General features: G+C 58.4%; 62 protein-coding genes, 1 tRNA gene and 2 pseudogenes (2 of these 65 cut by a window edge). 15 read left to right on the top strand and 50 right to left on the bottom strand.

Annotation, left to right across the window (positions count from 1 at the left end; all coding sequences use genetic code 11):
• The 3 genes from PH562_RS02705 to PH562_RS02695 all read left to right on the top strand — a co-directional run.
• Positions 1 to 432 carry the 3' end of a polysaccharide lyase family 20 protein gene (locus PH562_RS02705; RefSeq protein ID WP_483315308.1) on the top strand. The gene continues 537 nt to the left of window position 1, outside the view, so the window shows 432 of its 969 coding nt (coding positions 538-969); the start codon falls outside the window, past its left edge; its stop codon occupies positions 430 to 432.
• A 132-nt stretch (positions 433 to 564) separates the two neighbouring features.
• On the top strand, positions 565 to 861 hold the full coding sequence (locus tag PH562_RS02700; protein WP_113230456.1) for a hypothetical protein: 297 nt from the start codon (positions 565 to 567) through the stop codon (positions 859 to 861).
• A gap of 306 nt (positions 862 to 1,167) precedes the next feature.
• Entirely contained in the window at positions 1,168 to 1,374 is a 207-nt protein-coding gene (locus PH562_RS02695; protein ID WP_113230455.1) for a hypothetical protein, read from the top strand.
• An 80-nt stretch (positions 1,375 to 1,454) separates the two neighbouring features.
• Here the strand turns inward: PH562_RS02695 and PH562_RS02690 are convergent, their stop codons facing one another.
• From PH562_RS02690 to PH562_RS02635, 12 genes are all read right to left on the bottom strand, one after another.
• A complete protein-coding gene (locus tag PH562_RS02690; RefSeq protein ID WP_285171310.1) occupies positions 1,455 to 2,312 on the bottom strand; it encodes a sugar phosphate isomerase/epimerase family protein in 858 nt (285 codons plus the stop codon).
• A 118-nt stretch (positions 2,313 to 2,430) separates the two neighbouring features.
• Positions 2,431 to 2,760, bottom strand: coding sequence for a hypothetical protein (locus tag PH562_RS02685; RefSeq protein ID WP_113230453.1), 330 nt, complete (start codon positions 2,758 to 2,760; stop codon positions 2,431 to 2,433).
• Positions 2,761 to 2,839: 79 nt separating this feature from the next.
• Complete coding sequence (locus PH562_RS02680; protein WP_113230452.1) at positions 2,840 to 3,091, bottom strand: hypothetical protein; 252 nt, start codon at positions 3,089 to 3,091, stop codon at positions 2,840 to 2,842.
• Positions 3,092 to 3,242: 151 nt separating this feature from the next.
• Entirely contained in the window at positions 3,243 to 3,980 is a 738-nt protein-coding gene (locus PH562_RS02675) for a hypothetical protein (protein ID WP_350223767.1), read from the bottom strand.
• A gap of 252 nt (positions 3,981 to 4,232) precedes the next feature.
• The gene (locus PH562_RS02670) at positions 4,233 to 4,901 is read right to left on the bottom strand and encodes a DUF4376 domain-containing protein (protein ID WP_285171309.1); all 669 of its coding nucleotides are present in this window, start codon (positions 4,899 to 4,901) and stop codon (positions 4,233 to 4,235) included.
• Positions 4,902 to 4,919: 18 nt separating this feature from the next.
• Positions 4,920 to 5,255 (bottom strand): hypothetical protein, encoded by a 336-nt coding sequence (locus PH562_RS02665; RefSeq protein ID WP_285171308.1) that lies wholly within the window; start codon positions 5,253 to 5,255, stop codon positions 4,920 to 4,922.
• A gap of 73 nt (positions 5,256 to 5,328) precedes the next feature.
• Positions 5,329 to 5,760 (bottom strand): hypothetical protein, encoded by a 432-nt coding sequence (locus PH562_RS02660; RefSeq protein ID WP_285171307.1) that lies wholly within the window; start codon positions 5,758 to 5,760, stop codon positions 5,329 to 5,331.
• Between the two features lie 4 nt (positions 5,761 to 5,764).
• Positions 5,765 to 12,562, bottom strand: a complete 6,798-nt coding sequence (locus tag PH562_RS02655; RefSeq protein WP_285171306.1) for a phage tail protein — start codon at positions 12,560 to 12,562, stop codon at positions 5,765 to 5,767.
• A 100-nt stretch (positions 12,563 to 12,662) separates the two neighbouring features.
• Complete coding sequence (locus tag PH562_RS02650) at positions 12,663 to 13,091, bottom strand: DUF6950 family protein (protein WP_285171305.1); 429 nt, start codon at positions 13,089 to 13,091, stop codon at positions 12,663 to 12,665.
• A complete protein-coding gene (locus PH562_RS02645; protein WP_113230431.1) occupies positions 13,088 to 13,708 on the bottom strand; it encodes a hypothetical protein in 621 nt (206 codons plus the stop codon). The genes PH562_RS02650 and PH562_RS02645 overlap by 4 nt, the downstream gene beginning before the upstream one ends.
• 3 nt (positions 13,709 to 13,711) lie before the next feature.
• Complete coding sequence (locus PH562_RS02640) at positions 13,712 to 14,356, bottom strand: hypothetical protein (protein WP_285171304.1); 645 nt, start codon at positions 14,354 to 14,356, stop codon at positions 13,712 to 13,714.
• Positions 14,356 to 16,755, bottom strand: a complete 2,400-nt coding sequence (locus PH562_RS02635) for a hypothetical protein (protein WP_285171303.1) — start codon at positions 16,753 to 16,755, stop codon at positions 14,356 to 14,358. The genes PH562_RS02640 and PH562_RS02635 overlap by 1 nt, the downstream gene beginning before the upstream one ends.
• Positions 16,756 to 16,809: 54 nt before the next feature.
• Between PH562_RS02635 and PH562_RS02630 the strand changes: the two genes are divergently transcribed.
• Positions 16,810 to 17,352, top strand: coding sequence for a hypothetical protein (locus PH562_RS02630; protein WP_113234018.1), 543 nt, complete (start codon positions 16,810 to 16,812; stop codon positions 17,350 to 17,352).
• A gap of 41 nt (positions 17,353 to 17,393) precedes the next feature.
• Complete coding sequence (locus tag PH562_RS02625) at positions 17,394 to 17,780, top strand: hypothetical protein (protein ID WP_162738119.1); 387 nt, start codon at positions 17,394 to 17,396, stop codon at positions 17,778 to 17,780.
• Positions 17,781 to 18,134: 354 nt separating this feature from the next.
• On the opposite strand, the gene PH562_RS02615 is transcribed toward PH562_RS02625, so the two are convergent.
• The 14 genes from PH562_RS02615 to PH562_RS02550 form a co-directional block, all read right to left on the bottom strand.
• Positions 18,135 to 18,440, bottom strand: coding sequence for a phage tail assembly chaperone (locus PH562_RS02615; protein WP_113230426.1), 306 nt, complete (start codon positions 18,438 to 18,440; stop codon positions 18,135 to 18,137).
• Positions 18,441 to 18,463: 23 nt separating this feature from the next.
• Positions 18,464 to 18,865 (bottom strand): hypothetical protein, encoded by a 402-nt coding sequence (locus tag PH562_RS02610; protein ID WP_092577516.1) that lies wholly within the window; start codon positions 18,863 to 18,865, stop codon positions 18,464 to 18,466.
• 83 nt (positions 18,866 to 18,948) lie between these two features.
• Entirely contained in the window at positions 18,949 to 19,434 is a 486-nt protein-coding gene (locus PH562_RS02605; protein ID WP_285171301.1) for a hypothetical protein, read from the bottom strand.
• A gap of 3 nt (positions 19,435 to 19,437) precedes the next feature.
• Positions 19,438 to 19,869 (bottom strand): phage tail terminator-like protein, encoded by a 432-nt coding sequence (locus PH562_RS02600; protein WP_285171300.1) that lies wholly within the window; start codon positions 19,867 to 19,869, stop codon positions 19,438 to 19,440.
• Between the two features lie 37 nt (positions 19,870 to 19,906).
• Complete coding sequence (locus PH562_RS02595) at positions 19,907 to 20,299, bottom strand: HK97 gp10 family phage protein (protein ID WP_285171299.1); 393 nt, start codon at positions 20,297 to 20,299, stop codon at positions 19,907 to 19,909.
• A gap of 22 nt (positions 20,300 to 20,321) precedes the next feature.
• Positions 20,322 to 20,570, bottom strand: coding sequence for a hypothetical protein (locus tag PH562_RS02590; protein ID WP_285171298.1), 249 nt, complete (start codon positions 20,568 to 20,570; stop codon positions 20,322 to 20,324).
• Positions 20,546 to 20,902: a hypothetical protein gene (locus PH562_RS02585; RefSeq protein ID WP_285171296.1), complete on the bottom strand. Its 357-nt coding sequence runs from the start codon at positions 20,900 to 20,902 to the stop codon at positions 20,546 to 20,548. Before PH562_RS02585 ends, PH562_RS02590 begins: the two co-directional genes overlap by 25 nt.
• Positions 20,902 to 21,399 (bottom strand): DnaT-like ssDNA-binding protein, encoded by a 498-nt coding sequence (locus tag PH562_RS02580; RefSeq protein ID WP_285171295.1) that lies wholly within the window; start codon positions 21,397 to 21,399, stop codon positions 20,902 to 20,904. Before PH562_RS02580 ends, PH562_RS02585 begins: the two co-directional genes overlap by 1 nt.
• A 72-nt stretch (positions 21,400 to 21,471) precedes the next feature.
• Complete coding sequence (locus tag PH562_RS02575) at positions 21,472 to 22,443, bottom strand: DUF2184 domain-containing protein (protein WP_285171294.1); 972 nt, start codon at positions 22,441 to 22,443, stop codon at positions 21,472 to 21,474.
• A gap of 3 nt (positions 22,444 to 22,446) precedes the next feature.
• The gene (locus tag PH562_RS02570) at positions 22,447 to 22,917 is read right to left on the bottom strand and encodes a structural cement protein Gp24 (RefSeq protein ID WP_047632003.1); all 471 of its coding nucleotides are present in this window, start codon (positions 22,915 to 22,917) and stop codon (positions 22,447 to 22,449) included.
• 27 nt (positions 22,918 to 22,944) lie between these two features.
• The gene (locus PH562_RS02565) at positions 22,945 to 24,060 is read right to left on the bottom strand and encodes a DUF2213 domain-containing protein (protein ID WP_285171293.1); all 1,116 of its coding nucleotides are present in this window, start codon (positions 24,058 to 24,060) and stop codon (positions 22,945 to 22,947) included.
• A 101-nt stretch (positions 24,061 to 24,161) separates the two neighbouring features.
• Entirely contained in the window at positions 24,162 to 25,472 is a 1,311-nt protein-coding gene (locus PH562_RS02560; RefSeq protein WP_285171292.1) for a DUF1073 domain-containing protein, read from the bottom strand.
• Positions 25,473 to 25,518: 46 nt separating this feature from the next.
• Positions 25,519 to 27,003, bottom strand: a complete 1,485-nt coding sequence (gene terL / locus PH562_RS02555) for a phage terminase large subunit (protein WP_285171290.1) — start codon at positions 27,001 to 27,003, stop codon at positions 25,519 to 25,521.
• Positions 26,960 to 27,307, bottom strand: a complete 348-nt coding sequence (locus tag PH562_RS02550) for a hypothetical protein (protein WP_095435328.1) — start codon at positions 27,305 to 27,307, stop codon at positions 26,960 to 26,962. The genes terL and PH562_RS02550 overlap by 44 nt, the downstream gene beginning before the upstream one ends.
• 310 nt (positions 27,308 to 27,617) lie before the next feature.
• On the opposite strand from PH562_RS02550, the gene PH562_RS02545 reads away from it, so the two are divergent.
• Positions 27,618 to 28,295, top strand: coding sequence for a class I SAM-dependent methyltransferase (locus tag PH562_RS02545; protein ID WP_285171546.1), 678 nt, complete (start codon positions 27,618 to 27,620; stop codon positions 28,293 to 28,295).
• Positions 28,296 to 28,326: 31 nt separating this feature from the next.
• On the opposite strand, the gene PH562_RS02540 is transcribed toward PH562_RS02545, so the two are convergent.
• The 4 genes from PH562_RS02540 to PH562_RS02525 all read right to left on the bottom strand — a co-directional run bounded on the left by PH562_RS02540 (position 28,327) and on the right by PH562_RS02525 (position 30,022).
• Positions 28,327 to 28,992 (bottom strand): DUF6362 family protein, encoded by a 666-nt coding sequence (locus PH562_RS02540; protein WP_285171289.1) that lies wholly within the window; start codon positions 28,990 to 28,992, stop codon positions 28,327 to 28,329.
• Positions 28,967 to 29,383 carry a hypothetical protein gene (locus PH562_RS02535; RefSeq protein ID WP_069612591.1) on the bottom strand — a complete coding sequence of 139 codons (417 nt, stop codon included), beginning with the start codon at positions 29,381 to 29,383 and terminating at the stop codon, positions 28,967 to 28,969. Before PH562_RS02535 ends, PH562_RS02540 begins: the two co-directional genes overlap by 26 nt.
• Positions 29,384 to 29,437: 54 nt before the next feature.
• Positions 29,438 to 29,722: a hypothetical protein gene (locus tag PH562_RS02530; protein ID WP_113230411.1), complete on the bottom strand. Its 285-nt coding sequence runs from the start codon at positions 29,720 to 29,722 to the stop codon at positions 29,438 to 29,440.
• 75 nt (positions 29,723 to 29,797) lie between these two features.
• Positions 29,798 to 30,022: a hypothetical protein gene (locus PH562_RS02525; RefSeq protein ID WP_113230410.1), complete on the bottom strand. Its 225-nt coding sequence runs from the start codon at positions 30,020 to 30,022 to the stop codon at positions 29,798 to 29,800.
• Positions 30,023 to 30,383: 361 nt separating this feature from the next.
• Between PH562_RS02525 and PH562_RS02520 the strand changes: the two genes are divergently transcribed.
• The 3 genes from PH562_RS02520 to PH562_RS02510 all read left to right on the top strand — a co-directional run bounded on the left by PH562_RS02520 (position 30,384) and on the right by PH562_RS02510 (position 32,328).
• Entirely contained in the window at positions 30,384 to 31,172 is a 789-nt protein-coding gene (locus tag PH562_RS02520) for an XRE family transcriptional regulator (RefSeq protein WP_285171288.1), read from the top strand.
• 317 nt (positions 31,173 to 31,489) lie between these two features.
• Entirely contained in the window at positions 31,490 to 31,885 is a 396-nt protein-coding gene (locus PH562_RS02515) for a hypothetical protein (protein WP_285171287.1), read from the top strand.
• Between the two features lie 47 nt (positions 31,886 to 31,932).
• Positions 31,933 to 32,328: a nuclear transport factor 2 family protein gene (locus PH562_RS02510; protein ID WP_285171286.1), complete on the top strand. Its 396-nt coding sequence runs from the start codon at positions 31,933 to 31,935 to the stop codon at positions 32,326 to 32,328.
• A 68-nt stretch (positions 32,329 to 32,396) separates the two neighbouring features.
• Here the strand turns inward: PH562_RS02510 and PH562_RS02505 are convergent, their stop codons facing one another.
• The 5 genes from PH562_RS02505 to PH562_RS02485 all read right to left on the bottom strand — a co-directional run bounded on the left by PH562_RS02505 (position 32,397) and on the right by PH562_RS02485 (position 37,790).
• Positions 32,397 to 33,047 (bottom strand): response regulator transcription factor, encoded by a 651-nt coding sequence (locus PH562_RS02505; RefSeq protein ID WP_285171285.1) that lies wholly within the window; start codon positions 33,045 to 33,047, stop codon positions 32,397 to 32,399.
• 3 nt (positions 33,048 to 33,050) lie between these two features.
• Positions 33,051 to 34,115 carry a sensor histidine kinase gene (locus PH562_RS02500; protein WP_285171284.1) on the bottom strand — a complete coding sequence of 355 codons (1,065 nt, stop codon included), beginning with the start codon at positions 34,113 to 34,115 and terminating at the stop codon, positions 33,051 to 33,053.
• Between the two features lie 231 nt (positions 34,116 to 34,346).
• Positions 34,347 to 35,678 (bottom strand): ABC transporter ATP-binding protein, encoded by a 1,332-nt coding sequence (locus tag PH562_RS02495; protein ID WP_285171283.1) that lies wholly within the window; start codon positions 35,676 to 35,678, stop codon positions 34,347 to 34,349.
• Between the two features lie 20 nt (positions 35,679 to 35,698).
• The gene (locus PH562_RS02490; protein ID WP_285171282.1) at positions 35,699 to 37,459 is read right to left on the bottom strand and encodes an ABC transporter permease; all 1,761 of its coding nucleotides are present in this window, start codon (positions 37,457 to 37,459) and stop codon (positions 35,699 to 35,701) included.
• Between the two features lie 100 nt (positions 37,460 to 37,559).
• On the bottom strand, positions 37,560 to 37,790 hold the full coding sequence (locus PH562_RS02485; RefSeq protein ID WP_113230400.1) for a hypothetical protein: 231 nt from the start codon (positions 37,788 to 37,790) through the stop codon (positions 37,560 to 37,562).
• 835 nt (positions 37,791 to 38,625) lie between these two features.
• On the opposite strand from PH562_RS02485, the gene PH562_RS02480 reads away from it, so the two are divergent.
• Genes PH562_RS02480 through PH562_RS02470 form a run of 3 tightly spaced genes read left to right on the top strand, consistent with a single transcriptional unit; the run spans position 38,626 to position 40,534 of the window.
• Positions 38,626 to 39,840 carry a hypothetical protein gene (locus tag PH562_RS02480; protein ID WP_285171281.1) on the top strand — a complete coding sequence of 405 codons (1,215 nt, stop codon included), beginning with the start codon at positions 38,626 to 38,628 and terminating at the stop codon, positions 39,838 to 39,840.
• Positions 39,841 to 39,847: 7 nt separating this feature from the next.
• A complete protein-coding gene (locus tag PH562_RS02475) occupies positions 39,848 to 40,021 on the top strand; it encodes a hypothetical protein (RefSeq protein ID WP_285171280.1) in 174 nt (57 codons plus the stop codon).
• The gene (locus PH562_RS02470; RefSeq protein ID WP_285171279.1) at positions 40,022 to 40,534 is read left to right on the top strand and encodes a GNAT family N-acetyltransferase; all 513 of its coding nucleotides are present in this window, start codon (positions 40,022 to 40,024) and stop codon (positions 40,532 to 40,534) included.
• Between the two features lie 198 nt (positions 40,535 to 40,732).
• Here the strand turns inward: PH562_RS02470 and PH562_RS02465 are convergent.
• Positions 40,733 to 40,808: transfer RNA gene (locus PH562_RS02465), tRNA-Ile, on the bottom strand.
• A gap of 164 nt (positions 40,809 to 40,972) precedes the next feature.
• On the opposite strand from PH562_RS02465, the gene PH562_RS02460 reads away from it, so the two are divergent.
• Entirely contained in the window at positions 40,973 to 41,716 is a 744-nt protein-coding gene (locus PH562_RS02460) for an SIMPL domain-containing protein (protein ID WP_285171278.1), read from the top strand.
• A 122-nt stretch (positions 41,717 to 41,838) separates the two neighbouring features.
• Here the strand turns inward: PH562_RS02460 and PH562_RS02455 are convergent, their stop codons facing one another.
• From PH562_RS02455 to PH562_RS02440, 4 genes are all read right to left on the bottom strand, one after another.
• A complete protein-coding gene (locus tag PH562_RS02455; protein WP_113230346.1) occupies positions 41,839 to 42,177 on the bottom strand; it encodes a hypothetical protein in 339 nt (112 codons plus the stop codon).
• A 247-nt stretch (positions 42,178 to 42,424) separates the two neighbouring features.
• Positions 42,425 to 42,730, bottom strand: coding sequence for a hypothetical protein (locus PH562_RS02450; protein WP_285171277.1), 306 nt, complete (start codon positions 42,728 to 42,730; stop codon positions 42,425 to 42,427).
• 178 nt (positions 42,731 to 42,908) lie between these two features.
• Complete coding sequence (locus tag PH562_RS02445; RefSeq protein ID WP_113230345.1) at positions 42,909 to 43,334, bottom strand: secondary thiamine-phosphate synthase enzyme YjbQ; 426 nt, start codon at positions 43,332 to 43,334, stop codon at positions 42,909 to 42,911.
• Between the two features lie 82 nt (positions 43,335 to 43,416).
• The gene (locus PH562_RS02440) at positions 43,417 to 43,770 is read right to left on the bottom strand and encodes a DUF1428 domain-containing protein (RefSeq protein ID WP_113230344.1); all 354 of its coding nucleotides are present in this window, start codon (positions 43,768 to 43,770) and stop codon (positions 43,417 to 43,419) included.
• A 144-nt stretch (positions 43,771 to 43,914) separates the two neighbouring features.
• Here PH562_RS02440 and PH562_RS02435 point away from each other — a divergent pair, with 144 nt between their 5' ends.
• The gene (locus PH562_RS02435) at positions 43,915 to 44,307 is read left to right on the top strand and encodes a GNAT family N-acetyltransferase (RefSeq protein WP_285171276.1); all 393 of its coding nucleotides are present in this window, start codon (positions 43,915 to 43,917) and stop codon (positions 44,305 to 44,307) included.
• Positions 44,308 to 44,320: 13 nt separating this feature from the next.
• On the opposite strand, the gene PH562_RS02430 is transcribed toward PH562_RS02435, so the two are convergent.
• The 5 genes and pseudogenes from PH562_RS02430 to PH562_RS30715 form a co-directional block, all read right to left on the bottom strand.
• Positions 44,321 to 45,247: a LysR substrate-binding domain-containing protein gene (locus PH562_RS02430; RefSeq protein ID WP_285171275.1), complete on the bottom strand. Its 927-nt coding sequence runs from the start codon at positions 45,245 to 45,247 to the stop codon at positions 44,321 to 44,323.
• A gap of 288 nt (positions 45,248 to 45,535) precedes the next feature.
• Positions 45,536 to 46,765: an MFS transporter gene (locus PH562_RS02425; RefSeq protein WP_285171274.1), complete on the bottom strand. Its 1,230-nt coding sequence runs from the start codon at positions 46,763 to 46,765 to the stop codon at positions 45,536 to 45,538.
• 94 nt (positions 46,766 to 46,859) lie between these two features.
• Complete coding sequence (locus PH562_RS02420) at positions 46,860 to 47,591, bottom strand: B3/B4 domain-containing protein (RefSeq protein ID WP_285171273.1); 732 nt, start codon at positions 47,589 to 47,591, stop codon at positions 46,860 to 46,862.
• An 81-nt stretch (positions 47,592 to 47,672) separates the two neighbouring features.
• Positions 47,673 to 48,026: a helix-turn-helix transcriptional regulator gene (locus PH562_RS30720; RefSeq protein ID WP_350223768.1), complete on the bottom strand. Its 354-nt coding sequence runs from the start codon at positions 48,024 to 48,026 to the stop codon at positions 47,673 to 47,675.
• Between the two features lie 21 nt (positions 48,027 to 48,047).
• Positions 48,048 to 48,425 (bottom strand): annotated as a pseudogene (locus PH562_RS30715) (AraC family ligand binding domain-containing protein); the annotation flags it as partial.
• Here PH562_RS30715 and PH562_RS30710 point away from each other — a divergent pair.
• Positions 48,352 to 48,516: pseudogene (locus PH562_RS30710) on the top strand (hypothetical protein); the annotation flags it as partial. The pseudogenes PH562_RS30715 and PH562_RS30710 sit on opposite strands and share 74 nt — an antisense overlap.
• A gap of 55 nt (positions 48,517 to 48,571) precedes the next feature.
• On the opposite strand, the gene PH562_RS02410 reads toward PH562_RS30710, so the two are convergent.
• The 5 genes from PH562_RS02410 to tdh all read right to left on the bottom strand — a co-directional run.
• Positions 48,572 to 49,549, bottom strand: a complete 978-nt coding sequence (locus PH562_RS02410) for a DMT family transporter (protein ID WP_285171272.1) — start codon at positions 49,547 to 49,549, stop codon at positions 48,572 to 48,574.
• 137 nt (positions 49,550 to 49,686) lie between these two features.
• Positions 49,687 to 51,243: a DUF930 domain-containing protein gene (locus tag PH562_RS02405; RefSeq protein WP_285171271.1), complete on the bottom strand. Its 1,557-nt coding sequence runs from the start codon at positions 51,241 to 51,243 to the stop codon at positions 49,687 to 49,689.
• Between the two features lie 233 nt (positions 51,244 to 51,476).
• A complete protein-coding gene (locus PH562_RS02400) occupies positions 51,477 to 52,256 on the bottom strand; it encodes an APH(3')-II family aminoglycoside O-phosphotransferase (protein WP_285171269.1) in 780 nt (259 codons plus the stop codon).
• A gap of 121 nt (positions 52,257 to 52,377) precedes the next feature.
• Complete coding sequence (gene rpoD, locus PH562_RS02395) at positions 52,378 to 54,438, bottom strand: RNA polymerase sigma factor RpoD (RefSeq protein ID WP_095435359.1); 2,061 nt, start codon at positions 54,436 to 54,438, stop codon at positions 52,378 to 52,380.
• Between the two features lie 450 nt (positions 54,439 to 54,888).
• Positions 54,889 to 55,105: the 3' portion of an L-threonine 3-dehydrogenase gene (gene tdh / locus PH562_RS02390; protein WP_285171268.1), read on the bottom strand. The gene runs 821 nt beyond the window's last position; 217 of the gene's 1,038 nt are visible here — the last part of the coding sequence; its start codon lies beyond the right edge, outside the window; the stop codon is at positions 54,889 to 54,891.

Genomic DNA, 55,105 nt, shown 5'->3' with positions numbered 1-55,105 from the left:
TGCAGCGATGACCAAGCGCCGGTCTGGTTCCGTCCCGATACCAATCAAATGCGTGCATTGGTGGCCACCGACGACAACTGGGGCATATCTGATGGGCAAGAATATACAGGCTGCACCGATGCCATAAAAGTAATAAATCGTGGCAACAAGCTGCCGACACCGGCATCAGGCTGGATCGATTTTGCCATCTACAGCAAACCAGGCCCCGATGGCTCGGGCCATATTGAGATATTCGCCAATAACAAATGGATCGTTACGGTTACTGGCCATATAGGACATGCCGATCACGGATTGGGAAAGAATCAATACTTCAAATTCGGCCCTTATCGCGCCGCCGATACCACAGTATGGACGCTCTACTATGATGATTTTCGTCGTTCGGCCCACTGCGCCGATGTATTATCGGACCCCAACCTTTGCCCTATGAAGTGACAAAGCTGCCGAGGATGCGTGCCTCTAGATCAATATGGCTATGGACACTCCGAGGGTGCGCTTTTTTTTGAGAAATGGCCGAACTTTTTCCTTTCTCGATAGTTATCTTCTTTCGTGAAGGAGGTGACTGAAATGCTTACTACCCATCGCGATTGCAAACAGCATGTAAAGAGGAATGCGATACCCTCCCTAGGTGAAATTGAAGGGCGAGTTGCGGTCCTGGAAATTGTCGCCCAGTCTGCGTTAACGCATGTATTTGACGAAGGTGAAGTCGATATCGATGCGGCGTTGCTGGCCCAGATTCGCAGAGCCATGCATCGCAAATGCAAGGACTTAAAACTTGACGGCGACGATACGGCATCGGCACTTTTATACGCCGAGGAGCTGATTGAGGCCGCGGTTAAGGCGTCGCATCCAGTCCATCAATGATGCCTTCCAAGCCAAGGCTCGTGTTATCCTTCTAGTGGCGCTGGCAATTGCGCTCGGCGTTCTCTTGTTTGTCGCACCACATGATGAAGCGGCGAGGACTACCCCTTCCGTGGCACCGCCCGGTGGACATCAAAATCGGCAATAATGTGCCCAAGAACAGACCTGTGTCACGTTAAGACACATGGTCTGTCCCAAATCAGGCTGCCGTTAACGTCGCGGGATGAACTCAGTTGCAAATTTGCAAAACCCAAGCAGTGTTCGCTTCACCCACCCGATGCCAAGCTCCAACAATGAATGGTGTAGCGAATGTCTATGATGGTCAATGCGCCGCTTTACCCCGATGACGTCGATGTCCTCGCAGGCGCACTTTTTGCATGGTGTGCCGAACGCAGCATCAGATTACAAAGTCAGGAAGGTCTGTCGGCAGCCAATCTTGCCATTGACCTCTACAATGCGGGTTATCAAACACAAGATCAGTTGCTTGGCGCACTGCATGACTACGATTTTCATTGACGTATTCCTGGGCATCCAGCTCGGTATCTAAAACCTGAGCACAATTTCTCTAGCTTTAGTATCAAAAATGCAGCGGGAGTTTATGCCGCATTCTCTTTGAAAACATTCGCGATACAATCTCGCTCTTCGAGAATTCCGGTCCACTCGTCGTGATAATATGAAGAGTCGTAGATCAGCGTGAAAGGACCGTGATAGCCAGCCGCGTTGGAAAGCTTAATGCAGCGGACGTAATCCGCTGCATCGAGCCCCGCTGCTGAATAACGCCCTTTCGCATGACAGAGTTCGGCACGGCCCATGATCTCTGCCAGATCCTCGTATTTGCCGTCCCGCTCCCAATTGCCGAAATCGCCGTTGAGCCCGACTTTGCCGTGCAAAGCATCAAGAATCCGATTGACCTCCGTCGGTGCCGGCAACAGGTCGAACCAATTCTCTATGACGAGACGCACTCCCGCTGCGGCAGTCAATTCCGCCAGCCGCCGCAAATGGATCTCCGCAAGCGTCAAAGCTGAATCTGTCGGGGGAGTCTTTCCAGCTATCACGCGCATGTTTTCAGCCCCAAGAGCCGCAGCGACGTCAATCCATCCTGCCATCCATTCGGCATCGCGCTGGGCGGTTTCAGGATTACTGAGATCCCCATCTTCAACGAGCAGCGTCTGAAGCTTTACGCCAGCCTCCTCCATAACCTTCCGAAAATCACCGAGATAGCCAGGAAGAGGGCTCGGTAAATGGAAGGAGCAAATCTCAAGTCGAAAAATGCCGTGATCGGCGCATTGTTGCGGCAGATCGATCAATTCGATCGTGCCCTTCCCATATGTCGGCTGACCAGTCGGATATGCTTGATCGGCGGGCCTATAGGGATAGGTGGAGCCGAGCGCCCGATGCAGGGACCAGCTTGAAACCGCAAAACGATCCGACAAATCAACCACAAGACGCCCCATCTCTTATTGCCGTAAAAGGTAAACAAGAATTAGGTTGGATTGGACGGATATCAATCGGAAATATGTCATAGCCGCCCGCTCCTATGCGCCATCTATGTCACATGAAAGCATGATGCGGCTACGGCGTTTCACGGCCGCCCTTAACCCATCTGGAAATAGTGTCAAAAACCAGATCAGCGATCCACATGGCGCATATGCCGACGACGAAAGCCGTGGCATTCATGGCTGCGACATCCTTCTGTGGCAAAGGCCAGTTGATAGCGCGCAGATAGAAAAGCGTCGGCTCCGTTAGATAGGTGGCGGCAAGTGCGCCGCAGATCGGCGATGCGACGATCTCTCGTGTCGTATATCGGCGCCTGGAGAGGCCACGTAAAATGCCGCCGGAAAGACCAGCGATGACGACACCGGCTTTGATGCCCAAAGCATCCAGAAATTCATGTAACGTCATCGCTTTTCTCAATCAGAATTTTGGAACAGTCGATTGCTTGCCGTCACCTGTTCATCAGGGATACGGCAGGCAAATGATTTCATTTATCGACAGGCGGCTGTGGCTTTATCAAACCCGCAATACCATCACGCAAGATATTGATGATGATTTTCAGTGTACTCAAAGCCGTGACCGCGACAGCGGCAAAGCCTGGACCGACAAAGGATTGCGAACATTCCAAGGCTCCATCTGCAAGCTGCGTGCAGCCTGTCGCCAAAAGAACCGCAATCATGGATGCAGACAATGCTATCAAAACGTTCAGAACATTATGGAACGCATTCGTATTGAGCATATGTTTTCCTCTTGAATGGATTGGAGCGGCTCACCGATACGATGCCGACCAAACTTTGAATTGGTTGAAGCTGCCGTGAAAGGCATGTGCGAAGAGTCGATATTCTCGGTATCGTCAGCCTCTAGGCGTCTGTAACCGGCCTCGGATAAATCTACCGAGCGCGCTCAATCGCCGCCGCGAATTTCTTGGCAAAGCCGGCAATGTCGGTTGCCCGATCCGTGCCGTTGATAATCCGGCGCGCACCGATCCAATCTGAACCCGTAGCACTAAAATAATCGGCAAGCTTCCTGCCGGTGAAACGGCCGTTGATCATGCCGTCGAACAGGATTTCGATCGCTTTACGAGGATCGAGAGCTCTATCCGGATCATCGACGATGCCGTACTTGGCATAGTTGTCCCGCCCGGTGATTTGCACGAGACCGCGGCCACGGTAGCGCCAGCCGTCATTACTTGCTTCATCGCCGTTTCCCAAACGATTAGCATAAGCACGGTTGGCAATCCGTCTCGGCTGACGAGAATAGGCAGCCGCCTGCTCCATATTGAAATACTTCGGAAATGTCGCCTGCAAGCCGGCTGCGGAATAGCTCAGATTTTCCGAAATTCCGCACATGGCTTTGTCCGTCTCGTGATAGACTGTCGCCAGCATGTAAGCGAGCCAACGGAGATCGAAAGGCTCTGCCACCCAGGCATCCAGGATTGCCTCAATACCATTGACCTGATTTGTTGACAGCCGACCGCCAAATAATGGCGCTCGCACCGCCGAGAAGAATTTCTCGTGATCCATAAGCTTCATTCCAAACTCGAAAATATAAATTCGAATGGCAAAATACGAATGAGACGCCTGGCAAGGATACCACCAGGCAGAGTTGGCTCTCGTAACGAAACCCAATCGCCTCCAGCATAAAGGCCGCCTAAATCCGAGGCAGCTTCTGTACCTTCGTCTTACGGGTTATATCGCTCACCTGGTGTACTGGCTGGCAGGTCCATCGAGCTTTGGATATCGATCTATACTTGCATACATAGTCGGTTTTAACGCCTCAGAAACCTAGCCGAACGTCGACCGATCGCATCGGCGCGACCTTGCCTCAGGGCGGCGCGAATGGCCTCTTGCGCGTCCTAACGAGCGCATGTGGGCATTCCATCAGATGCTGGGCGATATAGCGGCATTGGACGGCCAAGCAAAAGCATCGATCGCCGCTTTGGTGGAGATCGAGCCAGCGATGATTTGGGCGTTCACCTCACCCTCGGCCGCAAAAGCCGCCTGAACATGAGCACCAACTGCATTCGCGATCGCCGTCATCTGTGTCGCCGTCAGTTCAACAAAACCGCTTACCGTCTTGAACCTTACCATTACGTCGGGATTTGCCTGCACATAGTTATAGGCTCCAGTGATCAGTGATTGGCTCGCCCGATCGGTCATGATGCGCATACCATCGATAACGATGCTGCCCGTTTCAACAGCGTAGCGTTTGGAGGCAGCATAGGCGTAAAGATCGACCGGCTCCGCTTCTGGCGACCAGCCGGCAACGATGGAAAGAAGACTTTCCGGCGTCTCCGGCCACTCCATGGCCGAGCTGGCTAGGGTTACTTCCTTGTTGCTCAATTGATCAAGGATCGCGTCCCTGTCAGCCGCACCTAGTCCGGAGGTGATTTTGGCGGCAAGCGCCAGCCAGAAATCTGGCACATTGTAGATCTGCTGCCGGCCGAGCCAGAAGGCGGTGCATGCCATCCAGCGATCAGCCCTGTTTTCGGAACGAGCTGCAAGCAGCGCCTCGACCATCGGTTCATACATGCTATCTATGCGGTACATGGCAGTCCTTTCTTCTGTTCAAGCTTGGGCAAAGATGCGAACGGCCCGCCAATCGATCTCGCAGGCGGCGCGGATTTCGGGAGCGGTTCTGGCGGCGGCAAGAGCGGCGTTCGCCGATCGGCGCAAGGTCTCGATCATCTGCGATCCGACCGCCCAGTGCTGGTCCCGCGTGAGGATCTCGACCGCCTTTTCAAAACGGCTAACGTCATGCTCGGCAGCCTCGGCCGTGATATGCGGCGTTTCGCCTTCGGGCACGCTGCCGCCTTGACGGGGGTCGGCGGCGATCAGCTCGGCCTCACGAAGCTTCAGCGCATAGACCGCTTCCTGACCGGGAATGAGGGTGATGAAGAGCATTCGTGCTAGCCTCACCTGTCGGTCAATGTCCGTTTGTGCCTGGACGCGCTCCAGGGTGAGATCTGCGGACACCTTAAACAGCATGGATGATCACCTCGAAATCGTGAAAGCCGGCTGCGGCGATGAAGGGAAAGCGGTGGTCGCCGCGAACGTCCGTCGTGAATTCGAAAATTCCGTCCTCGATCGCGACGATCTCGTTGGCATGAACGACCGAGGTCCCAGCCGGCACGGCAAAGTGCACCCGATCCACGCCATCGGCCTTGATCGTGAAATCGGTCACCGAGATGGCTTGCCCCTTCGCGGTTATGATCCCGTTGAGGACGTAGCAGTGCGCGTCGATATCGCGACGATATTGGTTGGCCTCAACTTCCATCGCCTCAAAGCCCTTGCCGTAGACTTCCGCATAGTGCTGGAGCAGGCTCAGGGCACAGTCGCCGCTTTGCCTGATAGCGCCGTCAGGACCGTAGACGATGTAGTGGATCGTTCTGTCTTCTAACGCGGTCACAAGGTCACCTCTTGAGAGCAGTTGCGGTGATGTTGCTTTCGTTCCAGCCGATGGTGTTGCCGGGGCAATAGATCTGCAGGATGTAGGTGTGGTTGCCTGCGCCGGGGGCGTCGTAGAGGCCCGAGACAGCGACGAGGCCGGCCGTATAGGTAGTCTGTGTGGTGCTGCCGTTGCTGCCACCCGTGCCGCTAACCACGGTCTGAACCACACCGAGATAATAGGTCTGGCTAAAGATCGCGGTGCCGTCGCGGAAGATGTTGCACCCGATGGGCTGGGAGTTCTGGCTGCCGCCGTTCTGATTGAACTGCCCGAGTGTCATAGCGTCGATCACAACGCGGCCATCGCCGGCAACATTAACCACGCAGCTCACGAGATTGACTGTGCCGCCAGCGCCGATTGTCTGCGTGCCGGCAACACGCCCAACACCAACCCCGGTGACTGCACCTCCGGAGATGTTGGAGGTTCCGACCTGCAGCGTGCCGATGACGGCCGAGCTGATATTGACCGCGCCGAGGTTGGCAGTGATGGCATCGAGGCTATTGACGGCGATCTTGTTCGCGGTGATCGCACCATCAACGATCAGCTCGGCCGAAACGGCGCGGCGCATGACGGGCTTCGACCAGTAGCATGAACCACCGGTTCCCGCCGTCCTTTCGACCTGAAGCAGCATCGCGAGCTTGGTATAGCCGCTTGGTACTGTGTAGCGGCCCTGCAAACGTACCCACCCGTTCTTAACGGTGGTGCCCGTTACGGCGTTGAAACCCCACGTGCCGGTGGGAGTCTGGACTGCGGCAAAGACGTTCGCAGCGTTAGCGTCGGTGTTGTAGACCCAGACATCGAAGGCATAGACTTCGCCCGCCGTCACGGTAATGAAGTTCGACCGCGCGCAGTCACGGCCGAGGGACTGCAGAATCCAGCCCGCCGCATTTCCAGAGACTGTGTCGTTATAGAAAGCCTGCTGGTTCTGAACGGTCCAGCCATCCAGCGTTCCAGTCTGCCAGCCATTATCGGCCATGTTGCTGAAGTCAGTCAGGACGAGCTGTTTGGCGGTAATGGCATTCGCCGCGATCTGATCCGCGCCGATCGTGTTGGCGGCAAGCTTGTCGCCGGTAATCGAGGCGCCCGCGATCGTGGTCGCGGTGACCGCACCGGCCGCAATCGTGCCCGCCGTGACCGCATTCGCAGCGATCTTCCCGGCCGTGACGGCGTCGGCGGCGATCTTGTCGGCCGTAACGGCGCTGGCGACAATGCCACCGTTCGTGATCATGACCACGCCGCCATCGCTCCACGGCGTCGGTTCGGTCGCGCTGGCCGGGATACGGCACAGCATGGGCTTGTTCACGAACATAAAGCTGTCGGTCTGGCCGCTGATGGTGTCCAGCTTGCGCAGATGGAAGGAAGCGGCAACCGCGTTGGCGGGTGCCGCACCAGCTGTGCGCAGACGCGGCCAAAGATCGGGATTGTTCTGATCTGAAGCATTGCCGGCATTGGTTGAGGCGGCGGTATAGCTGAGCGCGCCACCATCAGCCCCCACCCATTCGATACGCAGCTCCACGCTGCAGCGATGTGCCGAGATATAGGCTGTTGCTTCCAACCATTCGCCCGGTGCACACAGCACCGAGAATGGCAGCGAGTTGGCCAGACCACCCCCATCAGGCCGCTTCCATCGGATATCGGCATAGAAGCCGCTGGGTCCACTGCCCTGCCTCAGTTCCAGTACCGGATTGTTGCGGCCAGCCCATGCCTCACCCGCTTGGCGGATACGCATGGCAAGCCCTGGAATGGTGCCGCTGGTATAGGTGACGCCCCAGCAGTCCAGACCCATCGTGAAGCTGGTGTTTTGAAGCAGGTTCTTGCCCGAACCAACCGCCAGAGCGTCCGTGGTCACCGAGTTCGATGCCAGCTTGTCGGCCGTAATGGCGTCAGCCGCGATCTGTGCTGCCGAAACCGCGCCAGCGGCGATCATACCGGCCGTGACTGCATCGGCGGCAATCGTTCCAGCGGTGACGGCGTTAGCCGCAATTTTGCCGGCTGTAACGGCGTTGGCGGCGATCTTGTTCGCGGTGATCGCACCATCAACGATCAGGCTAGCCGACGCCTTGCGCAGAACACTTAGCCCGCCGATCGAGACGTTGCCATCCGTATAAGATCTATGGATATACATCTTCACCACAGCGCCGAAGGCTGTGGCAGGCGGCGTGATACCAGCCGTAAAGGTCTGCAGACCGTTTGCAGTTCCGCCATCTGATGTACCGTAGGCACACATGTTGACGTAGACATCAGGGACTAGCAGGTTGCCGTTAGCGTCAAGCCAGTGGATACGAGCCCACAGGCCGTATTTGGTGCCCGACGTGCGGATCACCTGAATAGAGGAAAGATATTCCTGACCGGAAACCACCGCAAAAGGCTGGCTTTGAGCGATCTGCATGTAACCAGCGCCATTGAAATACGTATAGTCAAACGCTCCTTTCGAGGTGAAGGCTTGCGTTGTTGAAGGATTGACGACCGTATCGTTGAGCGCAGACCAGGCAATAGGTGCTTGCAGCTGATTATCGGGAATAAGATTTTCCCAATCCTGCAGAATGAGGCTGCGAGCTGTAATCGCATTCGCCGCGATCTTGTCGGCGGTGATAGCGTTTGCCGCCATCTTCTCGGCGGTGATGGCGCCGTCCACAATCAGTTTACCGCTGCTCCTACGCTGGCAGGAGACGAATCCGATCTGGTAGCTACCGGCAGAGGTAAGATTTTCTCCGGGGACAAAATCAACCCAAGCATAAACCGCTCCGGACGGCACGATGATCGTTGTATTCAATTCCGTGTACAAAGTTCCAACCGTCACGGGAATACTGAAGCCCGTGGCGTTAAGATAGTTGATTTTGTCTGCGCCCATAAAGCGGATACGAGCAGACAGCGAGCCTGTCGGGTTTCCGATGGCCTTTGCAAACACTTGAAGGAAATATTCCTCGCCGGGGAGGACGGGAAAAATATTATTGTTTCTCGACGCAATGACGTTCGCCACGGCACCGGCACCGATGTTCATATAGTAGTTGCCTGTGTAAGCGTTTGCGCCGTTGAGGATGGCGACGCCAAGACCGTTCACCCAACTCTTGTCCCCTTCGCCAAAGTTCGGGTTTTCACAGCGATTGGTGAAGTCGGATAAAACCATCTTGTCAACCGTGATGGCTTTGGCCGCGATCTGCGTGGCGCCGATGGCGCCGGCTGCGATCTGACCAGCCGTGACAGCATTCGCAGCGATTGTTCCGGCCGTCACTGCGTTGGCGGCGATCTTCCCAGCCGTCACAGCGTTTGCGGCAATATCGTCAGCCGTAACCGCACCGGCCGCGAGAGCGGATGTCGTGACGGAGCCGGCCGCGAGTGCATTCGCCGTGATACCGCCATCGACGATCAGGCTCGCGGCATTGGCGCGGCGGATGATTGCACGGTCGATCAAGAGCGTCGGTGCCGTGGTGCTCGTGTTGAAGAACCGCACCTGGGCAAAGCACGCGCCGGCAGGGACAGTGATCTTCCCACTATAGTCTGTCCACGTGGTGCCGAATGCCTTGTTGCCCGCAAGTTCGGTGTAGTTTGGCGTGATCAGCGCCTTGTTCGCATCAAACCACATGAGCCGATAGTAGGCCCCGTTGATGGAGGTGTCCGTCGTGCCGCTCTTGAACGATGTCTCGAAGTAGAGGGGCTCGCCTGCCGTGACGGGAATATATGCGATGGTGCGCACTTCGCTGTTGCTGGCGGTCGTGGCCTTGACCATCTGCAACATGAGGGAACCAGTGTTATCCGAAGGCACGTATGCCATCGTGGTGTTTACGCCAACCACCGTCAGATAAGACGCGATGGACGAGGCGCTGTCCTCAAACTTTCCGTTCTGGACGAGGTTTTCGAAGTCCATCAGAAGGAGGGACTTCGCCGTGACGGCATTCGCCGCGATCTTGTCGGCGGTGATCGCATTGGCCTGAAGCTTCGGCGTCGAGATCGCATTGTCTGCAATCTTAGTGGTGGTGATGGCATTGTCCGCGAGCTTTGCGGCGTCAACCGCTAATACGGCAAGCTTCTGATTGGTGATCGCCGCATCTGCGATCTGCGAGGAAACCAGTGTCCCGGTGACCTTGGCCGCATTGACGGCGGCGATCTGTGCATCCGTCATCTGCCCGGTTATGTCGGATGCTGGCGTCGCAGCCGTCCAGGTGCTGCCGGTATAACGATAGAGCTTGTCGTCGGCTGTCAGATAAACGGTGCGCCCTTCGATATTACCGGTGGCCGGCAAACTCGAGACAATTTCCACCGGCCGGATGCCGGAGGCAAACTTGGTTGCGTCGACCGCATTGGCCGCAAGCTTTGCAGCACTGACAGAACCATCCGCAAGTTTGCTTGCATCAACGGCGAGTGGCGCCAGCTTGCCGCTCGTGATGGCGTTATCGGCAATTTGGGAGCTATTTAAAGTCCCATTGACATCGACGGCAGCAATCGCCGCCGTCCACGCGCCGTTATGATAGCGGTAGAGCTTCCCGTCCGTTGGGAGGTAGACCTGCCGGCCTTCGTCATTGCCGGTCGTCGGCAGCGCAGAAACGACTTCAACGGCCTTGATGTCGCTTGCAAGGCTGGTGGCATCCACTGCGCCCTGAGCGAGCGCCCGAGCCGTGACCGCTCCATCCGCAAGTTTCGCGGAGATCACAGCGCCGCTGGCCAGCACGTCAGCCGTAACAGCAGCTATCTCAAGCTTTGCCGTCGAAACCGCATGGTCGGCGAGTTTCAGATTGGAGACCGCCTCATCCGTGATCTTTGCAGCCGATATGGCCGCATCAGCAATCTTGGATTGGACGATTGCGCCATCAAGAACGTCAGCAGTCTGAATAAGGACGTTCGGCGTCTTGACAGCCAGCCAAGCCGACCAGTCCGTTGCCCGGCTCGACTGCGGAAGATATCGACCCCGCGCCTCATAGTTTGTATTGGCAAGCGTCCATTGGCCGGAAATCAACCACGAATATGGAACGGCATAAGGATTGCTGTCGCTGTCGAACACGACATCGCCGGTTTCCTTCAGACGCACCTGTACCCATACGCCCGCGACATCATCGAGCTCAGGCGCACAGCTGATCTTGATTGCCGGGCGACGGTCAATGCCGCCGGCATCCTTGATCGTCGAGGGTTCGACGGTCCAGCCGATCATCGGCTGCGACGGCGGCGTAATAGGCCCGAGCCAGCCGACCGCCGTTGGCAATTGCAGGCCTGAATGCCAGTCGTAGTCGGCCGGATCGACTTCCTTCAGAGTGACAACGATCAGGAAATTCGGTTGCGGCTCCACTTTGACGACAAGGAATTTTTTCTCGTCATAACCGTTACGAGCCGACGACCAGGAAACCACATCGTTCGGTTCGAGTGGATAGGCATCCGGCGGCAGCGATACTTGGTGCACGCGGAAGCGCCGGTAATCCTGGATCATCGCCAGGCCAATGCGCTGCACCTGGTTGGCAAAGGGTACGGCAAGCAGCTGGACTTGCGCCGGCAGACGGCGATTGCCGTCCTGAGCTTCGAGATCGGTGTTGTAACGGCCCGGCGCGTCCTTCGTGGCCCATTTTTCCGCTGGCTCCGGATAGGTGGCCTCGATGGCGTTATAAGTTGCTGAAAGCGAAGGAAATGGCTGGAAATCCTGCTCCTCCGTGACGATGATATCATTATCCGTGAAGGAATAGACCGCCGCGCCCGGCGTCCCCACCAGCATCTTGAAGATGCCGCCGACTTCAGCGATGCGGCCGTTGCAGCCCTTCAGCAGCTCGGAAATGGCATCGAGGGGTTCCTGATCGCATTGGATATCGTAGCCGGCACGGAAAGCTGGCTCGCTGTCACCGCCGTCGAGCTGGACGGACGCGTCGCAGGCATTCGCCGCCGCCATCCAGTTCGTCGCCGGCAGGCAGAAGGCGCCGATATTCTGGCCGCCATAGACCCATTCCGAGCCGTAATACACACCACGGGCAAGGTTGTAGATCATCACAGCCGGGTTGATGCTGGGCTCCCACGTCGAAGGATCGGCCCAGCGATGACCGCCATTGCTGCCAACTGAGGAATCCTTGCGGATATCATAGAGCGGCAGCGGATGCGGCTCGAAAAGGCCCGCGGGGACGCCTTTGAAAAGATCGGTATTATAGCGCGAGGTGAGGATGACGACTTGGCAGCCGCGGCCGATCATGGTCGGTTTCCAGGGGCGCTCGGCATGAATGCCGAACTTGGCCATCAAATACGGATCGGGGCTCGTCTGCGTGCCGTCGAGGAACTTGATCCAAAGATAGTCCTTGTCCTTGATGCGATATTGTAGCACGGGGAAGCCGCGCCCATCAGGATGCGGCTGATCCCAGAGAACGCCGACCTTCTGGTCGTCGATCCAGACGCTGGTCAGGCCGCGTTCGCCGGCGCGGTTGGGAAGGCTGCCGATTTCGATGACATCGGTGAAATAGGCATTCGGCGTCTTGCCGTCCTCACCCCAGGTGCCGGCGTACTTGCGCTTGCCAGCGGTCGCATAACTGCCGATAATGAAGGACATCGCATGATCGTCCCCCATGCTGATCTCAAGCTTCGTTCCGGCTGGCTGAGGTTTATCCTTCTTCGCGAGCGCCTTTTCGACCAGAGACAGGCCGATGTTGATGGCAACGGTCAATACAAGTTTGCCGATGGCGCCGATCGAGCTGAAGAAGCCCGCGATCGAGGTGATCGCCAGGCTGATCGGCTCGGCATGGGCTGCATCCGCCATCAGCCAGAAGCCGAGGACGTTCAGAAGCAGGATGAAATATTTCATGGATCGGACGACCTCGATTGACGCATAGGAAAAGGTCGTCGCGGCAGAGCCGCGCCGACTTGTCACCGGTCAGGGATAAAATTGATATCGAGAGGCCGGATTAGCCGACCTTGAAGGCCCGCTTGGCGTCGAGCAGGTCGACGGTGCCGAGCCCGGTCTCGCGCAGCACGAAGATGCGCTCGCCATTGACGACCCCGAGCGCGTAGCCAAAGGGGCCCTCATGTGGGATGGCGGCGATATCGCCGATGCCGGCTTCGCTTGGGTGAATCTCCGGCAGCATGCTGGCGACGAGATCGGCAAGATTGTCGAAGCCCGCCGCTTTCATCGTCTTCAGCGCGCCGGCGGCAGTCGAATACTCGCCGCGAAACTGCGCGGCGCAATCGACGCCGGTGATCGCCAGCACCAGATTGCCGGCAAGGCCCGGGCCGCAATCATGGCTGCCCCAGGCAAAGGGCGTGCGCTTCAGCCGATCGATCTCGGCGACGAAGCGGGCACGCCAGTTCTTGACTCTGACAAGATCGCTGTTCATTTCTGCCCCCAGGGGATCTGCCAATTGGCGACGGTGCTGGAATAAAGGCCGAATTCATCGCCGCTGCGGCGCTTCTGGCCTTCATAGGAGGATTTGGCCGGATTGGTGCGCTCCAGCATAGCGATGGCGGCGGAGATGGCGGAGATCTCAATATCCCCATCCTGCCCCACGGCTGGCGTCTTGATCGGAGCGCCATCGGCAATGCCGAGAAAGGCGATTTCCGGCGCGGCACTTGGCAGGCGCGTGCCGGTATCGAACGACATGTCATGGATTTCGATCGGCGCCAGCCGCAGATCGTAGCCGCGCACAAGCTGCTGCACGGCGGGCGCGATCTGGCCGATGGTGATGGTCACGGTCTGGATTGTCAGATCCGCCGTGCGCGGGATCGGGCTCACCTGTAGATTGAGGCCGCCATAGTAGGTCCGCGCCTCCGGCAGACCGGTGACGCCGGAGGTGACTGTCATGTTGATATCGTCATCGCCGGTCCAGACGCCGATCGAGGCGGGCGCGCCACTGGCGAGATCCTTGCCGGTGATCCAGACGAAACGACGGGGCACGAGCCCCTTGTCGCGCGCGCCGGTCAGCGCCGCGAAGAAAGCGGAGGTGATGTTCTTCATCGTCTATTTCTTCTGGATGATCTTGAAGGTGGCGCCCGTGGTGATCGGGCCGCTCGCGGTGCCGGGATTGTGGCTGCCCGGCATGACCAGGCATTTGCAGGCCGGCAGCAGAAGCGTCACACCGAGACCGGCGGCAAAGCCGGCCGGCAGATGCGGGAAAACGCCGAAGACGGGCGTGATGCCCTGCCCGCTGGCATCAACCGTTTCCGAGACTTCGAGAAAGGCGTAGCGGCCGCCATAGCCGACCTGCATCTTATCGCCGACGGTCAATCGATAACCAGCTGGCAGGCCCTTGAGGCTGAGCGAGGCATTGTCGGCCCCGAGTGCTGCGACACTGACCGCAGCGCTCCCGAGCTTCGTCCCGTCGGGGTCGGCCTGCGGATATTTCGACAGCGGATCATAAAGAAAAAGCGCCTCCTGGGCGCCGTGTAGCTTGCGGATGCGGGCGGCGATCTGTTTCGCCTCCGCATTGTACGTGTCGGCCAGCGTCACCGTGCCGGTCCAGAGCGGCGGCGCCAGCTCCGCCTGCCAGACCCGGCCATCGCCGGAGCCGGAAAGCTCGTCATTGCGCTGAATGTCCCAGACGATGCTGGAGATCTTCAGAAGATCGGCAAAGGCCGGCAGGCTGTAGGGATAGGAAACGGTCATCAGCGCCTCCGGGGATTGCGGTTGATCTGCGCGACGCGATCGGGAAGCTGCTGATTGAAATCATTCAGCCCCTGCCGCGTCGAACTCTGCGCTTCCGATTGCGCGACATTCTTCACATAGGCCTTCAGATTGCCGTCCTCATCGACGGAAACACCGACCGTGACATGCACGCCGGAAGCGGAGCCGGAGGCATCGTTCTGATTGTCGGCCCTGAGGCGACGGACGGGAACGGCAGCATCTGGCTGCGCCCGCAGCAATTGCGGCCCGCCCTCGCCGACCACGCCGCCATCGGCATAGCCGCGCCGGCCAAGCCGCATCGCCTCGACAACGCCGACGCCGCCAGCCCGGGCAATATCCCTCTGGCTCCAGACGACCTCGCCGGCGTGAACGATGCCTGCCGGCTCATAGGTGGTGCCAGGACCAGTATAGCCGCCATCTGCCCATCCAGCGGATAGAGCGCTGAAGGGATCGAAGCCGGAGGTGGGCACGGTTGCATTCGAGCCGATGTTGAAACCACCGCCGCTGCCAAATCCGAACAGGTTTGAGAATAAGCCGCCAATACCGCCGCCACCGAACAGCCCGCCGCCTGCGGCAGCACTATTGACCTTGAACAGGCTGTTGAGCACATCGTTCAACAGTCTGTCGGAAATCTTGGTGAGCACGGAAATCGCCGCCTTCCCCAAGGATTTCCAAAGGCCCTCTCCATTGCGCAAGCCGCTGACCAGCGTCGAGGCGAAATCGCCGGCAAGCTCGCGGGCATATTTCAGCTGCTCATTGTAGCGAATGATATTGGCCGAGGCCGAGTTCATATCGACCGGCAGGCCATATTGCTTCTGTGTCGAAGCAACAGTCTGATCGATGGTCGAGCGGCCCATCTGCTCCTGCTGGAACTGGATATCGCCCGCAAGCTTCTGCAGCGCCTGCGCGTCGGCAACGCGCCGATAGGCATCAGCCTGGTCGTTGGCCGCCTTGGTCAATTGCGGCATTTGCGCCAATTGCACGGCACAACTTTTCTGAAGCTCGTCCTGGCTTTGCTTCAGCGTGACAACCTTCGACTTCACATTGTCCGTCGCGGCAGCGGACTGAGCGGAGGTCTGTATTCCGACTTTTACTTGCTCCGTGTTGTCCTTGGAGGATTTCGTAAGAGCATCAGTAGCTTGCTGAATACCTTGTAGCTCATCCTTTTGGCTATTTTGAACCCCAGCGCTACCGGCTATGGACTGCTTCGATTTAGTTTCGATCGCGAGCGGGCTAACGCGAGAGAAAGCGGCAATATTTGGAAGGAGTATACTTGCCGTGGTGCCGCTTTCGGCAAAAATGGATTGCTTTATATTATTAAGCGAAGCAGGTTTCTCTTTGTTCGCAGCGTTATGTTTGGCCATCAAGCCGTTCGCAAGGCTTAGATCATCTTTGATCGGTCCCAGCGCGACCTTGAGCTTTGCCGACGAAGCGGCAATCTCAGGAACATCTGACATCTTCGCTGCGGCGTCAGACAACGCTTTGTCCAGATTGAACAGAGCATTTATTGGGTTTGCCTCAGCTTTAAATTTACTCATCACTTCTTCATAGCTTTTCTGCGCCGCAAATAAGGGATTATCCGGTCCGCTTGCTGAAGGCGGAAACGAGAGTTGCGGTTCAATATCCGAGAGCGCACTATTCAAATTGTTGAGCGCTTGATCAAAAAAATCTTTCGCCCCTTTATGAAATTCGAAAGTTTTTGTAAGGGTCTCATCCCTCGGTATCATAACACCAGCATACCTCGCGATTACTGGGTCATCTTTGGCACCTGGCAAAGCCATTAAACGCCTTGCTCGATCGCCCTTTGCTCTTGCGTCTGCTTCAGATTTCTGCCGCATATTGGATGGGCTAAAGCTATCTACCCAATCGCCGGCAACGGTGCTCGCCTGATCGCCCGCGATGGGGATCAACCCGACGACGGCTTTGGTCAAGATGCTTGCTGCGCTGACGAGATTGTCTAACACGCCCGGCCCGAGATCTGCGGCAAATTCAGCACGATGATCCAAGAAATAGTCATATTGCTCGTTTCCCGTGTGATTGAGCTGGGCGGAGGTCGGCGCGTTCGCTTGAGACCTTACATTCGAAGACTGTGACGCGAATCCTCTGTCGTTTGATGGAGTGTTAAGGGCGGCCAACGCTCCCTGAAATCTGTTGACCAAAGGGGCGGACCCTGCGCCGAACTTGTTAATCTGAGCAATAGTTTTATCGACGACTCCACCCATTATTTTTGCGTCATTATTCATTGTCTTTAGTGCGCGAGACACCGCGCCAGAGCCCCGCACAACACGATTCATTGCCGCAGCGAACCCATCAAAATCATCAGCCGCGGCCCGTACATTGGAGCTGTCAACAGAAATACCGAGAGTTGCAACATCTATCACTGGTATACCTTTCGAATTGATGGCAAAAATCAGCCGGGGCACTAGGGGGATTTTATGAAGTCGTTTTCAAACGTAGTTGCGGCATCGCTCATGTTGCCAATGTTGAGCGGCTGCGGCGTCTTTGATCCGCCGATCGTGAGAGCCTGTGAGACAAAACTGGCAAAATATCTCGCGGCACCATCTACCTATGAGCGCAACAGATTCTTTCTTAGCGACAGGCCTGCGACAAGGGCTGATGTCGGGGAGCGATACGAGAACATCCCATATCTCAAAGAAGTGTATCTGAAGGAATTTGATAAAGGCAGGATGAAGCCGGTATATTATACCGCAACCCTGAATTTTAACGTATTAAACAAGAATGCAGAAGTGACCACGACAACAGTCGTTTGCCAATACCTCTCCCACGATGGCAGCACATCCAAACTAGCAATGTTCGAAGTCCTTCCCCGCCCTACGGACACCTCTACATTTTCACAAATACTGCGAGACACTAGCAATGACCCGCCCCTAACTGAACAGGAAAAACTAGATTACACCAAACCAATCGCCCCTTATGTGGGATGGATACGCGACCAGCTTCGGCGCATCTTCGGCTGAACACCGATATCTAAGAGCTTAAATCAACCTATAGAGGCAACATGCGTCGATTAATTTTCGCAACTTTCATGTGCATGATAAGCGGAATCGCTACTGCAGGAGACGATCAAAAGCTCGCAGAACTAACGACTGCGTTTACGAACGCCAGTTACGCCAGCCTGAGTGCCGCCTATTTCTGCCGCAACGGCATCGGCGTTGAATCATATCTAAAAGTGCGCAAGGCAGTTGAAGCAGGATTGGTTAATGTAACGGAAAATGCCGACCTGGCGCGCCAGATTATGGATGAATGGGAAAAGAAGATGGCGCGCGACCCACTTTACAAGAACCCCAAGGTCACAGTTGATAAATGCAGTGATTTGCTGATGGAGCGATATCACAAACTGGATGCGGCTTTCGATGCTATTGCAAATAGGAAAAATACGCGCTGACACTTTGATGGATGCCTGAAAGTGCAATAGTCATGGGGTTCTCAAGCTCGCAGAACTTGCAATATCCGTTACTGGACCATCTTTTGATTTAAATACGGTGACCGTGCACTCAATAAGATTAGATCTGACCAAGGCAGCCAATGGCCTGTCTCGCTCGTATCGTCATCCCTGATACCCCACATCATGTTACCCAACGCGGCAACGGGCGGGCGCAAACCTTCTTTTGCGACGATGACTATGCGCTCTATCGCAATCTCCTGGCTCATCATTGTCGTGCCGCTGGCGTAGAGGTCTGGGGCTGGGTGTTGATGCCCAACCATGTTCACCTCATCCTCGTTCCGGCGGATGCTAACGCTACCCCGCCTCCCGCACCCTGATCGCCTCCGTCTCCTCCTCCACCGCCTGGCAATAGCGCCCGTCCATCGCCTTCAGCACGGCGATGTCCTCGCGGCGCAGGTGGTTGCCGGTCAGTTGCAGCCAGGCCAGCATTTCCTGGTGGGAGAGCGGCGCCGGGCCGGAAAAGCCGGGGGCCTGCGCCGAGCGCAGGTCCCAGAACCAGTCCCAGAGCGCATGGCCGGCCTCCGGCACCTCGGCCTCCGGGCTTAAAAGCTCGAAGGCCTCGTTGCGTTCGCGCCGGGTCTCGCCATTTGTATCGCGCACGCAATCATAGCGCGCTACGATCCCTACGGCTTCTGAAAGCCCTTCGGCAAGCTCTTCATAAAATTTGCGCGGTCCTCCGAGGCGCCGGCCACCTGATCGTAGATCCAGCCGGCATCCTCGACGACTTCGCGGGCCTTCTCGAAGGAGAGCACCGGCTGCTCGCCCTTCCACTGCTGTTCACCCCAGTTCCAGGAGGCGATGGCGGCGGCGGCCTTGTCGAGATATTCGGCCTCGACCTTGCTGGTGGTCAGCTTCTTCTTGCGGCTGGCGAGGAAGCGGTCGCTATGCTGGCGAACGATCTTCTTCACCTCGTTGCTCTCGGCCGAGCGGATCATGAAGGAGATGCCGAGCGGCTCCTCGGTGGCCGGATGCAGGAGCTGCAGCTCGAAGAGATCTTCGGAATTGACGAGACTGGAGATATCCAAGAAAACACCTTATCGGTTGGGACTTTTGAAAGTGGCCGCGCGCCGCAGGAGAGCGACGCGCGCAAGGTTCCGTAAGATGGTGCTTACGGCGTGGTGACGGGATCGACGCGGATCGGCAACTGGTTGAGGCCGATCTTGAACTTCTCCAGATCGAAATCGTCGGAGCCGCCGCCGGGATAGAGCGGGCCGGAAACGACGCCGCGCGAATAGAACACCGTATTGGTCTTGCCCTGCGGCGCGTCGTTGCGCTCGACCTTGATCGCCATATTGTTGACGTTAAGGGGATCACCGAAGGTGCGCAGGATGTCCTGGCCCGGATCGTCGGCGATGGAGGCGACTTCGATCTCCGGATCGCCGGCGTTGGAAACGCCCTTCTGTTTCTGCTGCACCGGCTCATCCAGCGTATCGTAGTGGTTGATGGTGGAGTCCGAGCCAAAATCGCCGACCTTGCCGACCTTGCCCACCTGCACCCAGGTCAGCGCGGCATAGGCGGTGGCCGTCAGGTCCGTATTCTGGGGCGTCTCGCATACGTAGACTTTCGAGCCCTTCTTCGTGCTTTTGTTCGCCATGGATCATGTCTCCGGTTCAAAGGCGGTGTAGGGAATGGTGACCGGTATCTGCACCCGGTCATCCTCTTGGATCGGGCCTGCGGCCCACGGCTCGCCACTGATCGTGATCTTCACGCCAGAGGCGAACAGCGTCTTGTTGTTGAAATGGTCGATGACCTGGCCGGCGGCATCGAGTGGCTTGATCAGCCCGCCGCCGGCCTTCCAATAGACGGAAACCTGCAGAAGCCCGAGCTTCTGCTGCGGATCGTCGCCAAGCGTCACCTGCCGGGGACGGTTGGGCAGGTAGCTGACGGCCAGATAGTTATCCGGCTTTTCTTGCCCCACCGGCGGAAAGGCAATGCCCGGCTGCGCCACCGGCAAAGGCGGTAGGAATTGGAGTGCTGCCAGATGATCCAGCAGCGCAGCCAGAATGAGAGCGTCCGTCGCCGTCGCCATGCGTCACCCATGTCTATGATGTTGAAATTTAGAGAGGTCAGTCCGCCGTGTCGCGCGCGGCGCGCTCGACGATATCAGGCCATTGGCGCGCCGCGAGCCGCACCATGCCCTGCCCCGCCTGCCCATCCGTGCCATATTCGACTGCGGCGGCGTGCGGCGCGGTAAAGCCCATATGGATCATGCCGCCCAATGGCACACCGAGACCGGCCAGATGGACCGGCTGGCCTTCATCAGATCTCTCCAGATCCTCGCTTTGCCGTGGCGCGGCAGAGATCCGGAAGGAATTGACAAGTTCGCCGGAGGCTACAGGCGTTGCCTCGACAATTGCCGCGGCCAACCGCTGTGCGGAGAGGTTCGCCACCTCTTCCATGCGCTTCTTGGTCCGCTCAGCCCAGGCGGCGATATCGGCAGAGAAATTAGAGGAAGCCATATCGATTTGCCTCTTGATAAGCTTATGCGTCATCGGCGGCATTGCCCGGTGAAGAGCCTCGCCGCTCGAAATTCAAAAGGGTGAGATGGCCGTAGCGGGCACGAACCACGGGTTTGGCGGTTCGGGATTCAGCCTTCGTCCCGTCGCTTCTCTCAATCCCCGGCAATGGTGAAACCCGATTGAGCAGCAGGATCACTCGCGACAGCAGCCAAAGCGTCAGGATCGTCTTGAAACGCACCAGCGCCTTCATCGCCGCACCTGCAGCTGCCAAAAGACGACCGCCCCGCCCGGAGACAGTGGCTGGATATCAACGATCGCGTATTCAGCGCCGCCGATCAGCAGCCTGTCGGCCAGCGTCGGCGTGATCGACAGTCCCTCGGTCGAGAGATAGACCATGCGATCCCCGCGCTGGATGAGCGTATCGGCGACATGCGCCTGGCTCCGATCGAGATCGACGAACGAGCAAGCAAAGTCTTCGCTCGTCTGCACCGGATCGTAATCCGGGCCGGCACTCGTGATACGCCGCAGGCTGCCCTTCTGGCCGAATTTGGTAATCAGCCGCGCCGCAGTCGCCCGTACCTTATCGTAATTGAAAGCAGCCATCACACCACCAGAATGCCGGGGAGTACCGGGCGCAGGAGTTGGTAGAGAAGCCCGTCAAGCATGGTCAGCACCGGCTTTGCGGCGGCAACCATGTCGTCGCTGGTATCGGCAACGGCATATTCCGTCTCAAGCGGCCCCACCTTCTCGCGCTTCACCGTGCGAGCCGCGACGATGACGGGCGTCAGACTGCCCGGCTCCGCAAGCTCAAGCGCCGCCGCTTCATAGGCTGCGTAAGTCACAGCCAGCGGCAATGCATCGTCGGCGATCACTTCACCGTTCACGGTCGTGGCCTCGCTGCGGGGCCACGACAAGGCTTGATCATAGCCCCCGGTTCGCCGCCCGCTGAATTTGGGCTCGTAGAGGCTATCGAGGGCCTGCGATCCACGCACCAGCGCCGCCAGGCGATCGCCTTCATTGGCCGCGGTCCAGCCGGCATTGGCACGATCGGCGAAATAGGCATCGGCGGCAGCGAGCGTGCCGTAAAAGGATGCGGACATGAAAGCTCCGTGTCGATCGTTGAGAAGACAGATGCCCTCTCCCCGCGCGAAGCGGAGAGAGGGAGATCAGCATCAAGCCGCAGCCGTGATCTCGTCGCCATAGGCCATGGCGGCCGGCAGGCGTACCTCGGTGCCGCCGGTGCGGGCGATGATGCCGGTCTCGAAGCTCATGATCGACTTCTGGCGCGGCTGCAGCACGCGGCGCGGCATCGGCAGATGGAAGCGCAGCACTTCCGGATCGCGGCGATAGACGACCATGCGGCCGCCGCCATCCTGCGAGGCCGTCGCGAGCTCGCGCAGCGGCTGGATGTCGAGCGGCTGGCCGGTCTCGGCCGTGTAGACATTGCCGTGCCGCAGGAACTCCAGCACGGTGATGTAGCCATCACCATCGGCAAGCCGCTTCGTGGCGATCAGGCGGAAGGCTTCCGGCGGCAGGCGCAGGCTGTCGATCCATTCGACTTCGCCGGTCCGCTGCCGCACGCCGCCGATAAGATCGTTGACATCGCGCAGGATCTGATCGGCCGTCTTGGCGGACCAATGGGTCGAGCCGCCCGTACCATCGGCAGCGACATCGACGCGCGACACCTTCGGATCGTTGACGAAACCGGTCCAGCCCTTTTCCGTCGAACCGATCATGGCGACGGAATTGAGCAGGCGTTCGATCTTATCGGCGGCGAAAATGGCGTTGGAAGCATTGAGATCGAGATTGTAGAGCGCGGCCTGATTAACCTCCTCGAGATTCCACTCCCAACCCGAGCCGATCATTGCGAAATCATGGCTGGCGCTGTCGCGGGTCGACTGATTGAACGGCATATCCGTGCCGGCGGCGGAGAGGAACTTCGCGTCACCGGCGCTGTCGACGGTGAAGAAGGTCGTGCCGGAGGCCCATTCGTTGCCTTCGGTAACGACCGGAACATGGAGGCCGTAGTTGAGGGTCGGATAGCGCCGCTGGTAGATGCGCGTCTCGATATTGCGCCCCTGCGCAATGACGAAGGAATAGGCGGCCTGTGCGTCGGCAAACTGCTGTCGAACGAACTGGTTCATGGATTAGGCGCTCCTGTGCTTGAGCGAGATCTCGACGATGTCGCCGTTGCTGCCGCTCGTATCGAAGAAACAATCGGGAATGGGACCGACGATGCCGGTGCCGGCTGCGTTGACGTAAGCGTCGGTGGTCGGGTTGTAGTAGACGGCATCACCGTCCGAGACAGCACCGCCGGCCCGCACATACATCTGACCGGAGGTCAGGAACGCGCCCGTGACGAACTGGGCGTAACCGCCGGCCGGAGCCACATCGGGCAGCACGTTCGGGGTCAGCACGGCGATGCCGATGAACTTGCCACCGGCGGCAAAGGGCGCGACACCATGATCTGCAAGGCCGCGCTGAACGGGCTGCCCGAACTTGATGCCGGCAGCGGTCTCAACCGTGCGGCTGATCTTGTTGGCCTTTTCCTCAGAAGCGATCTGCCCGTGCAGGCCCTTCCGAGGAGCGTTTCCATAGGTGGTCTGATAAGTCGCCATTGAAGCGTCTCCTTTTCGTTGACCTGGTTAAGAGGGGTTGGCAGCCAGATGCGCGCTCTCGAGATCGCGCACCATGGCGGCATAGGCGGCAAAGGCTGGGGATGCGGACGGCTGCGTCGGATTGATGCCGTCTTTGATGGCATCGGCAAAAAGATCCGGCCTCTTACGTAGCCCCTCGGCCAGCATATCGAAGCGAGCATCGATATAGGCGTCCGATCTGCCCTGGACGGCGCCCTCGCCCGCCTTGGCGATCACGACGGCTTTACGGATGGCAGCGTCCGAAAGACCGGATGTCCGGATGTTGTCGGCAATCGCCTTGGCAAGACCGATCAGATCGGCGCGCGCCTCGGCACGGCGCTCGATCTCCGTTTCGTCCGGAACGGCTGCCTTCAGCGCGTCGAGTTCGGCATCCCGGATAGCAATGGCCCTCTGATGGGCGGCCTCGGCGTCAGCAAGGCGCTGCCGCAATGTCGTGATGATCTCCGCAGCCTGATCGGAAACTTCGATCTCGATGCCGTCGATCATGATCGTCTTGGTGGACATCATTCCTTCCTTGCTTTGCTTGTCATCGGAAAGGGGGCGTGGGGCTGCGAGAGGAGAGCAGCCCCACGGTGCGGCTGCATCGCCGATGCGGACTTTCGAGCCCGCACGGCCACGGCGCACAATGGCGATATGATTGATGCGAATGTTTCGCTGGATGGCGTCATAGGCTTCGCCGGCAGGCGTTACGCCGGCCGTGAAATCGACATCGCAGACATAGCCTGCGGAAAGCTCCTGCTTGCCGCTTTCGATGGCCTGGATCGTGTCTTCATCGCTGACCATCAGCGGCACGCGAAGGAAGATGCCCTCACCGGCGATCTCGTCTCCGGTCTGGCCGACAGCATATTTCTTCCAGTTTTCCGAGGTGACCATCTCGGGCGGATGATCGTTTGTCACCGGACGGTGAGCGGCACTCTTGAGCGTGTCCTCGGAAAAGACCTCACCGCTGGGCCGATAGATGCGCACGGTGGGCATCTCGGGCCTACCGATTTCGCCGCCGGCATAGGTTTGAATGCCGGTGCGGGCGATGCGGGCATCGGCCACGAGATAGCCGTCCCCCGTCCGCCGCGTCCCCGCGACGGTGACTGTGTCTGTGAAGTTCATGTTGGGATTTCTCCTGGTCGAAGCCGATGTGGTTCGGGTGAAAGCCGTTCCGCTCGATGAAGCGGTTTATTCGTTGGTTATACGCTGAGGACTGTGCGGCATTAGGCGTCGCCAGGTCGGTCGGGTGCCCTTGCTGCCGCCTCCAATCCCGGCAACGATCCGTCTTCTACAAAAGCATTCAGCAAAGCTTCAGAGAGAGCCTGACGAGGAATGATCTCCTCGCCCTGGGCGGAGCCGAACAGAGCTCGTGCCGCCTCCGCCTTCGTCTTGAAGATATCGGCCCGTTCCATCTCACTCATCTGCTCCAGCGGCGCCCAGGTCGAATAGATGGCGGGATCGCGCGAACCAATGGCAGAGCGGATGAGACACTCGTCAAGCCGGGACATTGCGGGCGTATAATCAAGCTCCTGAATGGCCTGGATGCGATCGTGGTAGTTCTTCATGTCGGCCGTGCCGGTCGCATTCATGCCGGCGGGAGACTGACCAAGCAATCGCGTGACCGGAATGTCGGCCGCACCGGCGACGATCTGCAGGAAGGCCATCAGAATATCCGTAAGGCCGGAGAGCTGCGCACTCTTGCTCTCGTACTCCTCTTCGGCATCGAGGATCAGCGTGCCGTTGACCCCCTTGATGGTGTTGGCGAGCGCGTAGCGGCGCAGCACCGCATCTTCATAGGCCTGATTGCCGATATTGGCCGAGAATTGTGGGACCTTGATGATGTCGATCTTGGCCTCGAAGACCAGGCTGGCGATATTGGCCGCGGTGCTGTCGGCATTCTTGATCGCATCGAAAGTCGCGGCGAGCACGCTTTCGCCCCAAGCCTGATTACCCATTCCCCCAAACTCTTCATTCGGTGTCATCGCACCTTTGAAGATGACGAGCCGAGAGGGATGGATGGTCACCTGCATGCCATTGGCACCGGTCAACCTGTAGAATTTAGGCTTGCCATACCATTCCGAGGTTGGATCACTATCAATATCGCCGGCCGCCAATTGGCGGCGCGTCAGTACCGTCAAATGTTTGAGGCCATCCTTTCCGATCCGCTCTATCCCCAACGGCCGTGCCGGATCGCCATCCTCGGACCCGATAAAGAGAGCGGCGCCACCGAAGAGACGCGCTTTCGTCGCTGCTTCCAGCACTTTGCCGCGCAGATTGAGACGGCGTTCCTCCGCTTCGATCAATCCGATCTGATCGCTCGATGCTTGCCAGTTTCGCCATTTCCGGCAGCTATCGAGAGCCGGAATGTCGATGATCTTGCGCGGCAGCCAGGAGCCGCGATAGGCGGCGATGATCTGTTCGTCCGTCAAGATGGGCTGCGTGTAGAAAACCGATGCCGCCTTGTCGCGATCGGTGCCCATGCGGGATGCAAGGCTCACCAATCCGTCGCGAACCATCGAGAATACCTGCCCCATGGATTGTCCTTTGATGTCGTGTGATGAAGAAGCTCGCCCAGCGAGCCTAGAAGTTGCTGAAGCTGAAAGATGAGCTCAGCGCGAGTTCGTTCAACGCATCGGCGAAGGCATCGACCTGGTCGTCGAACTGCCCGTTCGGAAAGGCACAGATCTCGTCGAGAAATGCTTCATTCCAATCCCCACGCAAAAGCTTGACGTTTCCCGCTTCGGCCTGCGCCGAGGCGGGTTTGGCGCGCGTCACCTTGTCGCCGGTTGGTGATATGGCTTTTACAGGAAAGCCCGCGAGCAGCTTGATCTTGGTTTCCGCATCAGCCTTGCCGGCTGCACCGGGATCCTGCGGCATGCGGATCGTCACCGTCGGCCCGTCCTGCGACGCAGTGTTCCTGAGATTGCGCTCCACCTCGGCGGGCGACCAGCGCCCGCGCGCGATGGTTTCGACATAGAAAATACCATCGATCAAAGCCATCCGTAGACCAACGGTCCAATCTGGCTTGCGACCGGGACGCTCTTTCGAAGCCGCGAAATCCCAGGCGCGACAACGCTTTGCACCAGCAGGCAGCGCTTCGACGATTTCGAAATCGCTGCGCTGAAATAGGCCGCCCGAGCGAGGAGCAGGCCGCTGTTGAAACTGGCCGGCCACCGCATAGGAGCCGAGCGGAATCTTGTCCCGCTCGATCACTGCACGAGGAAAGCGCCGCGGAAAAAGCAGTTCGCCCTCTTCCGTCCTCGGATCAGCAAATCCGATCGAGGTCCGGCATCGGCGCTCCGGCTCGAATTCCATCGGCAGCATCAGGTGCTCGTAGCCGAGCCCAAGCGCGAGGATCGTACCGGAGACATCCGCCTCATGTAGCCGCTGCATCACGACGACGATTGCCGAGCGCTGAGGATCGTTGAGCCGCGTCGGGACGGATTCGCGAAAGGTGCGGACCGTGGACAGGCGCTCGGCCTCCGATTCCGCCCCATCGACGGAATGCGGATCGTCGATGATGACACGATCGCCGCGACCGCCCGTCAACCTGGAGAACGGCACACCCTGCCGCGAGCCCATGCAGCTATTGGCGAAAGCCATCTCGCCCGTTCTTGTCAGCTTGACCCGATCGCCCCACAGCGTCTGATACCATTCAGAAGCAACAAGGTCTCGCATGCGCCTGTTGTCGCGCTTGGCGTAATGTTCCGAATAGGAGGCGCCGAGATAGCGCAGCTGCGGCTTGCCTTTCGGCCCCCATTCCCAGGCCGGCCAGAACACGCCGCAGAGAAGCGACTTCATCGTGCCCGGCGGCACGTTGATCAGCAGCCGGGTAATCTCGCCCGAAGTTACTGCTTCAAGATGTTGGCAGATGGCATCGATATGCCAGCCATGAACATAGTCAACGGAAGGCTCGACGACGTGCCAGGCCTCACGCACGAACCCGCTCAACGACTGGCAGTTGGCACGAATTTGCTCCGCGTCCATCGCAAGCTGCCTGGCATGCGCGGCTTGCTCGCGCTCAGCTCTTCGCCTCGCCTTCTCCTCCCGTATCGCCGCCATCATCGTCGCCGGATCCGGCAAGCGGACCGAAGAGGGATTCAAGTATCGCAAGCTGCTCATCCGTGGCATTGGTTAGGTCGATGGTGACGCCGCGACCTCCTTTGGTCCCGGCGCCGGAGCGCTCGCTAGGTTTCTGATGAACATAGGAGGCCGCTATCTTTGCCATTTCATCGCGCCGCTTCTGATCCGCCTCATCGTCACGCATTACTTTCAACATGTAATCAAGCGGCGTGTCGTCGGCGGAAACGGCCTTGCGACGGCGCGCACGCGGTTTGCGCGGCGCGACCGGCTTGTCGGCATTGGTCATGTTTCAGATTTCCGATGGAATTTTGAAAGAAAACAAGCGGTTCAACACAACGCTTGCGATCGTCAGTGCGTCGCTGCAACTGTTCTCATCATGTCAAAATAGATACCCCATTTCGTCACAGTTGGCGACACCCTTGAAGGCCGACAAGCGTGCAAGGAATGAGGGCTTTGACGAAGGTCGCAAACAACACTTTGAAATTATTTGCAGATATCGCAATCTGCAGTCCGACGCATTGAAGCGGATTACCTCGTTCCATCTGCTTGGGCACATGAGTTTGCTGCGGCAACAATATCGCGGTTCGGATAATGCAATGAACAATGAGTGGATTCGGCGGTTCATCGCCGCCAATCTCCCGGTCCTGCCTGTTCCCGGTATCCCGGACATTCGCCTGCGCAAAGCAGGCCCACAAAGCGGGCTGCGGCGCCTTGCGGAACAAGATCCGCAATTCGGCTCACCTTACTGGGCGCATTACTGGGGAGGAGGTCTGGTTCTAGCCCGTTATCTTCTCGACAGGCCCGAAAGTGTGGCGGGTCGCCGCGTATTAGATCTGGGCGCCGGCTCGGGAATTGTCGGGATTGCCGCCGCAAAGGCAGGCGCAGCGAAAGTATATGCCGCCGACGTCGATCCCTATGCAATCGCAGCTATCGAGCTCAATGCCGCACTCAATGAGGTGACGATCGATTCCCTACTCGCCGACTTGACGAAAAGCGAGCCGCCTGACGTCGACGTCATATGCGTCGGGGATCTTTTCTATGAAGCAGCGCTTGCGGGAAACGTCATCGCATTTCTGGATCGCTGTCTGGCTCGGGAAATCATGATTCTGATCGGCGATCCATGGCGAGTTCATCTGCCGACATCGCGCCTTCGCTTGCTGGCAGAATACACGGTCCCGGACTTCGGCGAGGCCACCACAAAGACTCGCTCAGCCGGCGTCTTTGCGCTTGGGTTAATCAAGTCATCAATCGAAGATATCCGCGCATCACAATGATTGCGGGTTCGGACCGCATCGTTGCGAAGACTTAGGCTTTCATCCTGGCACGCCTGCGGTTCCCGCGCTCCAGTCGTTTAGCCAGTTCGGCAAGTTCGGGACTTTCCGCATCGAAGACAGGCCGCGCATCATCTGGTAGCCAATGTGTTTCATGTTCAGGCACCTTGGGCCTTACCCGGTCGAGCCCGCCAGGCGCATTCGGCATCATCGGCGATATGCGCGACCAATCCGGCTCCTGCAGCATGGGCGAGGCAGCGAGAAGCACACTCGCAAGCGTCTGGAATTCGCTCTGAATGCGCCGTTCGGCGGTGCGCCGGACGCGCCCCGTCCGCGCGCAGAAATCTCGAAACGAACCGGCAATATAAGGCGCGGCAAGGCAAATGGACCATCGCGAAAGCAGGATACGCCGCTCCTCGTCCCCGACATGAACGCGCAGCCATTCCTGCAAGACCTCCTCTGCCCGGCTGATCGCCGCAGCGCTCGGACGATAGCGAATGCGGATATCGGCGTGATCCATCGGCTCGGGCAAAACCTCCGGCCAGAGTGTTCGCATCCTGTCGGGCCGGACGCCGCGTACATCGAGGTGAACCATCGTATCGGCAGCCTCGACGAAACGCGCCCGGATGATCAGGCTCAAGTCGGCGATTTCAGCCGCGCGACGGGACAGGTCGTCAAACTGCAAGGCGGACCGGTGCATCAAGTCGTTTCTCCAATTCCTGATAAATCAGCGTTCGCAATGTCGCCCGAACGGGCCAGGGCCGCCGCGCCACCGCATCCGTGCGCAATGTGGCAAGCGCGATATCGTCGAAGGCGCCCAAGAGATCACCTGGACGCTGCAGCGCCCAATCCTGGCGCTGCGCCAGAACATCGGACACGGCGCCGATCGTGTCCGACCAGAGCTCGTCGCGATTGCTCCCAGTCTGCCGGATGCATCGCAGAACGAAGACCAGATGGCCATCGCCGTAGCGGCCTCGGATTTCCTGCATCGTGCCGCGCGCGTGACTCTCCGCAGGTGCGCGGCGCCGATGGACGGGAACCAGCTTGATGCCGAGCCCATCGAGAAGAAGGTCTAGCCTGCCTTTGGTCATGACAGTTTAACTCCTTTCGCTGGTGAATTTGATGCCTCTTCCATTCCTGTGAGATCACATGACGCCTTCGGCCGCACCGGCGATTTTGGCCGATTTGGGTTTGAAGAAGGCCTCAGCCTTGGAAAGGGCTTCGACCCGCGCTCCGTCGCGCAGCATGGGCGTATTGAGATAAGCGACCATCGCCTCGCCCGCCGCAGCCTTCGCAGCATCCTGCGTCGCAAAGACAATCGGTTCACCTCGACAATCGCGGAGGATCTCGTTTGTCGCCCGGTGAACCTTGCGAATCCAGCCGAGATGACCGCCGGCAACGGCTTCTGTTCCGATTTGAAATTCGTTCATAGCAACCTCCCCCGGCTCGCTTGGCCGGGTCTATTTCTAGAGTTTCCCATTGAGTTGTAACGTTCCGGTGCCCGCCTACGGCCTGAGCTGCTTCGTCGGCCGTGCCGGGTCTCTGGGCTCAAGCGTGGGCGCTTCGACAATGCGGAAATGAATTTGGTCTCCCTCCGGAGCACCGAAGTCCCCATCCTCAGGGGATGGTATTGGCGATTTCCAAATGACGGACTTTATTGCGATCAGCATAGCGGCGAAAAATAACGCCGCGCCGATGCAAGCAAGAAGGCCCTGAAGCATCTCGATCATGGCAGCATCTCCTGGTCAGCTGCTTCGGATAAAGGCTTTGCCTCAGCCATTTCCCCAGGCTCGACGGCTACAGCACAACTCTCACAATGCAGCTCAATGATTTCCGCGATCGACAGAATTCGGAAGCATCCTGGGCACCCCCAGAAGCGGTCGAAATATCCAGCCCGCGAAGCTGCCCTCCTGCTCCCGCTGCCTATGACCATGACTTCACCTCCAAAACATTGTCTGTCGCGTACCGCGTCAGACCGCTCACCTGCCAAAAAGCGCTTTCCGCAGTCGGCATCTTGATAAACACAAATTATGTTGATAATAATCGCAATGTCAACATGATTTATGTTGGAAATTTTGCAAGGGTCAAAAGATGCAGAAATCCATGGGCGAACGACTGAGAGCGGCGCGCGAAGCCGCAAATTATCCATCAGCCACAAAGGCGGCAGAAGCGCTGGGCGTGAGCCTGTCCACCTATCGCGCGCATGAAAACGGCCAGAACGAATTCAGCGCCGAAGTCGCCAATCGCTATGCGAAGAAATTCGGTACGACCGCGGCCTATCTGCTGACTGGCGAAGGCCTGCGCAAAACCGCACGCACGGCACCGAACATCGTCATGTCATTCGATCCAGACGAACAGGATCACGATGGATTTGCCGAGAGCGGCGACGAGCTCAGCTACAGCCGGGAACACTGGAAGCCGCAGATCGAAGGCGCAACACCGGAGGTGGACGTCAAACTTGGCGCCGGTAGCGGCATCGTCGGTGAAGTCATCAACCTCCCCGTCGGCTCAGGCAATGTCGCCGGGCACAAGATTGTCGCGGAATGGCTTATTCCCACCGGCTATCTGCGAAACGAGGCAAAGGCTTCGCCGAACCATACGATCATCATGGAAGTCGTCGGTGATTCCATGCAGCCCACCTACATGCCGGGCGATCGCGTCATCGTCGATCTCTCGCAGAACCAAATGACCACCGATACCGTCTACGCGATCAGCGACGGCTATACTGAACCGCAGATCAAGCGCCTGCAGCGAGTTCCCTTCACCCATCCGGGCCAGGTCAAGATCATTTCCGACAATCCAGCCCTGGAGACCTTCACCGTCGAGCTGGATCGACTGACCATTATCGGCAGAATCTGCGGCCACATTGCCCGCAAATAGAAAGCAAACATAGGCCACAAACACCTTCGGTGTTCCAGTCGCAAATATAAACATAAATAATGTTGACATATATCGTGTTGAATGGCAATTTCGATAAGAGCCATTGGTCCTGTATGGAATGAGCCCGGGCAAGCATAGCATCTCGCTCGAAGTCAGCGAAACCGGACGTACCAAGCGCAACGATTGAAAAGGCCGCAGGGCCGTCGAAGGAGAGTGTCATTCATGCCGAAAAAGCCGAATGCTTTCATCATCGCACCGACAGAGGCGTTGAGGGGAACCGGTATTGCCGAGATATCGTCGATCACCAAGACGGGAGAATGACGGTGTATGCTCGGGAATTTTCCTGCGAATATCCTTTTGATGAGCTCAGCATCCGCCTATGCGATCGTTGGGAAACCGGATTGTTATTATATGGGCGCGCTGAATTGACATCGGCAGGAGCCGATTACGAGGATGAGTTCTACGTTTCGGCAATCAGATTGGATGGCGGTGCAAGGCTTGCACGGCCGAATGTCTCGAACAGCGCGGGCGGCTTCGAGTCCGAATTGTTTCGGCGGATAGCTGCCGTCATCGAAGACGACAGAACGCAGGCGGGCCGTCACGCCGCCGAGCTTTTTGCCATTGAATTGGAACAATCCCGGCAAGCCGACCATGATCAAAACCACAAGATCAGACAGGAAAGAAACCTGGAGATGCCTGCAGCAACACATTGAGGCCCATTGCAGCCGAGCATCAACACCAAATGGAGGTTGCTGAGACCATGGACGTCTCCCAACACGACCTTGAAGAGATTCGCCTACTGGAGCAGAAGCTGCATCTCCCCGAAATTCGGCAATCGCCGGCGATTGTGGCGGAACTGCTGGCGGAAGGCTTCGTCGAATTCGGCAGCTCCGGAACGGTCCACGACGATAGAGATGAACTAATCGCCCGTCTGGCTGCAGAAAAACCGGAAGAAGGCGCTCCGCCGATTATTTCCCGCGACTATGCCTTTCGACCGATCTCACCGGATGCCGTCCTCGTCACTTATCGCAGCATCCGACAGGCTGGAGAGAGAGGTCCGGAGCGGCATACTTTACGGAGTTCGATCTGGCAGCGCATCGATGGGCGATGGCAGATGATCTTTCACCAGGGAACGCCCACGGTTTCGCAGGATTGAATCCACAACCCGGCGCCATCGCATTTGCAAGCCATGAAATCCTTGCGACTGGGGTAAATGCGCTAAGTTTAGCGGAGCCCAGGCGCTGTATCGTTGGCTTTACCGTCTGTGAGGCCGAGGTTATCCGCCATCCGGATGAGATCGGCGACGGAGTCGGCCCGCATCTTGCGCATGGCCTGACCGCGATGGACCTTTACGGTGATTTCGCTGAGGCCGATCTCGGCGGCGATCTGCTTGTTCAGGAGGCCTCGCGCAACGAGCGCCATCACCTCACGTTCACGTGATGTGAGCGTTGAAAACCGCTCCTGAAGATCGACCTCCGCCGCCTGCTTGCGCAGGCGGGCGCGATCGATTTCGAGCGCCTGCCTGATAGCATCAAGCAGATCTTGCTCCCGGAACGGCTTTAGAAGAAACTCCACCGCCCCCGCTTTCATCGCTCTGACGGACATTGGCACGTCGCCGTGCCCGGTGAGGAAAATGATCGGGATCGCATAACCCGTCCGGGCAAGCTCATCCTGAAAATCAAGACCGCTCGCATCCGGCATCCTGACGTCCAGCACGATGCAGGCTGGCCCTTCGGGCCGGGGAGACGCCAAGAAATCCCGCGGCGACGCAAAGCCACGCGTATCGTAGCCGACGGAGCGCAATAGGCTGTCCAGTCCGTCACGCACGGATGGATCGTCGTCGATGACATAAACGGTCGACTGTTGTCTCTGCATCCCCTACCCCTTCACCTTTCCGCCGAGCGGCAAGGTGAAACCGAAGACGGCTCCGTGCGGAAAATTCGGCGCAGCATAGATGGTCCCGCCATGCGCTTCGATAATGGACCGGCTGATAGCAAGCCCCATCCCCATGCCTTTCGGCTTGGTCGTGTAAAAGGCTTCGAATATATTGTCGAGCATTTCGGCCGGCATGCCGCTGCCGGTATCGCGCAGGCTAACGGTCACCTTCCGTTCGCCCGCGGCAGCGCTGACAAGCAGCTCGCGCGTTTCCGCATCGACCTCAGCCAGAGCTTCGATCGCATTCATCACGAGATTGAGGACCACCTGCTGGAGCTGGACGCGATCACCAGCCACCAACGGCAGATCGCCCGCCAATTCGGTGCGGAATCGAATCTGATTCCGACGGATCTCGCTGCGGACGAGTTCCAATACATCATTGATCGCCTCGACCAGATCGATCGCGTCGCTAGATGGCGACGAGCGCGCCACAAGCCCGCGGACACGGCCGATGACATCGCCTGCTCGCCCCGCATCCGCGACAATTCGCTCGATGGCACGGCGGGCTTCGTCGTGATCGGCCGGTGTCGCCGAAAGCCATCGAAGCGCGGCATTGCCGTTAGCGGCAATTGCAGTGATCGGCTGGCTGACTTCGTGGGCTATCGATGTGCCCAACTCACCGACGATCATAAGACGCGACATGCGCGCGAGCTCCGATTGCGCCTGCCTCGCCCTGGCATCGAGCATTTCGATCCTGATTGCCAGATAAGTGGTCGCGCCGATCGCGACCAGACTAAGCGTACTGTTGATCAGGCCAGCCTGCGAAGCGCCATGACCCGTCAAAAAATAGCTGATGACGGTCAGAGCGGCGCATGTAATCCCGACCATCGCGATAGCTCCGGTTCGACCGGAATAGACCGCCAGCAGGATCACCGAGACATAAAGAACGGCGAAGGCGATCTCCAGATCGGTGATCGTATCACCGACGAAAATGAGGGCAGCGAGGACCGTAATGCCGAGCCAAAGCAATGGCATCTCGAAAAGATACTTCAGAAATTCCCGCCTCATTCCCTGCATCCCTGCATCACGGCTTCCGCAAGATTGCGTGCAGAAGCTGCAAACTGCCTGAACCGAAGCGCCAAAACAACAACCGCTTTCTCCGGCGCCGCCAAAGCTGGCGATCCGTAGGATCTGATGCGCTAAGCCCTGCCTTGGCGACCATCAAACCTTGGAATCCCATGGCGCCGGTCACCGCCTCAATGGGCGGCGAGGCTTCCGCATTCATTCCAGCCCAAGGTTTCAACTCGGGTTTTCCAGCGTGAACAGATCAGCGTTTTCGTCATAGGCGAAATATTCCGCGTAGCGGGCCCAGTTCGTAACAGCCTTGAGAGTGGTGTCGGCATAATCCTCGGACATGTAATCCTCCAGCTCATCGCGGAAGCGCCGTGCAGGCGCGCGGTGGGTCGGCCGCTCGTCGAGCACGCGGCGAATGTGCGCAGCCAGCGGCACATAGGTCGCCAGATGCTGCTCGAAGAGTTTCTTGCGTTCATCGACATCGCTGTCGGAGAAACGCAATCCCGGTGCCGTCAGCTTGATGTCACCCCCTTCCAGATCGGCAAAACGCAGCAGTTGAAGCGTTTCCGCAACCGGAAAGAGGTCATCGATGCCGAGATGCAGATGGGTGGCCAGCGGCGGCAGATCGGCCTGCCCGCGATAGGGCTCGGCAGCGACCGTTTCGATCAGACCGGACATCAAATTGGTCGACACGCGCGGCAGCGCCATGGCAATGCCGGTACCGGGGAAAAGGCCCTCGCGCGTCGGTGCGCCGGTCTTCACCGTCATCCGCGCATAGATATCTTCGACCAGCATGCGGAAGGCCGGATCGAGACGGTTGCGCGGCTGCGGCAGATCGACATGGATCTCCGCAATCACACGGCCGGGATTCGATCCGAAGATCAGGATGCGGTCGCACATCAGCACGGCTTCCTCGATATTGTGGGTCACCATCAGCACCGACTCGATCGGCATCCGGCCCTCACACCACAGATCAAGCAGATCCGTGCGAAGCGTTTCTGCGGTCAGCACGTCCAGCGCCGAAAAGGGTTCGTCCATCAGCAGAACCTTTGGCCGCACGACGAGTGCCCGCGCAAGGCCGACACGCTGGCGCATGCCTCCCGAGAGCTCCTTTGGATAAGCGCTTTCGAAACCGTCGAGGCCGATGAGATCGATGGCAGCGAGCGCACGCTTGCGCCGCTCGGAGGAGGCAACACCTTGCGCCTCCAACCCCAGTTCGACGTTTTGCAGCACGGTCAGCCAGGGAAAGAGCGCAAAGCTCTGGAAGACCACGGCGACATCGGAGTTGGGGCCGACGACCGGCCGGCCTTCGAAGGTGATATCGCCTCTGCTCGGGCGGATCAGACCGGCAATCGCACGCAGCAGCGTGGACTTGCCGGAGCCGGAACGGCCGAGCAAGCCAACGATTTCATTGGAATAGAGCTGAAGATCGACATTCTCGAGCACGACGAGCGAGCCGGATGCCCCCTTGTGGTAGGCCTGACACACTTGCTTCGCGAGAACCAGCGGCGCATTCCTTGCAATATCGGTCTTCCTGGAGATGACAGCGTTTTCCATATTCGATTCTCCGATCTGAATTAATCGAGGCGCATGCGGCGTTCGGCGAAGACGTAGAGCGGCCGCCAGAGCGTTCTGTTGAAGAGCGTCACGAAGATCGACATGACGACGATACCAAGGATGACACGCGGAAAATCGCCCGCTTCCGTCGCTTTCGCGATGTATGATCCCAGTCCGAAGGCTTCGAGTTTCGTGTTGCCCCAGCTCGCCAGTTCAGCAACGATGCTCGCGTTCCATGAGCCGCCGGACGCCGTCAGTGCACCCGTGATGTAGTAAGGGAATATTCCCGGCAGCATCACGCGCCGCCACCATGTCCATGAGCGCAGCCGGTAGACCGAGGACGCCTCCCGCAGATCGGTAGGAAATGCACTCGCGCCGGCAATCACGTTGAACAGGATGTACCATTGGGTGCCGAGTACCATCAGCGGTGACAGCCAGATGTTCGGGCTAGCGCCCGTCGCAACGATCGCAACCACTGCAACGGGAAAGAGCACATTTGCCGGAAACGCCGCCAGGAATTGGGCCAGAGGCTGGACGCGCTCGGCAACAGCGGGACGCAGGCCGATCCAGACGCCGATCGGAACCCAGATGACACTGGCGACCGCAATAAGAACGATAACGCGAACGAGCGTCACGAAGCCGCCGGCAAAAGCGATCCAGACATCGGCCCAAGAGAGCGTCTGGCTGAGATAGGAAACCGCATTCCAGATACTCCAGGCACCGATGACTGCGATCAGCACATACCAGGCAATATCGATAGCCCAGCTGACGGCTCGCTGCCCGCCTCGCTCTCTTGCGACGGCACGCGAGGCCGGCAACAGCCGCAGGAGCATCAGCCGACCCCATGCAGCGGCCAAAGGCGTGGTTACGGATTTCAGAAGACGCGTGCGACGGATCAGCGAATAGACCCAGGAGCGCGGCTTCTGCTGCCCGGCGGTCTGCTCGAAGCGGAACTTGTCTGCCCAGGCGACGATCGGGCGGAAAAGCAGCTGGTCGTAAAGAAGGATGACGACCGCCATCGCAAGTACAGCCCAGCTCACCGCGGCGAAATCCTGCTTGTCGATGGCAACTGCCAGCCACGAACCCAGACCTGGAAGCTGCACGGTAGTGTTTCCCACCGTGATCGCTTCGGATGCGACCACGAAGAACCAGCCGCCGGACATCGACATCATCGTATTCCAGACGAGACCGGGTGCGGCAAAGGGAGCCTCCAACCGCCAGAAGCGCTGCCACGTCGACAGACCAAAACCGCGGCTGACCTCATCGAGATCGCGCGGAACCGTCCGCAGCGACTGATAGAAGGAGAAAGCCATATTCCATGCCTGGCTGGTGAAGATCGCGAAGATCGAAGCACATTCCGCGCCGAGCTGGCTTCCGGGGAAAAGGCCCATGAAGAAGGTCACGGTGAAGGTCAGAAAGCCGAGCACCGGGACGGATTGCAGAATGTCGAGCGCCGGAATGATGATCTTTTCGGCGCGGCGGCTCTTTGCGGCGAGCGTCGCGACGACGAAGGTGAAGATGAGGGACGCAACGATGGCAGCCATCATCCGCAAAGTCGTGCGCAAGGCGTATTCGGGCAGATAGGCCGGATCCAGCGACAGCGGTGCCGTGGACAGGCCAGCCAGCGGTGCGCGCATCTCGGCTATACCATGAAGTGTGAGATAGGCAGCGGCCGCAATGAAGGCGAATGCAGCGAGATCATAGCCATTCGGCAAGATACGCGAAGCGGCCAATGCAGCAACGGCGCTACGCTCGCGTCGATCATTAGCAAGGAAAACCATGTAATAACCCTTTGAAACGGGATGTTATCGGCCAGGGCGCGGTCGTATGGCGCTGCATTCGCGACGCCACCGACCGCTGCGCTTGTTTAAGAAAGGACACTTAAGCCGCGCGACGGCTGCCATCCTCATCGACGACGAGCTCGCCTTCCGTCGTCCAGAAGCACTCAAGCTTTCCGGTGTAGGAATTGATGTGCCAGACGGCGATCAGGCGCGGACGCTGTGGCGATACGGAGCGTTCAGCCGGACGGCTGCCAACCGAAACCGCAAAGGTGTTCGGGGCGGAAAACTTGGTTGCGAACCTGCGTCCGCGGAAAAGAACGATGTTGTTCATAGCTCACCTCTTCGGCCCACCTAACGGCAGATCCGAAGGGCGAGCCGGACAGGCTAGGCCCGACCGGCGCTCGCCCGGCGAATGCCGGCAGCGGTCCAGGTTGTTGCGATGACCGTCCGGGTGCAGCATGACACCACAACCGGACAGCGACTAGGGTAACTGTCCATTGGTTTCTTGATCTGGTTTCGTAGGCCGTCGCATGATGTTGCGAGGACATGGCCGTAGTGTCACAACCACCGAGAGCGGTCAATCAAGCGATGGTGCACCGCAATTATACCAAAGTATATGCCGCGCGATCTCGATGGCAGGCGGCTTGGCGGCAAATAATGGAAACCTGTATTCAACGGTGCTGCCGCGAGCGAGCATGTGAAAATCCGCAAATCCCCGAGCTTTGCAGCAGCGATCCATTTTCCGATCGGCCAGCCTCGTCGAGGAAGATACCATTCAACCAAGTTGAAGCGTTTCCCCGCAAACCCGATGCGAAACGATCTGACGGCGCTCCATGGAAATGGAGCCCAAAACCAAGCTTTTATGCAACAACAACTTTCAAAATAGAGGCAAGAGAATAGTTAATTTGCAAATATTCATGCCTTGCATCAGAAATATATAAGCGACTCCACTGTCGTTTCGGCGTTTATCCAGCCGGAACGCCGAAGGACGACGGCCATTATATATCTAAAACAATATAGAAGGCGCGATGAAATTTTTACTCAGAACTTTTGGTGAAATCGCTCTGCTGGATAGCGACGAACGCCAAATAGCGTTTCCGAAAAAGGCGCTTCTGATTATTGCCTATTTGCTCGCGAGTGACAGCAAATCCGTCAGCAGAACAAGCATGGCGCGATTTCTTTGGGGTGAAGGTGACTTGGCGAATTCACTGACAAACCTTCGCAAGCTCGTTTCCCGTATCAAGAGCCGGCAATCGGACTTGAACGTCGGCCTCCTGACCTTCGATGATACCGACATCCACATCGCAAATGGCTCGTTTACGAGCGATATTGTCCGTGCGCAAATCGGCACGACCGGCAATTCAGCCGAGCAACTCGCCATCTTGATGGAGCGCTCGCAGTTAAAATTCCTGGAAAGAGCCAACTGCCAGACCAGAGCTTTCATTGATTGGCGAGAGAGCGAAAGAAGGCGACATCTCGCCATGTTAAAGGAAGCGCTGGATGCTGCGATGACGATTCCAGTCGCGTCCGGCAACATCGCGCTTATCAAGGAGGCGGCCCTCCTTCTTTTCGAAGCCGAACCGCAAGACGAGGCCACACATCGTATATTGCTGAAGGCGTTTGACGCCGAAGGCGGCGTCGATCAGCTCAAGCGTATATTCGCGCGGCGTAAGGATCTCGTCTCGCCATGGGCGGCAACCTCCCGCTCTCCGACACCAGTTACTTCCACGCATTCGCCCGCCATATCCGAGCAGGATACTGCTACGCAGCCCATCTTGCGCATACCTCGCCTCGCGCTGCTGCCGCCGGGCAACGAGAGCCTCGATGGGACTGCGACCATGATCGCCTCCTCGCTCATCGAAGACATCACGCTCGGCTTTTGCGCCCTGCACAGCCTGCGAGTGATTGCCCCCTACTCCGCTGTCCAGATCGGCCGCGAAGCCGAGGATCAAGCCGCACTTTTCGAGCGATATGACATCAACTATGTCCTGGAAACCAGATTGAGCGGGCCGGATGACGATCTTTCGCTTGTCACACAACTCATCTCCCTGCCGGGCAGCGAGATCCTGTGGGCGGAGCGCTTCAATTTCGGCACGCTGGATCTTGCGCGCAATAAACGCGAAATCTCGCGGCAGATCGTGCTCGCCGCCGCGGCGGAAGTCGAGCGGCATGAGATGGCGCGTGCCTATTTCGAAGACAACCCCGTCGCCTACCATCAATATCTTGTCGGGCAGCAATATCTCCATCGCTTGACCCTGCCGAACATGCAGGGCGCGCGCAAGGAGCCGCAAGCCGCCCTGCGCGAGAGTGCCGACTTTGCATCGACACTCGTTCTGTCGACGGACTTATTCGGAGGAATAGCTACTGACCGCGCGCGGTGATGATGAATTGCTGACATCGGCAGAGAATTTCGCTGCGCGCGCTGTCTCAATTCACAACGACTTGCCGGACGGCTATTGGGAACTTAGTGTTGCCAAGCTCTTCCTGGGAGCTATCGAAGAAAGCGTCGAAGCATTGGAAATGGCGGAAACTGTCGGCCCGTATCACAAGGCGGAGTTTTGAATGGTGATATCGTTGACCCACATTCGCGCAGAAGAAGCCAAAGATATCGACGCCATTCATGCAATCACCTCTGCCGCCTTCGAAGGAAAGAACTATAGTTCGGGCACCGAGGCAGCGATCATCGATGCGCTGCGAACGGCCGGTGCGCTGACCCTTTCCCTCGTCGCCGTGGAGAACGATGAGATCATCGGCCACGTAGCCTTCTCGCCCGTGACAATCGAATCCGGAGCCGAAGAGTGGTTCGGCCTTGGCCCGGTATCCGTCCGCCCCGACCGACAGGGCAAAGGCATCGGAAAGGCTCTGATTGAAAACGGACTGGCCCAACTGAGAGCGCGCGGCGCCAACGGCTGCGTGGTTCTCGGCGATCCCCGCTACTACTCCCGTTTCGACTTCACGAGCGACGAAACCCTTCGCTACGCTGACGTACCGGCCGAATATTTTCAGCGGATCGTGTTCAAGGGACCAGCCCCAAAAGGGGCGGTTGCGTTTCACACAGGCTTTGACGCAGCGTAAGAGAACCCGAGCCTTCAGAAGAGGTGCGGCTCCAGAGCCGGCATTCTATTGGCAACCGCAGCACGCACCGGGAGCGGAGGAGACCTCACGCGAACGTGGACTGATCGGAGATATTGCGGACCAGATTGTTGAAGCGATCTTGCGTCGCTCGGATAGTCGCGTCGGAGAGATCATCGTAGTTTGCAAGTTAGAAGCAAATGGTGGGCCCGGAGGGACTCGAACCCCCAACCAAGCGGTTATGAGCCGCCGGCTCTAACCATTGAGCTACAGGCCCAGGCGCAAGGTAAGAACTCTGCGCTTGCGACTCCGGAGCAATGGTTCCCCGAAGACGACTTGGCTCTAACCCAATTTCTGTTTTCCGACAAGGGACTGCCGTAATACCTTCACAATCAATCCGCAAAAGCGGATCTTGAGGGATTATCAACCAAGGAACGAAACATGCTTCTGACGAAAACCAGAGATTTTGCTCTTGCCGCTCTTGTCAGCGCCACTTTCTTCGTGCCTGCGGCTGCAGCCTTTGCTGAAGATGCCAAGCCGCGCGAGGCGGTCATTACCGTCACTGGTGAGGGACATGCTTCCATCGCACCGGATATGGCCGTCGTAACGCTCGCAGTCGTTCAGCAGGCCAAGGCAGCCCAGGATGCACTCGATCAGAACAACAAGGCCATGGGCGCCGTGCTGGCAACACTGAAGGAAAGCGGCATCGCCGAGCGCGATCTGCAAACCTCCGGCTTTTCCATTCAGCCGCAATATACCTATCCGAACGACAAGGACGGCCACAACCAGCCGCCGGTTCTGAACGGCTATCAGGTGACGAACGGCCTGACCGTTCGCGTGCGTGATCTCTCGAAGCTCGGCGGGCTGCTCGATCAGGCGATCAAGCTCGGCATCAATCAGGGCGGCGATATCCAGTTCACCAACGACAAGCCCGATGCCACGATCGAAGAGGCTCGCAAGAAGGCAGTCGCCGATGCCGCCGCCAAGGCAAAGACCTTGACGGATGCCGCCGGCGTCAAGCTCGGCCGCGTTATCGCGATCCATGAAGGCGGCATTGCAGCCCCGCCGCAGCCCTATATGCGCAGCATGGCCGCCGCGGCTCCGATGGACAAGGCAGTTCCTGTCGTCACCGGCGAAAACGAATACAACGCATCGGTCAGCATCACCTACGCGATCCAGCAGTAATCAAAACAAAACCGCCCTTCGCTCAGATCCGATCGGGTCGAGCAAAGGGCGGTTCCGCGGCCCCCGCCAAAAGGCGAAAAGGTCAGAGAGAAAGCGGGCGCCTCGTGCGCCCGCTTTGCTTGTCAGCGGCCAAGGAGTGGGCAACCGCGAACATTGGCAAACATCATCGTATCCGGACCGCGGCGGCCGAAACCATCGACGATAACGCGACGCGGCGTCACATCCACAACACGGGCGCGGCGCAGACCATAGCTGCGGGCAACGTCCACGGCCTGGCGGGGATCGCAGCCACGGCGGTCAAAACGCGGCGGCGGGCGATCATAATCCGGCGGTGGCGGGCGATGACGGCCCGGATTGACATAAATATCGACGCCCTGCGCAGAGGCAAAATCCGCCGTGCCCGACAAGGCAGTCACTGCGACGCAGACGGCGACTCCCAACTTTGCCAGCATTTGTTTCATTAAGTTCTCCATGAAGCAGAGGGCTTCTCTCTCATGCCTGCAATATTTGCTGAGCGAGTGCCCGAGAGGTAACGGCATGATGTTGAATGGGGCCAGAATCAGCCGTTCATCCATTATTCAGCTACAATGAACGCTAAAGGGAAACCAGATGGCCCAGAATAGCACAACATAAAAAATAAAGCCGCCTCCCTTTCGGAGACGACTTCGAATCCATCGAATAGATGTGGAAAACTTGGGCACGCTGCAATCAGCGGCGGATCAGCGGGCAACCCGGTGCGTTGGCGAAGACAACCCGATCCGGACCACGGCGGCCGAAACCTTCGACAACGACACGGCGCGGCGTGACATTGTCGATACGGGCGCGGCGCAGACCCATGTCGCGTGCTTTCTCGACGGCGAGACGCGGCGAGCACATGCGACCGCGCGCGTGGTCATAGCGAACCTGCTGAATACCGGGATGGAAGTCGTTGGCGGAGGCCGTGACGACCGTTGCGGACATGGCGCCGAGCGCAATGAGAGCTGCAATACCTGTCTTGGCGAAAAGATTGGTCATGGTGTTTCTCCTTCAAATCCTTGCTGCGGATTGTTGCAATCCCGTTATTGGCCTCGCCATCGGCAATGCCTCGGGATTGGGGCCACGTTAGGTCAGCCAAGCTGAACCGAACACGAATTGGCCGTTCAGATTGTATTCACGACGGTTAACAATCTATTGACGCGAGAAGGCGCGCTGTTCAGCCAGAAAAATGCAGCACGATCTCGCGGCGATGCGGCCGGTCGCGATGCTCGAAAAGATAGATGCCCTGCCAAGTGCCGAACGCCAGCCGACCGTTCATCACCGGAATGCCAATGGAAACCTGCATCAGTGCGGCTTTGATATGCGCCGGCATATCGTCCGGCCCCTCCATGGTGTGCACGATCCAGCGCATCGAGGAATCCGACGATGGCGGCACGAGCCGGCTGAAGAAGGCCTTGAGATCGGTCTTCACATCGGGATCGGCATTTTCCTGTATCAGGAGGGAACAGGAGGTGTGGCGAACGAAGACGGTCAAAAGCCCCTCACCGCCGCCGGCCGCGGTGCGGACGAATTCCGCCACCTGATCGGTAAATTCGTAGAGCCCCTGGCCATGAGTCGAAAGCGTGATCACTGTTTGCGGCATGGCATCCTCCGGGCATGGCGATAGCGATCCGCATCAGGTCGGGCGAGTGGCCGGAATGTCAAGTCCGGCCACTGCCTTTAGCCTATAATGAAATGGCGACATTGAAGCCGCCATAGATCATGCGCTTGCCGTCAAAGGGCATGTTTTCCATCTCATCCTTCAATCGCGGATCGGCCATGACCTTCGCCAATATCGCATCGCGGCTTTCTCGCGATTCATAGGTGATCCATGAGAACACCACGACCTCATCTTCCGTCGCCTGTACCGCACGCGGAAAAGAGGTAAGTTCGCCATAGGGCACATCGTCGCCTATGGCCTCGACATAGCTTAGCGCACCATATTCACGCCAAACCTCCCCGGCCCGTTGCGCGAGTGCCTTGTAAGCCTCGATCTTGTCTTTCGGCACGGCAACGATGAAACCGTCGACATAGGACATTTCAGCCTCCTCTGTTCTATGTTCACTTTTAAAGGACGATTGACGGCAACCAGATCCGACATTGGCTGCGGATATTTTCCACAGACCATCCCGTCGGCCCGAAACAGCACCGAACTCACTGAACGATCCCGCGGAGGGACGCCAATGATGATAGAATACCAGAATGGTCCGAAGCTCGAAAATGAGGTGCTCAATGCCCTGTGGTCGACCGCATGGCGCAGCTCCTCTCCGCGGGATTTCCAGCCCATTCTCTCCCGAAATCTCGCGCATGTGGGCGCATTCGCGGGCGCAAGACTGGTGGGCTTCGTCAATGTCGCCTGGGATGGCGGCATTCATGCCTTTATTCTCGATACCTGCGTCGATCCGGAATTTCGGCGAAGAGGTATCGCAAGCGCCCTCGTCGCGCGGGCGAAAACCCTGGCCGGCGAACGTGGCGCGGAATGGCTGCATGTCGATTTCGAGCCGCATCTCACCGGCTTTTATCGGGGGCTCGGTTTTGCTCCCACTGAGGCCGGCCTCATTCGGCTGCAGGATTGACGGAATGCGCGCCTTAGACGGATGAGTGGCTTTGCGCGAGCAGCCAGTTGCGAAACAGGGCCGCAGCCGGGTTCAGCAAGGCGGCCGGCGGATAGACCAAATTATAGCTGACAGCAGCCGGCTGCATCTCCACAAAGCACCTGACCAGCTTTTTCTCGGAGAGATCGCGCGCCACCAGCGAGCTTCGTACGAGGGCAAAGCCGCGGCCCTGCCGGCAGGCCTCCAGCATCTCGGCAAAGGAATCGAAGAAAGGTGCCTCCTCCACGGCCCGTGCGATATCGAAACGCACGCCGTCCTCGCCGCTGCTCTCGCCAATCACCTGCTCGTGCCAGCGCTGCCAATCTAGAATCGTATGCCGCATGCCAGAGTAACGCAGAAGCGGAGCGGCCCTTATAGCCCAGCGCGGCGGCAGTCGTTTGGAGAGTTCCGGCGAACTGACGACGAACTCTTCGTCCGTCAGCAATTCTTCATGCGTGAAACCGGCGTCGGCGCGGCCGAGCCAGATAGCGAGATCGGTACCCCCAGGCTGAAAATCCGGGCGCTGGTAGCCGACAGCCAGCTTCACCTCGACGTCCGGATAGCGCTGGCAGAAATCCGGCAGCCGCGCCGCCAGCCATTGGCTGGAGAACTCCGGCGAGACGGAGACCGCAACGCTGCGAACCGAAATACTCGCGCGCGCCTGGTACAACGCCGTTTCCAACTCGGCGATCACGCTTGAAATTGCAGGATGCAGACGGGCGCCCAACGGTGTCAGCCGCGCCCCACTTCGGCCCCTGTCGAACAAGCGCCCGCCGATCCATCCTTCCAACTGCGCAAGCTGATGGCTGACTGCCGTCTGTGTCTGCCCGATCCGCTCGGCAGCACGACCGAAACCGCCGGTCTCGGCAATGGCGCAGAATGTCTGAAGCGTCGAGAGCGGTGGCAACGGCCTCTTTCCCATGAAAATCCCTCATGCTTTAAAGCGCAAGGATTCATTATACATCACTCTATTCCAGGCGCATCTATCTACTGGTCAACCATTTTGAGGTCATGGATAGATGAATATTCTTCATGTTGAAAGCTGGAGAACATGGTTCGCCCGGTTCCTAATCCGGCAAGGTGCTTTGGAACGACGCTCGCATGATGAAGGTGGCCGAAAGCGAGACATGCTGCCTCTGACGAACCACCATTTGCTGCGGGATGTCGGGCGGAGCGATCTCGCGAAAGAGCCATCCAAAGATGGACATCGCTAACCGCTGAGCGTCTTCACCCTGGTCAAATCCGGAAAGAGGCGCGTCCAGAGCAGCACCACGACGATGGTTCCGACGCCGCCGACGATGCCCGTCAGGACAGGTCCGAGTGCACTGGCAAGCATGCCGGATTCGAATTCGCCGAGCTGATTGGAGGTGCCGATGAACAACGAATTCACGGCATTGACCCGACCGCGCATGGCATCCGGCGTCAGGAGCTGCACGAGCGAGCTGCGCACGACGACGCTGACGGTATCCGAGGCGCCGACGATGAAGAGCGCTGCGACCGAAAGGATGATATTGGTCGACAGTGAAAAGACGATGGTGGCAATCCCGAAAACGAGGACCGCAAACAGCATCTTCTTGCCGACATCGCTCTGCAGCGGCCGGCGTGCCAGCCAGATCGACATGGTGAGCGCGCCAATCGCCGGCGCGGCGCGCAACAGGCCAAGCCCCCAGGGTCCGGCATGCAGGATATCGCGCGCGAACATCGGCAGCAGCGCCGTCGCTCCACCGAGCAGCACGGCGAAGAGATCGAGCGAAATCGTCCCCAGCATGACCGGGCGGCTCTTGATGAAGGAAACGCCGGCGAAGACGGAATTCAGCGTCACCGGCTCGCGCGACGACGGCTGCAGCCGTTCAACGCGGATCGAAATGACGTTGATGCTTGCAATGACATAAAGCACGGCTGAAACGGCAAATGGTGCAACGGGGCTGACGCCGTAAAGCAGACCGCCAAGCGACGGCCCGATGATGAAGGCCGTCTGCATCATCGAGGTAGAGGTCGCGATGGCGACCTGCAACAGCGAAGACGGCACGATATTGGGCAAAAGCGCTGCCATGGTCGGACGCTCGAAGGCCGTCGCTGCGCCCATGACGGCAACGGCGGCCAGAATGCCGGCGGGACCTATCCAGTGCTGCCAGACGGCCACAGCAAGAACCAGCGCGGTCAATGCCTCGATCAGCTGGCAGACGAGGCCGATTCGGCGGCGGTCGAACCGGTCGGCGACATGCCCGACGACAAAGGTCAGGATGACCATCGGCAGGAACTGGCAGAAGCCGACGAGGCCAAGGAAAAAGGCGCTATGGGTCTGGTCATAGATCATCCAGCCCATGGCAACCGTGACAGACTGAAAGCCTATCGAGGAAAAGACACGCGATGCAGCAAATGAACGATAGCCGGGGTGACCGAGCACGCTTGGCCGGTCAAGATTTTGCAGGGTATCCATGAGCCTTCTTCGTCTGCCGGCACGGACGCTTGCAGACATGGTTCTCAACAGTCGGAAATTTTATAGTCCCTGCTCTGCCTGAACGCGCCTTCTGTCAATCTCGTTTTTGCTGCAGTTGCAAATTCATCGCGGACGATAAATCAAATCGCGGTGAGGGTGGGCTGAGGAGGCCTTGCCTGCCCTCGATCGACCAGATGGCCGCCACCTCTACCGCGATAGCATCGATCAGCTTCGGAACATCGCTATCTGCCGATTCGTGCAGCGCCTCAGCGACAATCAGTACCGAATGCGTATCATTGCGCACCGCGGACAAACCACTCTGGCGATTGGTCCAGCGTCGGGCATGCGCTTGCCCAGCCGCATCGGCAAAGATCACCTCCCTCACTTCCGGATGCTCCATCTCGCCGGAAAAGGTCAGATAGGTTTCGCTGCCATTCGCATGCCGCACCTCGAGATCGCCGGAGATTTTCGAAAGATCGAAAACGGCAACGGGAATCGCAAAAGCGATCGAGATGGCATTGCAGAGATCGACGAGCGGATGCAGCCGCGGCAGAGACTCTTCCTGACGAAATCGGCGAAGCAGTGCTTCGGAGGCGCAGCGATATTGCGTCGGCTTCAATCCCATTTTGGAGAAAGCCCGCCGCCATGCCTGGATTTCGGCCATCTCGCTTTCGGGACCCTGCACCAGCCGGTCGGCGGCAATCGCATGATACTTAGCAATCCGATCTCCGACATCGACAGTCGAAGTGATCCCCTCGGCGAACAACACACCGGGAACCAGCTCGGGAAACTCGCTCCACATCTCATTCGAATGGCGGAAAAACATGGCACCTCCTTATAGGCATCTGCTTGGCGCAGCAGAAAACCCCGTCATTATCCTCCGGTCTTGAATAAAATTGCAGAAGCTTCAGCCGATGGCCGCAGCATAGGCACCCGGCGAGACGCCGAAATTGCGAACGAAGAGACGCGTCATATGGCTCTGATCGGAAAAGCCGCTGGCAAAAGCCGCTTCCGCGAGAGACGTGCCCGCCGCAATCAGCCGCCGCGCTTCGTGAATGCGGCGCTGCATGAGGTAGGCATGCGGCGTCAGTCCCGTCACCTTGGCGAAGGCACGCAGGAAACGGAAGTGGCTGAGCCCGCATAGTTCTGCCAGTTCGGCAAGGGTCAATGGAGCGGCGGGATCGTCATCGATCAGCTCACGCGCCCTGTTGATATCAGCGAAAACGGCATCCTCACGCAAGCGGCCCGCTCCTTCGCGCATCACCGCGGCAAGAAGCGACAGCAGCAGTCCCTCCCGCAGGAGAGGACTCTCGGCCGCGTCCTCGATCAGAAGCGAAAACAGGGTTTTGAAATGCCCGGCCGTCCTCCCGTCGCGGATGACAGGCGACGGGAATTCCACCGCACCGAACCTGCCCTCGCCGACATCGCGCAACAGATCGCCGATCAGCCGGGGATCGAAATAGAGCATGGACCATGCACGGCTTTCACCGATGGGCATGCCGTCATGCACCTCGTTCGGGTTGACGCTGATGACGTCGCCGGCCTCTGCCTGCACCATCCCTCGCCCGCTCAGCGACCTCTGCGCGCCGGCCTCGATGATACCGACGCCGAACTGCTCATGTGTGTGCTTGGGGAAGCTATGGCCGGTTTCGGCCCGAACCGCCTCGATGCCGGCAAGGCGAGAGCGGTATATCCTGAATTCACCGGACTTCATCGCTGGCGCCTCTCATTCCGCCTGTTCGCTATATTAGCTATGGCGTCCCACACGGGCGACAATGTTGCGCACCCTCAATCAGGACACAAGGCTTAAGCGCCTCCCGCGGCCTTGTGATCCTCCGCCGTCGCCAATGCCGCCTGCGTATCGCCGGTAACGGCGGCCGGCAGCGGTGTGCCGCGCTTGCGCTCCCGCGCCAATGTCAGCAGGCCGGAAAAGATGATGAGGACAATACCGATGGCCATCGGCATATCGATGCTGTCGTTGAACAGCAGGTAGCCGAAGGCGATCGCCCAGAGCATCTGGCTATATTGCGGCGGCGCAACCAGATTGGCAGGCGCCATCTGCGCGGCCGTCAAGAGCAAGACGCTGCCGCACGCGCCAAGCAGGCCGTAGCTCGCGAGGAATATCCACTGCATCGGCGTGGGCATGGTGACTTCGGACAGCATGAGAAGGCCACTCACGATAAGCGTTCCGAAAAGGCCTGCCCCATAAAGCGAGATGCGCTTCTCTTTCGAGCCGAGCGCGCGGTTGACGACGATGGAAATTGCCGCCGCAAGGCCGCCGATCGCCGCGCAGAGATGGCCGACCGAGAGCTCGCGAAAACCCGGACGCAGGACAATCAATACGCCGACAAAACCGAGGATGACCGCCGTCCAGCGCTGCCAGCGCACATCCTCCTTGAGAAAGATCACTGAGAGAATGGTGACAAAGGACGGCAGCAGGAACAGCAGCGCAAAGGCTTCCGCCATCGGCAGCATGGTAAAGGCGATGACGGAGGAGATGGCGCCCGTCGCGCCGCAGACGAAACGCAACAGCCACAAGGGACGGTTCGACGTCCTCACCATGTCAAACCACTCGTCCTCCCGCTTCTTCAGGAAAGGCACGGCGGCAAAGCCGAACAGCGCGCCGATGAAAGCGACCTGATAGGAGGGGATCACCCCGTGAAGGATCTTGATCGACGCATCGCTGAAGGCGAAGACGGCATAGGATGCGAATGCCACAAGGACACCACGCAGGGCGGAATGGCCAGCGGCCGCAGAACTGGAATCGGCTGTGATCGAGGACATCGGAATCTTGAAAAAAGTGCGATGGGAGGACACTGAATCAGTGAGATGCGGGCAATTGTATGATGAAATGACGTGGATTTCGATTGGGGTGAGCAGTAAACTATTGTTTCAGCCACGTCGGATGCTGCGTGAGAGATTCAGTTCGTTGGAAGATTGAGGCTTTTCCATTGATCTTGCGGTATGGAAGGACCCAGGCGATAGGCAAAGGATATCACTTTCGTCGCGCTGCTATCGACGTTACATTTCACCCCAACATAGTGATAGCCGTCAGACGTTCGATACACGGCCTTGTCCGTCTCTATACTCCGGCTGGCGCTTCGGCTCTCGGAAATGTGCGGCAAACCAAAACGCAGTATATGTAACCCAGCAGCGTTCAATTGGGCCGCCCCCTCGGAGTTGCAAAGCTGACTTATCCGCATTTGTGCAGAAAGTTGCTTCCATTGCGCTAAAAAGCCCTTTGGAAGTCGTGAAAGCTCATCCGCTGAGTACAATCGCTTGGCCTGAACAAAAGGCGCCGCAGAAGCTGGGGAACCTACTTTTGCGGAAACAACTGCTCTCGCCTTTTGCTCTCTCTCTGTGAGCTCGGACCGAGAAGTCTGGCCGCGTTGTTCCGGCATTGACTCGATCACGAGCCCAGCGCCACCCTCCGCTGTCGAGTTGCCGGGCGAATTTCTCGCTTCACCCATCTTCGGTTGTCCGGACACCATGACGCCTGGAACAGTGACGTTTGCGGCATTCTGACGGGACTGAAGCTCGTCGGATGGATCAACTTTAGTGTCCGACGATGAATCTGTGGCCAGCACTTGCGGCGTAGATATAGGTACAGACTGACTTTGTTGGTCGGAGTTCGAGGAACCCATACCCGATTCATTCGGCTCGCCTTGTTCCGAAGGCTCAGAATTTTGTAGTTGAGAGTTGGAATCGGCCGCAGTCAACTGCGGAGTCTCAGACTCCGAAGCAATAGGATTCTCGGCCGCTTCCTTGGCAACTGGCGACTCTTTGTCGCCAGTTGCGGCCGATGTTTGAGATTCCTTCAGCGGTTGGCTATCATTTATCTTAGGCGATAGAGTTGCGTTCTCTATTTTAGATGCCGATGACAAATCATCTTTGCTCAGATCTTCATTCCTGAAATCAGCCGCAGTTTGTTTATGATCAGGATTGGACCGCTTGGATTCGGGAGGTTTTTCCTTTGCTTCAGGCGGAGTCTCGGTCGCAGAGGGCTGTTGCTCCGCCTTCTCGCCGGGCTTATCAGCAGCGGGATCATCGGGCTTGGGTTCGGACTTCGCCTGCTCTATCGGCTTATCGGCCTTGGCCTCGTCAGGCTTGGCTGCGGGCTTCTCCGCCTGCTTCTTGCCGGTGGGATCGGATTGCTTTGGCGGCTGTTCGTCCGCCTTCTTTCCTTGCGGCCGCTGAGGCTCCTGTTGAGCTTCAGCTGTCTCCTGGGCTGGCTTCTCATCAGGTCTTGGCATCGGCTTGGGAGGATGGTCGGGCTTTTCATTCTCTTTCGTCGCAAGCTCCTGCTTTTCCTCCTGCTGCGGCACCAACTCGACATTGACGCTCTGCTCGGGCTTTGCCTCAGGCGGCGCCGGCAGCAACGGCAACAGAAAAACCGCGATAAACAGGACGTGCAGAAGGATCGACAGGACGAAGCCCGGCCTTATCTCCCTATCCCGTTTTTCCGTGACCTTTTCCATCGTTCAGCGGATGGCTCGCGATGAGAAAGCAATCAGGCGAAAACAACGCATCGATTCATTCGATCCTTATCGGCAAACAGATCAGAAGACTTTCCGGTCGCTGACATATGGTACCCGACCATGCGCCGCGAAAGAGGCCTTGGTCGAAATCGAACTTGTCAGGCCTCCGCGCGATCCGCAATGGCGCAAAAACAAACCTGCGTGATCGCGTGCAAAGACGACCGCACCCATCGCTAGAAGAACTCATCCAGCAGCTGATAATATGCCATCTTTTCGGCTTGCAGCTCAAAATCGCCATAGGCTTTCAAAAACTCCGCAACCAATTCTTCTCCGAAATTGTGCTCGATGCTGCCGCAGGCAAGTGCAATATCCTGATGGCGATCAGCCACGCCGAGGCGGCCGCAATCGATATAGCCTGTGAATTTCGGGCCGTCGGCCATGAAATTCGGAAGGCAGGCATCGCCATGGGTGACGACCAGATTCTCCGTTGACGGTCTCTTGGCCTGAAGTTCGTGGAAGAGATCTTCTGCCGATCTTCCAAGCCTGGCCTCATCGAAATCACCCTCATCAACGCGGCCGGCAAGCAAGCGCGCCCTTGCCGCAGCAATTCTGTTCTCCAGCCGATGATCGAAGGGGCAGGCAGCGATGTCGACGGCGTGCAATTGCCGCAAGGCATCCGCCAAAAGCCGCACCCGCTCGAGCGGCTGCAGCCGCTCCGCGCTGACGAAATCGCGGCCTGGAAGAGCGCTCATCAAAAGCCATTCGCGTTCACCATCCGTCTCGTGCGCAATGATCTCCGGGCAGGCAAGGCCCTGCGAGGCCAGCCATCGCAGCCTGGCAACCTCGCCTGCCAATTCACCCAAGGGATCGGCCAGCTCGGTCTTGAGATAGACCGGCGCGCGTCCATCGGCCTCAAGCCGGAAGACATGGGCCGAGGAGCGGCCAAGCCCATCCTGCCGCCATTCATACCCGGCCAGCAGATCGCGCAGTCGGACAGGAAGGGATGTCTCCATGAATTGCGGTTTGCTTGCCAAAAGTGGCTCCTCAAATTTGATAATGCCAACTAAAAACCCGGCTCACTTTCGCGAACCGGGCCTTGTTTTGTAGACGGCAGATGTCGGCTTGCGCCAGATCTCAGCTGTCGAGGAAGCTTCTGAGCTTGCGGCTGCGGCTCGGATGCTTGAGCTTGCGCAGCGCCTTGGCTTCGATCTGGCGGATACGTTCGCGCGTAACCGAGAACTGCTGGCCGACTTCTTCGAGCGTATGGTCGGTGTTCATGCCGATGCCGAAGCGCATGCGCAGAACGCGTTCTTCGCGCGGCGTGAGCGATGCCAGAACGCGGGTCGTCGTCTCACGCAGGTTCGCCTGGATGGCGGCGTCGATCGGCAGAAGCGCATTCTTGTCCTCGATGAAGTCGCCGAGATGCGAATCCTCTTCGTCACCCACCGGGGTTTCGAGCGAGATCGGCTCCTTGGCGATCTTCAGAACCTTGCGCACCTTTTCGAGCGGCATGGCGAGCTTTTCAGCCAGTTCTTCCGGCGTCGGCTCGCGGCCGATTTCGTGCAGCATCTGGCGCGACGTGCGAACGATCTTGTTGATCGTTTCGATCATGTGCACCGGAATACGGATGGTGCGCGCCTGGTCGGCGATCGAACGGGTGATCGCCTGACGAATCCACCAGGTGGCGTAGGTCGAGAATTTGTAGCCGCGGCGATATTCGAACTTATCGACCGCCTTCATCAGGCCGATATTGCCTTCCTGAATGAGGTCGAGAAACTGCAGACCGCGGTTGGTATACTTCTTGGCAATGGAAATGACGAGGCGCAGGTTGGCTTCGACCATTTCCTTCTTGGCGATACGCGCTTCGCGCTCGCCCTTCTGCACCATGTGAACGATGCGGCGGAATTCCGAGATCGAAATACCGGTTTCGGTCGCAAGATTCTGAATTTCCTGGCGAATGTCGCGGATCGTCGTGTTTTCGCTCTTGGCGAATTCCTTCCAGCCACGTGCGGCCAGATTGCCGATGGACTTCATCCAGTTCGGATCGAGTTCGGCGCCCTGATACTGTTCCAGGAAGCTGTCACGCTTGACGCCATAGGATTCGGCAAGGCGCAACAGGCGGCCTTCGTTCTGAACGAGGCGCTTGTTGATGTCATAGAGCTGCTCGACGAGAGCGTCGATGCGGTTCTGGTTCAGCGACAGAGACTTGACCGACTTGACCAGCTCATCCTTGAGCTCCTTGTAGCGGCGCTCCTGCGCCGAAGAGAGTGTACCTGAAGCCGACAGGCGCTGTTCGACCTGCTGGTCCTGCAGCTTGCGCAGCTTCTTGTAGGTTTCCGCGATGATGTCGAGCGTCGTCATCACCTGCGGACGAAGCTCGGCTTCCATCGCGGCGAGAGAGAGGTTGGATTCGTCCTCGTCCTCTTCCTCCTCCTCGATGGGGAGGCCTTCGCCGCCGACATTGGTGATGTCGTCGTCGCCGGAGGGAGAGCGGCCGCGGCGCGCCTTTTCCTTCTCTTCGGCGGCCTTGCGGTCAGCCTCGATCTTCTCGGGGCTCTGGAACTGCGGTGCAGCCTTGGCCTCGGGACCGGAATAGGTGGTTTCGAGGTCGATGATCTCGCGCAGCAGCGTCGTGCCTTCGTTGAGTTCGTCGCGCCAGATAATCAGCGCCTGGAACGTCAACGGGCTCTCACAGAGGCCACCGATCATGGTTTCGCGGCCGGCCTCGATGCGCTTGGCAATCGCGATTTCGCCTTCGCGCGACAGAAGCTCGACGGAACCCATTTCGCGCAGATACATGCGCACCGGGTCGTCCGTGCGGTCGGTCGGCTCTTTCTTCTTGGCGGTGGCGAGCGCAGAACCCGTGGAGGGAGCGAGTTCGCCGCCCTCGCTGTCGTCATCGCCGCCGGCATCGTCGTCATCGCTGGCCGCAGCGCCAGCCTCTTCGACGTCTTCGTCCTCGATGACGTTGATGCCCATGTCCGAAAGCATGGCCATCGTATCTTCGATCTGTTCGGACGTCACTTCCTCGGACGGAAGAACGGCGTTGAGCTCGTCCATCGTCACGTAGCCGCGCTTCTTCGCGGCCTTGATCATCTTCTTGACCGCGTCGTCGGAAAGATCGAGAAGGGGGCCGTCGGAGGTGCCGTCGCGCTCGACTTCAGCTTCTTCGTTCTCTTTGACCTTTGTTGCCATCTTTATATCGTCGCTTTCCCTGACGCTGCAAACTTACACGCGGTGAAACAATCACACTGGCTGGCGCGCCCTGCACCAGCCGCGACTCACCGACGAACACCTAACGGAATGACCTTTAATGCCCGATTAACCACGATCACCGCCACCGGAGTGCAAAGCTGGATTGCGTTTGGATTTCCGGCCATGATATCAGGTGATCCGCTTGATCCAGTTTTACCGTTCTTTCCGAAGTCAAACGGTGATTCCTAGAATTTTAGTTCTCGTCAAGCTTTTCCAGCAAAAAAGCCCGTTAAATGCGCGAAAAAGCCTTATCCACAGGCTCCGCACGCAGCGATTTAATGTTTCCCGTATTTAGGAAGTCCCCACGCGATGACAAGAGCATCCTGAGCAAAGCTTCACATTTCCAGCATCGGCAGGTATTACCGAGGCCGGAAGTGTGTCCGAATGGCATCAATTCCAGTCCATCACGACCTTGCCGGAATTGCCTGAGCGCATCGCTTCGAAGCCATCGCGAAAATCATCGATGCCGATACGATGAGTGATGAGGGGCGATACATCGAGACCGCCTTGCACGAAGGCGATCATCTTGTACCAGGTCTCGAACATCTCGCGGCCATAGATGCCCTTCAGGTTCAGCATCTTGAAGATGACCTTGTTCCAGTCGATC

The sequence above is a fragment of the Rhizobium centroccidentale genome, assembly GCF_030182565.1.
GTDB lineage: Bacteria > Pseudomonadota > Alphaproteobacteria > Rhizobiales > Rhizobiaceae > Rhizobium.
This window is presented reverse-complemented; position numbering and strand designations above follow the sequence as displayed.

Bases quoted from the DNA above. Each gene is read 5' to 3' on its own strand.
- PH562_RS02700 (WP_113230456.1), top strand. From the start codon at position 565: ATGCTTACTACCCATCGCGATTGCAAACAGCATGTAAAGAGGAATGCG.
- PH562_RS02695 (WP_113230455.1), top strand. From the start codon at position 1,168: ATGTCTATGATGGTCAATGCGCCGCTTTACCCCGATGACGTCGATGTC.
- PH562_RS02690 (WP_285171310.1), bottom strand. From the start codon at position 2,312: ATGGGGCGTCTTGTGGTTGATTTGTCGGATCGTTTTGCGGTTTCAAGC.
- PH562_RS02685 (WP_113230453.1), bottom strand. From the start codon at position 2,760: ATGACGTTACATGAATTTCTGGATGCTTTGGGCATCAAAGCCGGTGTC.
- PH562_RS02680 (WP_113230452.1), bottom strand. From the start codon at position 3,091: ATGCTCAATACGAATGCGTTCCATAATGTTCTGAACGTTTTGATAGCA.
- PH562_RS02670 (WP_285171309.1), bottom strand. From the start codon at position 4,901: ATGTACCGCATAGATAGCATGTATGAACCGATGGTCGAGGCGCTGCTT.
- PH562_RS02665 (WP_285171308.1), bottom strand. From the start codon at position 5,255: ATGCTCTTCATCACCCTCATTCCCGGTCAGGAAGCGGTCTATGCGCTG.
- PH562_RS02655 (WP_285171306.1), bottom strand. From the start codon at position 12,562: ATGAAATATTTCATCCTGCTTCTGAACGTCCTCGGCTTCTGGCTGATG.
- PH562_RS02650 (WP_285171305.1), bottom strand. From the start codon at position 13,091: ATGAACAGCGATCTTGTCAGAGTCAAGAACTGGCGTGCCCGCTTCGTC.
- PH562_RS02645 (WP_113230431.1), bottom strand. From the start codon at position 13,708: ATGAAGAACATCACCTCCGCTTTCTTCGCGGCGCTGACCGGCGCGCGC.
- PH562_RS02640 (WP_285171304.1), bottom strand. From the start codon at position 14,356: ATGACCGTTTCCTATCCCTACAGCCTGCCGGCCTTTGCCGATCTTCTG.
- PH562_RS02630 (WP_113234018.1), top strand. From the start codon at position 16,810: ATGAAGTCGTTTTCAAACGTAGTTGCGGCATCGCTCATGTTGCCAATG.
- PH562_RS02625 (WP_162738119.1), top strand. From the start codon at position 17,394: ATGCGTCGATTAATTTTCGCAACTTTCATGTGCATGATAAGCGGAATC.
- PH562_RS02605 (WP_285171301.1), bottom strand. From the start codon at position 19,434: ATGGCGAACAAAAGCACGAAGAAGGGCTCGAAAGTCTACGTATGCGAG.
- PH562_RS02600 (WP_285171300.1), bottom strand. From the start codon at position 19,869: ATGGCGACGGCGACGGACGCTCTCATTCTGGCTGCGCTGCTGGATCAT.
- PH562_RS02595 (WP_285171299.1), bottom strand. From the start codon at position 20,299: ATGGCTTCCTCTAATTTCTCTGCCGATATCGCCGCCTGGGCTGAGCGG.
- PH562_RS02585 (WP_285171296.1), bottom strand. From the start codon at position 20,902: ATGGCTGCTTTCAATTACGATAAGGTACGGGCGACTGCGGCGCGGCTG.
- PH562_RS02580 (WP_285171295.1), bottom strand. From the start codon at position 21,399: ATGTCCGCATCCTTTTACGGCACGCTCGCTGCCGCCGATGCCTATTTC.
- PH562_RS02575 (WP_285171294.1), bottom strand. From the start codon at position 22,443: ATGAACCAGTTCGTTCGACAGCAGTTTGCCGACGCACAGGCCGCCTAT.
- PH562_RS02570 (WP_047632003.1), bottom strand. From the start codon at position 22,917: ATGGCGACTTATCAGACCACCTATGGAAACGCTCCTCGGAAGGGCCTG.
- PH562_RS02565 (WP_285171293.1), bottom strand. From the start codon at position 24,060: ATGAACTTCACAGACACAGTCACCGTCGCGGGGACGCGGCGGACGGGG.
- PH562_RS02560 (WP_285171292.1), bottom strand. From the start codon at position 25,472: ATGGGGCAGGTATTCTCGATGGTTCGCGACGGATTGGTGAGCCTTGCA.
- terL (WP_285171290.1), bottom strand. From the start codon at position 27,003: ATGATGGCGGCGATACGGGAGGAGAAGGCGAGGCGAAGAGCTGAGCGC.
- PH562_RS02550 (WP_095435328.1), bottom strand. From the start codon at position 27,307: ATGACCAATGCCGACAAGCCGGTCGCGCCGCGCAAACCGCGTGCGCGC.
- PH562_RS02545 (WP_285171546.1), top strand. From the start codon at position 27,618: ATGAACAATGAGTGGATTCGGCGGTTCATCGCCGCCAATCTCCCGGTC.
- PH562_RS02540 (WP_285171289.1), bottom strand. From the start codon at position 28,992: ATGCACCGGTCCGCCTTGCAGTTTGACGACCTGTCCCGTCGCGCGGCT.
- PH562_RS02535 (WP_069612591.1), bottom strand. From the start codon at position 29,383: ATGACCAAAGGCAGGCTAGACCTTCTTCTCGATGGGCTCGGCATCAAG.
- PH562_RS02530 (WP_113230411.1), bottom strand. From the start codon at position 29,722: ATGAACGAATTTCAAATCGGAACAGAAGCCGTTGCCGGCGGTCATCTC.
- PH562_RS02525 (WP_113230410.1), bottom strand. From the start codon at position 30,022: ATGATCGAGATGCTTCAGGGCCTTCTTGCTTGCATCGGCGCGGCGTTA.
- PH562_RS02520 (WP_285171288.1), top strand. From the start codon at position 30,384: ATGCAGAAATCCATGGGCGAACGACTGAGAGCGGCGCGCGAAGCCGCA.
- PH562_RS02515 (WP_285171287.1), top strand. From the start codon at position 31,490: ATGACGGTGTATGCTCGGGAATTTTCCTGCGAATATCCTTTTGATGAG.
- PH562_RS02510 (WP_285171286.1), top strand. From the start codon at position 31,933: ATGGACGTCTCCCAACACGACCTTGAAGAGATTCGCCTACTGGAGCAG.
- PH562_RS02505 (WP_285171285.1), bottom strand. From the start codon at position 33,047: ATGCAGAGACAACAGTCGACCGTTTATGTCATCGACGACGATCCATCC.
- PH562_RS02500 (WP_285171284.1), bottom strand. From the start codon at position 34,115: ATGAGGCGGGAATTTCTGAAGTATCTTTTCGAGATGCCATTGCTTTGG.
- PH562_RS02495 (WP_285171283.1), bottom strand. From the start codon at position 35,678: ATGGAAAACGCTGTCATCTCCAGGAAGACCGATATTGCAAGGAATGCG.
- PH562_RS02490 (WP_285171282.1), bottom strand. From the start codon at position 37,459: ATGGTTTTCCTTGCTAATGATCGACGCGAGCGTAGCGCCGTTGCTGCA.
- PH562_RS02485 (WP_113230400.1), bottom strand. From the start codon at position 37,790: ATGAACAACATCGTTCTTTTCCGCGGACGCAGGTTCGCAACCAAGTTT.
- PH562_RS02480 (WP_285171281.1), top strand. From the start codon at position 38,626: ATGGCGCGATTTCTTTGGGGTGAAGGTGACTTGGCGAATTCACTGACA.
- PH562_RS02470 (WP_285171279.1), top strand. From the start codon at position 40,022: ATGGTGATATCGTTGACCCACATTCGCGCAGAAGAAGCCAAAGATATC.
- PH562_RS02460 (WP_285171278.1), top strand. From the start codon at position 40,973: ATGCTTCTGACGAAAACCAGAGATTTTGCTCTTGCCGCTCTTGTCAGC.
- PH562_RS02455 (WP_113230346.1), bottom strand. From the start codon at position 42,177: ATGAAACAAATGCTGGCAAAGTTGGGAGTCGCCGTCTGCGTCGCAGTG.
- PH562_RS02450 (WP_285171277.1), bottom strand. From the start codon at position 42,730: ATGACCAATCTTTTCGCCAAGACAGGTATTGCAGCTCTCATTGCGCTC.
- PH562_RS02445 (WP_113230345.1), bottom strand. From the start codon at position 43,334: ATGCCGCAAACAGTGATCACGCTTTCGACTCATGGCCAGGGGCTCTAC.
- PH562_RS02440 (WP_113230344.1), bottom strand. From the start codon at position 43,770: ATGTCCTATGTCGACGGTTTCATCGTTGCCGTGCCGAAAGACAAGATC.
- PH562_RS02435 (WP_285171276.1), top strand. From the start codon at position 43,915: ATGATGATAGAATACCAGAATGGTCCGAAGCTCGAAAATGAGGTGCTC.
- PH562_RS02430 (WP_285171275.1), bottom strand. From the start codon at position 45,247: ATGGGAAAGAGGCCGTTGCCACCGCTCTCGACGCTTCAGACATTCTGC.
- PH562_RS02425 (WP_285171274.1), bottom strand. From the start codon at position 46,765: ATGGATACCCTGCAAAATCTTGACCGGCCAAGCGTGCTCGGTCACCCC.
- PH562_RS02420 (WP_285171273.1), bottom strand. From the start codon at position 47,591: ATGTTTTTCCGCCATTCGAATGAGATGTGGAGCGAGTTTCCCGAGCTG.
- PH562_RS30720 (WP_350223768.1), bottom strand. From the start codon at position 48,026: ATGCGCGAAGGAGCGGGCCGCTTGCGTGAGGATGCCGTTTTCGCTGAT.
- PH562_RS02410 (WP_285171272.1), bottom strand. From the start codon at position 49,549: ATGTCCTCGATCACAGCCGATTCCAGTTCTGCGGCCGCTGGCCATTCC.
- PH562_RS02405 (WP_285171271.1), bottom strand. From the start codon at position 51,243: ATGGAAAAGGTCACGGAAAAACGGGATAGGGAGATAAGGCCGGGCTTC.
- PH562_RS02400 (WP_285171269.1), bottom strand. From the start codon at position 52,256: ATGGAGACATCCCTTCCTGTCCGACTGCGCGATCTGCTGGCCGGGTAT.
- rpoD (WP_095435359.1), bottom strand. From the start codon at position 54,438: ATGGCAACAAAGGTCAAAGAGAACGAAGAAGCTGAAGTCGAGCGCGAC.